Origin of the sequence: Yinghuangia aomiensis (genome assembly GCF_039542225.1) — a bacterium.
Classification (GTDB): domain Bacteria; phylum Actinomycetota; class Actinomycetes; order Streptomycetales; family Streptomycetaceae; genus Yinghuangia; species Yinghuangia aomiensis.
In genome coordinates this window covers 1-57,170 of record NZ_BAABHS010000046.1, presented here as the reverse complement: position 1 = coordinate 57,170, position 57,170 = coordinate 1, and the positions used below count along the sequence as shown (strand labels likewise).

Annotated in this window: 48 protein-coding genes and 5 tRNA genes (1 of these 53 running past the window's edge); 22 read left to right on the top strand and 31 right to left on the bottom strand. The window is 73.2% G+C overall.

The window, feature by feature from the left end:
- Positions 1-778 carry the 3' portion of a DNA-binding protein NsdB gene (locus ABEA93_RS37395; RefSeq protein ID WP_345680419.1) on the top strand. It extends 677 nt beyond the left edge of the window, so 778 of the gene's 1,455 nt are visible here — the last part of the coding sequence; its start codon lies beyond the left edge, outside the window; the stop codon is at positions 776-778.
- 127 nt (positions 779-905) lie between these two features.
- Here ABEA93_RS37395 and ABEA93_RS37390 read toward each other — a convergent pair whose 3' ends face one another.
- A complete protein-coding gene (locus tag ABEA93_RS37390; RefSeq protein ID WP_345680418.1) occupies positions 906-2,537 on the bottom strand; it encodes a PP2C family protein-serine/threonine phosphatase in 1,632 nt (543 codons plus the stop codon).
- 364 nt (positions 2,538-2,901) lie between these two features.
- Between ABEA93_RS37390 and ABEA93_RS37385 the strand changes: the two genes are divergently transcribed.
- On the top strand, positions 2,902-3,984 hold the full coding sequence (locus ABEA93_RS37385; protein ID WP_345680417.1) for a rod shape-determining protein: 1,083 nt from the start codon (positions 2,902-2,904) through the stop codon (positions 3,982-3,984).
- Positions 3,985-4,053: 69 nt separating this feature from the next.
- Here the strand turns inward: ABEA93_RS37385 and ABEA93_RS37380 are convergent, their stop codons facing one another.
- On the bottom strand, positions 4,054-4,260 hold the full coding sequence (locus tag ABEA93_RS37380; RefSeq protein ID WP_345680416.1) for a hypothetical protein: 207 nt from the start codon (positions 4,258-4,260) through the stop codon (positions 4,054-4,056).
- Positions 4,261-4,339: 79 nt separating this feature from the next.
- Between ABEA93_RS37380 and ABEA93_RS37375 the strand changes: the two genes are divergently transcribed.
- Entirely contained in the window at positions 4,340-4,702 is a 363-nt protein-coding gene (locus ABEA93_RS37375) for a DUF6401 family natural product biosynthesis protein (RefSeq protein ID WP_345680415.1), read from the top strand.
- A 346-nt stretch (positions 4,703-5,048) separates the two neighbouring features.
- Here the strand turns inward: ABEA93_RS37375 and ABEA93_RS37370 are convergent, their stop codons facing one another.
- Entirely contained in the window at positions 5,049-5,507 is a 459-nt protein-coding gene (locus tag ABEA93_RS37370) for a hypothetical protein (RefSeq protein ID WP_345680414.1), read from the bottom strand.
- Between the two features lie 351 nt (positions 5,508-5,858).
- Between ABEA93_RS37370 and ABEA93_RS37365 the strand changes: the two genes are divergently transcribed.
- Positions 5,859-6,449 (top strand): hypothetical protein, encoded by a 591-nt coding sequence (locus ABEA93_RS37365; protein WP_345680413.1) that lies wholly within the window; start codon positions 5,859-5,861, stop codon positions 6,447-6,449.
- A gap of 47 nt (positions 6,450-6,496) precedes the next feature.
- Here ABEA93_RS37365 and ABEA93_RS37360 read toward each other — a convergent pair whose 3' ends face one another.
- The 4 genes from ABEA93_RS37360 to ABEA93_RS37345 form a co-directional block, all read right to left on the bottom strand.
- Positions 6,497-6,952, bottom strand: a complete 456-nt coding sequence (locus tag ABEA93_RS37360) for a MarR family winged helix-turn-helix transcriptional regulator (protein ID WP_345680412.1) — start codon at positions 6,950-6,952, stop codon at positions 6,497-6,499.
- Positions 6,953-7,176: 224 nt separating this feature from the next.
- Positions 7,177-8,370, bottom strand: coding sequence for an acetyl-CoA acetyltransferase (locus tag ABEA93_RS37355; protein ID WP_345680411.1), 1,194 nt, complete (start codon positions 8,368-8,370; stop codon positions 7,177-7,179).
- 2 nt (positions 8,371-8,372) lie between these two features.
- Positions 8,373-9,848, bottom strand: a complete 1,476-nt coding sequence (locus ABEA93_RS37350; protein ID WP_345680410.1) for an OB-fold domain-containing protein — start codon at positions 9,846-9,848, stop codon at positions 8,373-8,375.
- Positions 9,849-10,008: 160 nt separating this feature from the next.
- Positions 10,009-11,253: a CaiB/BaiF CoA transferase family protein gene (locus tag ABEA93_RS37345; protein ID WP_345680409.1), complete on the bottom strand. Its 1,245-nt coding sequence runs from the start codon at positions 11,251-11,253 to the stop codon at positions 10,009-10,011.
- Between the two features lie 251 nt (positions 11,254-11,504).
- Here ABEA93_RS37345 and ABEA93_RS37340 point away from each other — a divergent pair, with 251 nt between their 5' ends.
- On the top strand, positions 11,505-12,920 hold the full coding sequence (locus ABEA93_RS37340; protein WP_345680408.1) for an amidase: 1,416 nt from the start codon (positions 11,505-11,507) through the stop codon (positions 12,918-12,920).
- A 145-nt stretch (positions 12,921-13,065) separates the two neighbouring features.
- Positions 13,066-15,006, top strand: coding sequence for a glycerophosphodiester phosphodiesterase (locus ABEA93_RS37335; protein ID WP_345680407.1), 1,941 nt, complete (start codon positions 13,066-13,068; stop codon positions 15,004-15,006).
- 155 nt (positions 15,007-15,161) lie between these two features.
- Here ABEA93_RS37335 and ABEA93_RS37330 read toward each other — a convergent pair whose 3' ends face one another.
- The 5 genes from ABEA93_RS37330 to ABEA93_RS37310 all read right to left on the bottom strand — a co-directional run bounded on the left by ABEA93_RS37330 (position 15,162) and on the right by ABEA93_RS37310 (position 20,243).
- Positions 15,162-15,542 carry a RidA family protein gene (locus ABEA93_RS37330; protein ID WP_345680406.1) on the bottom strand — a complete coding sequence of 127 codons (381 nt, stop codon included), beginning with the start codon at positions 15,540-15,542 and terminating at the stop codon, positions 15,162-15,164.
- Between the two features lie 38 nt (positions 15,543-15,580).
- Entirely contained in the window at positions 15,581-16,582 is a 1,002-nt protein-coding gene (locus ABEA93_RS37325) for a sugar kinase (RefSeq protein WP_345680405.1), read from the bottom strand.
- A gap of 85 nt (positions 16,583-16,667) precedes the next feature.
- Complete coding sequence (locus ABEA93_RS37320) at positions 16,668-17,873, bottom strand: alanine racemase (protein WP_345680404.1); 1,206 nt, start codon at positions 17,871-17,873, stop codon at positions 16,668-16,670.
- On the bottom strand, positions 17,870-18,688 hold the full coding sequence (locus ABEA93_RS37315; RefSeq protein WP_345680403.1) for an IclR family transcriptional regulator: 819 nt from the start codon (positions 18,686-18,688) through the stop codon (positions 17,870-17,872). The genes ABEA93_RS37320 and ABEA93_RS37315 overlap by 4 nt, the downstream gene beginning before the upstream one ends.
- Positions 18,689-18,695: 7 nt before the next feature.
- Positions 18,696-20,243 carry an N-acyl-D-amino-acid deacylase family protein gene (locus ABEA93_RS37310; RefSeq protein WP_345680402.1) on the bottom strand — a complete coding sequence of 516 codons (1,548 nt, stop codon included), beginning with the start codon at positions 20,241-20,243 and terminating at the stop codon, positions 18,696-18,698.
- Positions 20,244-20,507: 264 nt separating this feature from the next.
- Between ABEA93_RS37310 and ABEA93_RS37305 the strand changes: the two genes are divergently transcribed.
- Genes ABEA93_RS37305 through ABEA93_RS37290 form a run of 4 tightly spaced genes read left to right on the top strand, consistent with a single transcriptional unit; the run spans position 20,508 to position 25,440 of the window.
- Positions 20,508-21,809, top strand: coding sequence for an extracellular solute-binding protein (locus ABEA93_RS37305; RefSeq protein WP_345680401.1), 1,302 nt, complete (start codon positions 20,508-20,510; stop codon positions 21,807-21,809).
- A 10-nt stretch (positions 21,810-21,819) separates the two neighbouring features.
- Positions 21,820-22,788, top strand: coding sequence for a carbohydrate ABC transporter permease (locus tag ABEA93_RS37300; protein WP_345680400.1), 969 nt, complete (start codon positions 21,820-21,822; stop codon positions 22,786-22,788).
- A gap of 32 nt (positions 22,789-22,820) precedes the next feature.
- Positions 22,821-23,750, top strand: a complete 930-nt coding sequence (locus ABEA93_RS37295) for a carbohydrate ABC transporter permease (RefSeq protein WP_425585242.1) — start codon at positions 22,821-22,823, stop codon at positions 23,748-23,750.
- A gap of 4 nt (positions 23,751-23,754) precedes the next feature.
- Positions 23,755-25,440, top strand: coding sequence for a beta-N-acetylhexosaminidase (locus tag ABEA93_RS37290; RefSeq protein WP_345680399.1), 1,686 nt, complete (start codon positions 23,755-23,757; stop codon positions 25,438-25,440).
- Between the two features lie 397 nt (positions 25,441-25,837).
- On the opposite strand, the gene ABEA93_RS37285 is transcribed toward ABEA93_RS37290, so the two are convergent.
- The 6 genes from ABEA93_RS37285 to ABEA93_RS37260 form a co-directional block, all read right to left on the bottom strand.
- Positions 25,838-26,998, bottom strand: a complete 1,161-nt coding sequence (locus ABEA93_RS37285; RefSeq protein ID WP_345680398.1) for a hypothetical protein — start codon at positions 26,996-26,998, stop codon at positions 25,838-25,840.
- An 83-nt stretch (positions 26,999-27,081) separates the two neighbouring features.
- Positions 27,082-27,825, bottom strand: coding sequence for a hypothetical protein (locus ABEA93_RS37280; RefSeq protein WP_345680397.1), 744 nt, complete (start codon positions 27,823-27,825; stop codon positions 27,082-27,084).
- Positions 27,826-27,918: 93 nt separating this feature from the next.
- Entirely contained in the window at positions 27,919-29,541 is a 1,623-nt protein-coding gene (gene pstS, locus ABEA93_RS37275) for a phosphate ABC transporter substrate-binding protein PstS (protein ID WP_345680396.1), read from the bottom strand.
- 101 nt (positions 29,542-29,642) lie between these two features.
- Entirely contained in the window at positions 29,643-30,866 is a 1,224-nt protein-coding gene (gene pstA, locus ABEA93_RS37270) for a phosphate ABC transporter permease PstA (protein ID WP_345680395.1), read from the bottom strand.
- 106 nt (positions 30,867-30,972) lie between these two features.
- Positions 30,973-31,974, bottom strand: coding sequence for a phosphate ABC transporter permease subunit PstC (pstC, locus tag ABEA93_RS37265; RefSeq protein WP_345680394.1), 1,002 nt, complete (start codon positions 31,972-31,974; stop codon positions 30,973-30,975).
- A gap of 244 nt (positions 31,975-32,218) precedes the next feature.
- Positions 32,219-33,160 carry a substrate-binding domain-containing protein gene (locus ABEA93_RS37260; protein WP_345680393.1) on the bottom strand — a complete coding sequence of 314 codons (942 nt, stop codon included), beginning with the start codon at positions 33,158-33,160 and terminating at the stop codon, positions 32,219-32,221.
- Positions 33,161-33,558: 398 nt separating this feature from the next.
- Here ABEA93_RS37260 and ABEA93_RS37255 point away from each other — a divergent pair, with 398 nt between their 5' ends.
- The 5 genes from ABEA93_RS37255 (at position 33,559) to ABEA93_RS37235 (ending at position 38,494) form a co-directional block, all read left to right on the top strand.
- Positions 33,559-35,805: a hypothetical protein gene (locus ABEA93_RS37255; protein WP_345680392.1), complete on the top strand. Its 2,247-nt coding sequence runs from the start codon at positions 33,559-33,561 to the stop codon at positions 35,803-35,805.
- On the top strand, positions 35,802-36,722 hold the full coding sequence (locus tag ABEA93_RS37250; RefSeq protein WP_345680391.1) for a sortase: 921 nt from the start codon (positions 35,802-35,804) through the stop codon (positions 36,720-36,722). The genes ABEA93_RS37255 and ABEA93_RS37250 overlap by 4 nt, the downstream gene beginning before the upstream one ends.
- 108 nt (positions 36,723-36,830) lie before the next feature.
- Positions 36,831-37,640, top strand: coding sequence for a phosphate ABC transporter ATP-binding protein (locus tag ABEA93_RS37245; RefSeq protein ID WP_425585243.1), 810 nt, complete (start codon positions 36,831-36,833; stop codon positions 37,638-37,640).
- Entirely contained in the window at positions 37,618-38,037 is a 420-nt protein-coding gene (locus ABEA93_RS37240; RefSeq protein ID WP_345680390.1) for a YegP family protein, read from the top strand. The genes ABEA93_RS37245 and ABEA93_RS37240 overlap by 23 nt, the downstream gene beginning before the upstream one ends.
- A 58-nt stretch (positions 38,038-38,095) precedes the next feature.
- Complete coding sequence (locus ABEA93_RS37235; protein ID WP_345680389.1) at positions 38,096-38,494, top strand: hypothetical protein; 399 nt, start codon at positions 38,096-38,098, stop codon at positions 38,492-38,494.
- Positions 38,495-38,866: 372 nt separating this feature from the next.
- On the opposite strand, the gene atzF is transcribed toward ABEA93_RS37235, so the two are convergent.
- From atzF to ABEA93_RS37180, 11 genes are all read right to left on the bottom strand, one after another.
- Entirely contained in the window at positions 38,867-40,507 is a 1,641-nt protein-coding gene (gene atzF / locus ABEA93_RS37230) for an allophanate hydrolase (RefSeq protein WP_345680388.1), read from the bottom strand.
- Positions 40,504-42,576 (bottom strand): 5-oxoprolinase/urea amidolyase family protein, encoded by a 2,073-nt coding sequence (locus tag ABEA93_RS37225; RefSeq protein ID WP_345680387.1) that lies wholly within the window; start codon positions 42,574-42,576, stop codon positions 40,504-40,506. Before ABEA93_RS37225 ends, atzF begins: the two co-directional genes overlap by 4 nt.
- Entirely contained in the window at positions 42,573-43,208 is a 636-nt protein-coding gene (locus ABEA93_RS37220; protein WP_345680386.1) for an urea amidolyase associated protein UAAP2, read from the bottom strand. The genes ABEA93_RS37225 and ABEA93_RS37220 overlap by 4 nt, the downstream gene beginning before the upstream one ends.
- Positions 43,205-43,951, bottom strand: a complete 747-nt coding sequence (locus ABEA93_RS37215; protein WP_345680385.1) for an urea amidolyase associated protein UAAP1 — start codon at positions 43,949-43,951, stop codon at positions 43,205-43,207. The genes ABEA93_RS37220 and ABEA93_RS37215 overlap by 4 nt, the downstream gene beginning before the upstream one ends.
- Positions 43,948-45,510, bottom strand: coding sequence for an amino acid permease (locus tag ABEA93_RS37210; protein WP_345680384.1), 1,563 nt, complete (start codon positions 45,508-45,510; stop codon positions 43,948-43,950). The genes ABEA93_RS37215 and ABEA93_RS37210 overlap by 4 nt, the downstream gene beginning before the upstream one ends.
- 411 nt (positions 45,511-45,921) lie before the next feature.
- A complete protein-coding gene (locus ABEA93_RS37205) occupies positions 45,922-47,085 on the bottom strand; it encodes a PP2C family protein-serine/threonine phosphatase (protein ID WP_345680383.1) in 1,164 nt (387 codons plus the stop codon).
- A 133-nt stretch (positions 47,086-47,218) separates the two neighbouring features.
- A tRNA-Val gene (locus ABEA93_RS37200) sits at positions 47,219-47,290 on the bottom strand.
- A 99-nt stretch (positions 47,291-47,389) separates the two neighbouring features.
- A tRNA-Val gene (locus ABEA93_RS37195) sits at positions 47,390-47,464 on the bottom strand.
- Positions 47,465-47,501: 37 nt separating this feature from the next.
- Positions 47,502-47,572, bottom strand: a tRNA-Cys gene (locus tag ABEA93_RS37190).
- 37 nt (positions 47,573-47,609) lie between these two features.
- Positions 47,610-47,682 (bottom strand) — tRNA-Gly (locus ABEA93_RS37185).
- A gap of 354 nt (positions 47,683-48,036) precedes the next feature.
- Positions 48,037-49,821, bottom strand: a complete 1,785-nt coding sequence (locus ABEA93_RS37180; protein WP_345680382.1) for a DUF4328 domain-containing protein — start codon at positions 49,819-49,821, stop codon at positions 48,037-48,039.
- A 10-nt stretch (positions 49,822-49,831) separates the two neighbouring features.
- On the opposite strand from ABEA93_RS37180, the gene ABEA93_RS37175 reads away from it, so the two are divergent.
- From ABEA93_RS37175 to ABEA93_RS37160, 4 genes are all read left to right on the top strand, one after another.
- On the top strand, positions 49,832-49,990 hold the full coding sequence (locus ABEA93_RS37175) for a hypothetical protein (protein ID WP_345680381.1): 159 nt from the start codon (positions 49,832-49,834) through the stop codon (positions 49,988-49,990).
- A 508-nt stretch (positions 49,991-50,498) separates the two neighbouring features.
- Positions 50,499-51,581 (top strand): chorismate-binding protein, encoded by a 1,083-nt coding sequence (locus ABEA93_RS37170; protein ID WP_345680380.1) that lies wholly within the window; start codon positions 50,499-50,501, stop codon positions 51,579-51,581.
- Entirely contained in the window at positions 51,578-52,414 is an 837-nt protein-coding gene (locus ABEA93_RS37165) for an aminotransferase class IV (protein ID WP_345680379.1), read from the top strand. Before ABEA93_RS37170 ends, ABEA93_RS37165 begins: the two co-directional genes overlap by 4 nt.
- Before the next feature lie 159 nt (positions 52,415-52,573).
- Positions 52,574-53,431 (top strand): GNAT family N-acetyltransferase, encoded by an 858-nt coding sequence (locus ABEA93_RS37160; protein ID WP_345680378.1) that lies wholly within the window; start codon positions 52,574-52,576, stop codon positions 53,429-53,431.
- Between the two features lie 54 nt (positions 53,432-53,485).
- On the opposite strand, the gene ABEA93_RS37155 is transcribed toward ABEA93_RS37160, so the two are convergent.
- Positions 53,486-53,998, bottom strand: a complete 513-nt coding sequence (locus tag ABEA93_RS37155; RefSeq protein WP_345680377.1) for a DsbA family protein — start codon at positions 53,996-53,998, stop codon at positions 53,486-53,488.
- Between the two features lie 309 nt (positions 53,999-54,307).
- On the opposite strand from ABEA93_RS37155, the gene ABEA93_RS37150 reads away from it, so the two are divergent.
- Positions 54,308-54,868: a hypothetical protein gene (locus tag ABEA93_RS37150; protein ID WP_345680376.1), complete on the top strand. Its 561-nt coding sequence runs from the start codon at positions 54,308-54,310 to the stop codon at positions 54,866-54,868.
- A 446-nt stretch (positions 54,869-55,314) separates the two neighbouring features.
- On the opposite strand, the gene ABEA93_RS37145 is transcribed toward ABEA93_RS37150, so the two are convergent.
- A complete protein-coding gene (locus ABEA93_RS37145) occupies positions 55,315-55,728 on the bottom strand; it encodes an SsgA family sporulation/cell division regulator (RefSeq protein WP_345680424.1) in 414 nt (137 codons plus the stop codon).
- A gap of 511 nt (positions 55,729-56,239) precedes the next feature.
- Between ABEA93_RS37145 and ABEA93_RS37140 the strand changes: the two genes are divergently transcribed.
- The gene (locus tag ABEA93_RS37140; RefSeq protein WP_345680423.1) at positions 56,240-56,701 is read left to right on the top strand and encodes a TIGR02611 family protein; all 462 of its coding nucleotides are present in this window, start codon (positions 56,240-56,242) and stop codon (positions 56,699-56,701) included.
- Positions 56,702-56,765: 64 nt separating this feature from the next.
- Positions 56,766-56,837, top strand: a tRNA-Val gene (locus ABEA93_RS37135).
- Positions 56,838-57,170: the final 333 nt, after the last annotated feature.

The following is a 57,170-nucleotide window of genomic DNA, read 5'->3' as shown; positions in this document are numbered from 1 at the left end:
CACCCGGCGGCTGTGGGCGGTCGCCGCGAACCTCGCGGTGCTCGCGGGCTGGATGTCCCACGACGTCGGCCTGAATCCCACCGCGCAGAACTACTTCGTCATCGGCGCGCACGCCGCCCGCGAAGCCGGCGACCTGCCGCGCGCCGCCGAGGCCCTTTCCCGGGCCGCCCGCCAGATGGTGCACCTCGGCAAGCCCCGCGATGCGCTGGCCCTCATCGAACTCGCCCAGCACACCGCGGGCGACCGGGCCACGGCCACCACCCGCGCGATGTTCCGCACCGTCGAAGCCTGGGCCCAGGCCGCGCTCGGCCAAGGCGCCGCCTGCCGCCGCACCCTCGGCCTCGCCGAGAGCGAGTTCACCACGGGCAAACCGCAGGACGACCCGGACTGGGTCGGCTTCTTCGACACCGCCGACCTGCACGGCATGCAGGCCCTCGTCTACCGGACGCTCGCCGAAACCGACCCGTCCGCGGTCCGCCCGGCGCAGGAACACGCCCAGAAGGCCATGGAGTTGCGTGCCCAAGGCCACGCCCGGTCGCAGACGTTCGACCTGATCTCCCTGGCCTCGGCCTACCTCATCGACGGGCAGCCCGACGCGGGCGCGCGCTACGCCCGGATGGCCGTCGACGCCACCCGCGACGTCAGCTCGCACCGCACGTGGGACCGGCTCACCGACATGCGCAAGCTCACCGGCCGCTACGCCGACGTCCCGGAGATCCGCGACCTGCACGAGGAGATCGCCGAACGCGGCGGACTGTCCGGGCCGACGACGGCCTGACCCCGAGCGGCATCCGGCGGCGCGCCCGGGCCCCACGCGGGCCCGGGCATCCACCCGTTCCGCGAAGGCAGTCGGCCCACGCGGCCCGGTTCACCCGGCCCGGTTCACGCGGCGGCGTGCGGCCGGCTCACTCGACCCGCAGCGCCATCACGCACGCGTCGTCCTCGTAGTCGGTGGTGCCCAGGCGGCTGACCACCAGGTCCACACACGACGGCGCGTCCGCCTCGGCGATCAGCGGGGCGAGCCCCAGGAGCTCGTCCAGCGACTCGTCGATGTCGTGGCCGCGGCGCTCCACGAGGCCGTCCGTGAAGCACAACAGGACGTCCCCGGCCCGCAGTTCCAGCCGCGCTTCCTCGTACACCGGCTCGTCGTGCGCACCCAGCACCAGGCCTTGGGGCGCGGGCAGTACGCGGCCGCGGCCGCCGCGGAACAGCAGCGGTGCGGGATGTCCCGCGCGCGCCCATGTCAGCACCCGGCGCTCCGGGTCGTACCGCCCGCACATCGCGGTCGCGATCGCTTCCGCGGGCAGCGCGTGCAGCAGCAGCCGGTTGAGCCAGTACAGCATTTCGCCGGGCGACGCCCCGGTGACGGCGAAGCCTTGCAGCGCGCTGCGCAGGGTGGTCATCCCCGCGGTCGCGGCCAGGCCGTGTCCGGCCATGTCGCCCAGGCTGACCAGGACCGTCCGGTCGGGCAGCGCCATTCCGTCGTACCAGTCGCCGCCCACGCGTGCGGTCGCCTCCGCGGGGAAGTACCGCGTCGCGACGTGCAGTCCGGGCAGCGCGATGGCGCGGGTCCACCGCGGCATCACCGCCTGCTGCAGCTGGGACGCGATGCGGTGCTCGTCGCGCGCCAGTTGCCGCTGCGCCACCAACTGCTCACGCGTCTCCGTCAACGCGGCCTGGGTCCACCGCAGTTCGGTGACGTCGCGGAGGATCGCCCAGGCGCTGCGCGGGGTGCCGTCCGCGTTCAGCACCGGCTCCCCGACCAGATGCACCGAACGCGTCGTACCGTCCCGGCGCAGCAGCCGGAACTCGCCCTCGACGGGCACGAGTTCCTCCAGCAGCCCGGTCACCAGCGCCTGCACCGCGGGCAGATCGCCGGGCAGCACGTGGCGGGGCAGGTCGTCGAGGCGCAGCGGGCCGCAGATCGGGTCGCGGTCGAAGATCACGTACATCTCGTCGGACCAGCGGATCTCGTCGGTGTCGAGATGCCATTCGGCGCTGGCGAGGAGACCGGCGTTGCCGCGCTGCTGCGGGATGCCGGGGTCGGCGGCGGTCTCGTCGTCGGACGGCTCGGCGCCGCCGGGCTGCGGGCGGTCGACCGGCGGGTGGACGTCGTGCCCGCGGCCGCGCACCGGTTCGTCCGGCGGCAGCAGCAGGTCGCGCGGCGCGGTCGGCCGGGCGGGGAGGAGCGTCTCGCCGACGACGGTGTCGATCAGGCGCGGGCGCAGGTAGCGCTGGGACCGGAACACGTCCGGCACCGGGGCGGGCGACCCGCCGGATCCGGCCGGGCGGCGGGGCGCCGCCGACCCGGAGTGCTCGCGGGTGGGGGAGTCGTCGCGTATCGGCGCGCAGAGTCGGGCGAGGTGGTCGAGGGACTGTTCGAGGCTGTCGGCGAGGAGTTCGCACACGTGCGCGTTCCGGCTCGCCCGGTGTGCCACGTAGCCGTCCCGCAAACCGTCGACCTGTGCGCGAAGCTGGGCCACCCTCGACATCATCGCCGTCAGATCCGCCGCGTCGAACTCCGGCCGCTCGTGCATGTACCCGCCTTGGCCCGTCCCGTGCCGCCGCACCGACTCTCGCATACGCAACCGCGCGCCGGGGGTGTTTTCACCACATTGGTGGAGGCTCGTGCGGTCCGCGCGCCGCCCATCCGGAGTAACCGCGGCGATGACCGGAATCGACTGGTGCGCTGGGCCGTTCGGGGCCGGCAGCGGTCGGAACCGGCTGCAGGGCGGGTGTCGGGCCTCCGCCGCCCCCGGCGCGCGTCACCCGCACGGCGCAGTCGGCGCGCGGACCGGTTGGTCCCGACACAGGATGGAATCTCGTTCCGCAGTACGTCCCGCGGCGCATAGCCGCACAGCCCGCGGCGGAGTGCTGAGTCGTACCGAACGGGAGGATCCCGTGGGAGTCGATCCCGCCGCAATGCGGCGTTGCCATGTGGCCGTGGACCTGGGGGCGTCACGGACACGTATCCACCTCAAGAATCACGGCCTTGCCGTCGACGAGCCGAGCCTGGCGGCCGTCGACACGCGGACCGGAAGCCTCGTCGCGGTCGGTTCGGTCGCGGCGCGGATGGTCGGCCGCACGCCCGACCACATCCGAGTCGCCCGGCCCATCGCCAGCGGCACCGTCGTGGACGCCGAACTGGCGCAGTCGATGCTGCGCCACCTGATGAGCCGTCGGCTTGCGCCGATCTGGCGGCTCCCGAGCACCATGCGGGCGATCGTGGGCGTCCCGCACGACAGCGGCCCGCTGACCCGGCGCGCCGCGACCCTGGCGATGCAGGGCCTGGGCATCAAACGGGTCGAACTCGTCGACGTACCGGTGGCCGCCGCGGTCGGCTGCGGCCTGACCGTCGACGTGCCGGAGGCCGCGATGGTCGTGGTCGTGGGGGCGGCCACGTCGCAGATCGCGGTGCTGTCGCTGGGGGCGGTGGTGGCGTCCACGATCGTGCACGTCGGCGGCGACGCAATCGAGCACGCGATCACCGAGCACCTGCTGAGCCGGCACGGCGTGATCCTGCCGAACGGCGCCGTGCGCGACATCTATCTGCGGCTGAGCGGTGCCGAGGCGCAGCCGATGGCCGTCACCGGCAAGGACGTCGGCAGCGGGCTGGCCCGCAACGTCGCGATCGACGCCGGGGGAGTGCGCGACCTGATCGGCACGCCGCTGGCGGCGCTGATCGACGGCATCACCGGCGTGCTGCGCCGGTCGCCGCCGGACCTGGTGGTCGACCTGGCGGACCGCGGCATCATCCTGACGGGCGGCGGCGCGCTGATCCCGGGCCTGGACGATCTGGTGCGGTCCGCGACGGGGATGCCGGTGCACGTGGCGGACGATCCGCATCTGCGGGTGGTGATGGGTCTGGCGAAGCTGGCCGAGGGCCGCGGCGCGGCCCGCACGCCGAAGGACCCGGAGCCGTCGCGCGTCGACATCGGCGAGCAGCCGGTCGGGGAACCGGACGAGTTCGCGCCGGTGGCGTAGCGCGGGGAAGCCGGGCCCGGTGGGGGTTCCGGGCTCGGCTCGGGGGTGAGGGGTGAGGGGGAGCAGGGCTCAGGTCTGCCTCTCCGGCCCGGCGCCGTCCTCCCAGGCGGCGTCCTTGGCGTCTTCTTCGCGCGTGTGCTCGGCCGTGCTTTCCAGGGCGTGCCCGGCGGCGGCGCGGTCCGGGTAGGGGCCGAGGCGGTCGAGGGCGCGGCAGCCGGCGCCCTGCTCGGCGGTGTGGTGCTTCAGGCAGAAGTACCAGGCGTCGGGGTCGGTCATGTCCCCGATGCTCGCATCGCGGACGTGCGGGATCGCGGAATCGGCGAGGTGTGTCGATACTGCGCGTTACAGTCGACTGGTGGGCATATCACCCGACGCCGTACCGCCCGGCTCGCCGCTGGCCGGGATAGCGTCCGCGTACTCGCCGCGCCTGGCCGAGTTCGCCTTCGACCCCGGGCTGGTCGCGGCCGTCGACCAGCACGCCGCCGCGGTGTGCGACGCGCTGATCCCCGGGCAGCGCGGTCCGCAGCCGTACGGGCCCGTCCTGGCCCTCCCCGGGCCGCGCGCGGTCGACCGCGAGGACCTTGCCGACTACGTCCTCGGTTTCACCGACGTCCTTGCCGAGGCCGATTGGCGCGAACCCGTCGGCTACGACTTCGCCGCACTGCGGCTGACCGCGATCTGCTGGCTGATCAGGGAGCACGACCTGCTCGGCCGGTGAGTGCGGCGCCTTCCGCGGAACCACGGCAAATACCGGCAAATCTGCATCATCCCGCCCGCGGTCCCCGTCGATTTCCGCGGGAATTTCCGCGGATTGGTGCAGGACCCGAACCGCAGGCGCCCGGCAGCCTTACGCTGTAAGCCTGCCTGGGGAAAAAGCCCGGACGAACCGGAACCGGTCGGTTTCCCGAACCATAGAACCTGTTCTATTGTTTGCCTGCGAGGCTGCCCGCTACAGGGGTGCGGGCAGACCGCCCGGGCACCGGCATGTCGAGCGGTGCCCCGGTACGACCGGCGGAAGTCCGCCCGTGCCGGTGCCCGGAAGCGTCGTCCCCCGCGGGAAACCGTCAGGGCAGGTGGACCGGTTCGGCCGCGTGCTCGCTGCCCGCGTCACGGTCCCGCTGCCACGCGTACAACGTGTTCTTCTCGGTGTAGCCCCAGTATTTTCCGCAGCGCACCGTCTCTTTGTGCACCACACCCTGCGGGAACCACGATGCGGTGAGCCCCGGCCGGTGGTGCCCCGAAGTCGGCACGCACGTCGGGGGCAGCTTGCCGTCCGGCAGCCGCGCGGTCAGGATCCGGTTGCCGTCGGTGGTGCGGAATTTGAAATGCACGTCGGTCGCCCCGTCGGGCAGCCACACCGGCATGGCCACGCGATCCGCCTTGGCCTCTTTGCCTGTGGGGTAAGTGCCCTCCTGCTCGTGGCGCTCGTCGAGCCACCCGTGCACCATCGGCACGCCGGCCACCACGCCGATCCCCGCCAATGCGGCCACGGACGCCCCGACGACCAGGACCGACTTGAGCATGGTGCACGTCTCCCTCGCGACGCTGTGTGCCGGGAGGCCGCGGACGCAGCCCCCCTTTCTCTCCATGATTGCGGCGAGGTGCCCGGTTGCACGTCAGCTTCAGGGCGGTTCGCACGTGCGTCCTGAGAACTACGCCCGATCAGACGGAAGTCCGACCTGCGGACCGTGCCTCCGACCGGCCGGAGGAGACGGCGGGGGTGCCGGACGGGACGCCGCTCGGCACCGGGCGCAAACCGCTGCGCATCAATTTGGTTTAGACCATTCCGTGTGCCGGGCGGCGTGGATAAGGTGCGGGGCTACCGCACGACGCACCCGCGATTCGCCAGTCCCAGCAACGCCCCGGAGACACGCATGGTGAAACCGTCCAGTGCACGTCCGTACGACCCCGCGCCCGCCCTGGCACCGTCCGATACCGGTGCCGGGCACCGCGCCCCGCGGCGTGCCGCGCCGGGGCGGCGGCGCGGGCTCCGGGTCGGGGCGTGGGTGCTGGTGCTGGCGGCGGCCGCGGCGTATCCGGTGTACCGGTTCGTGCTGCAGGACGACGCGGACCGGAAGCCCGACGCCCAGGTCGGCACCTGCTTGGCCGCGTTCGACGGGTTCATGGGCGCGGCGCCGCGGCCCGCGACGGTGGACTGCGGGGCGCCGGCCGCGCGCTGGAGGATCACCGCGGTGTTCGGGACGGACCATGGCGCGGTGCCGTGCCGTTCGCTGGCGCCGGACAAGGGCTACGAGGCCGGGCTCGAATGGCGGGACGCGCAGGGCGGGTTCGTGTGCCTGACGGTGACGCCGTACACGACGTACGACGACTACGGGGACGCGGGCACGGTGCCGTACGAGTTCAACGAGGCGGACTTCGCGAGGCTCAAGAGCCGGCTGCTCGCGGCGACCGGACAGCCGGCCGGACAGGCTGCGGGACAAGGGAGCGGGCAGTCCGCGGGATAGCGCGCGGGGCGGACCCGGGCAGCGGACCCGGCCCGGGCGGCCGGGACTTACAGCAGGTCGCTGTCCTCGCCCACGTTGTCGACCATGCGGCGCAGGACGTCCACGGCGGCCACGAATTCGGCTTCCGTGATGCCGTCGCGGATGCGGGCGTATGCCTTCTCCATGCGGGCGCGGGCCTTGGCGAATCCGGCGTCGCCGGCCGCGGTGAGCCGGACGGCGCCGTCCCGGTCGTCGGCCCAGCCGCGGACCACGAGTCCGGCGAAGACCGGGCCGAATTCCATGCCGGGGCAGGCGAACGGGGCGAGGCGGGCGGCGAGGGTGTCCCAGGTCCAGCGGCCCGGGAAGGCGGCGATCTGGTGCAGCGACCACCATTGCGGGAGCGTGAGTTGCTCCTTGGCGAGGGTGCGGCGCAGGTAGGCGACGATGGCGCGGTCCGCGGTGCCCGTCCAGAAGCCGATGGGCTGGGTGGCAAGCACCTCGGCGGGATACTGCTTGACGCTCACGATCGCACGCCCCTTTCGTCGACGCCGGCCGCCGTCTCGGCGGCTCCCCCGGCTTCGGCACCCGGTCCAGCCGAGCCTAGGAGTTCAACCCGGCTTCAAGTCAACCACCGCCGCCGGACCCCGCCAAAGACCCCCTGACATGCGGAAATCCCGCCCTTGCGGACGGGATTTCCGATGCTGCGTTCTGCGTGCTGCGTTCTGCGTGTGCTTGCCGTGGCGGAGGGTCAGCCCAGCTCGTTGCCGAGGATCGAGATGAACGACACCATCTCGCCCGGGTAGCCGCCCAGGTTGTGGGTCAGCGCGAGCTTGCGGCCGGTCTCCGGGATGCGCCGCTCGGCCGGGGCCTCGCCGCGCATCTGGAGCCACGCCTCGAACATCATGCGCAGGCCGGACGCGCCGACCGGGTGGCCGAACGACTTCAGGCCGCCGTCCGGGTTGACCGGGAGCCGGCCGTCGAGGTTGAAGGCCCCCGCGAGGACCTCCTTCCAGGCGGTACCGCGGTCGGCGAACTGCAGGTCCTCCATGAGGACGAGTTCGGTCGGCGTGAAGCAGTCGTGCACCTCCGCCATCGCGATCTCGTTGCGCGGGTCGGTGACCCCGGCCTGGGCGTACGCGTCGCGCGCGCACTCGGCGATCTCCCAGAACGTCGTGTAGTCGTAGTCCGGGTCGATGACGCCCGACCCGTTGCCCGCGACCATCGACAGCGCCTTGATGAACAGCGGCTTGTCGGTGTACTTGTACGCGTCCTCGGCCCGCACCACGATCGCGCCCGCGGCGCCGTCCGCGACGCCCGCGCAGTCGAAGACGCCGAGCTGGCCGGCGAGCTTCGGCATCGCGGAGATCTTCTCCGGGGCGATCTCCTTGCGGAACTGCGCGCGCGGGTTGCGGGCGCCGTTGTAGTGGTTCTTCGACGCGATGTGCGACAGGACCGAGCGCATCTCCTCTTCGGAGACGCCGTACTTGTGCCCGTACGCGGGCGCGACCATCGAGAACATCGCGGCCGCGGTCAGCGTGCGGGCGGTGCCGTCGCCGGGCACCGGGAAGGCGTTGAGGCCCTGGTAGCCGCCGTCCTTGACCTTCTCGACGCCGATCGCCATCGCCACGTCGTAGGCGCCGGACGCGACCGCGTACGCGGCCTGCCGCAGCGCTTCCGACCCGGTGGCGCACATGTTCTCGACGCGCGTGACCGGCTTGTTCTGCAGCTGCAGCGGCTTGGACAGCACCATGCCGCTCATGCCGGTCTGCGCGGTGCCGAGCCAGAACGCGTCGATGTCGTCCTTGGCGATGCCGGCCGACTTGAAGGTGTCCTGCGCGGCGTCGATCAGCAGGTCGTCGGTGCCCTTGTCCCAGGCCTCGACGAAGGGCGTGCAGCCCATGCCGACGATGGCGACGCGGTCCTTGATGCCGTGGGATCCCATGGTCAGGCCTCCTGCGCCGACTCGGAGGAAGCGGTCCGCACCGGGCGGGCCTTCCAGAAGTAGTTGTGGATGCCGTCCGCGGTGCCGATGCGCCGGAACGTCAGCTCGACCCGGTCGCCGATCTTGACCTGGTCGGCGTCCATGTCGGTCAGCTCGATCGGCAGGCGGCCTCCGCCGTCGAAGTCGACGACCGCGAACACGACCGGCGGGGACGGCGAGTAGGCCATCCGGTCGATCGTGAACGTCTTCACGGTGCCGACGGAGTCCGCCATCGGGATCGCGTCCATGTCGTCGACCGTGCCGCCGCGCATCGACACGCGGGCGGGAGGCAGGTGCACCGCGCCGGAGCTGCGGTCCTGCGAGCCGACGAAGCCGAACTTCCAGTCGAGGGACCGGACCGCGGCGGACGACGAGGTGCGGGCGGGCTCCGGGCGGCGCGGCGGCTCGACCTGGAGGGTGCCGCGCCACGCGAGGAACTTGCCGTAGGCGATCGGCGCGCCGCCCGCGACCTGCGCGGCGACCGGCCGCGACGGGGCGTGCGCGGCGAGCGCTTCGGTGGTGCGGAACAGGAACACCTCGGCGCCGTCGGACAGCACGACCACGGCGACGACCTTGCCGGCCGCCGCGTCCGTGCCGGCGAGGGAGTCGAGCACGGACGCCAGCAGCACGCCCGGGTGCGCGGCGCCGGTGGTGCCCACGGTCGCGGCGAGGTCGTCCGCGAGCACCCCTTCGCGCACGCCGAGCTTGCGGCCGAGGCCGGCCACCGCGCGGGCGTGCAGGCCCGCGACCGCGGCGTGGTCGACCTGGTCCGCGGTCAGGCCGGTGGCCTTGAGCGCGTCGGTCCACGCCCGGCGGCCCGCGGCGAGGTACTGGTTCTCGCCGAACTTGTCCTCCCACAGCTTCGACCGGGTGTCGCCGGGGGTGCGCCACCGGTCGACGAACTCGGCCGTCGCGCTTGCGCCGCCGAGGTATTCGGCGAGGACCGGGCCGTCCGCGTCGGAGCCGACCAGCAGCGCGGAGGCGCCGTCGCCGCCGGCTGCTTCGTCGGCGCTGCCGGGCAGGCCGCCGCGGATGTCCGCGCCGATCACCAGGGCACTGCCGGACCCGTCCAGGGCCAGGCGCAGCAGGCCGGCCGCGGAGCGGACCGAGCCGGTCGCGTCGATCGCGGGCACGCCGCCGTCGAGGCGCAGCGCGGCGTGGATGGCGGTCGCGTTGGTGCGGTCCGCGTAGGCGGGCGCGACCGTGGCGAACAGCAGCGAACGCGGCGCGGCCCCGGGGGTGTCGCGCAGCGCGTTGCGGGCCGCCTCGACGCCGAGGGTCGTGGTGTCCTCGTCGAACGACGCGACGGTGCGGGTGCCGCGGCCGCCGCCGGTGCCCGCGACCGGGGCGATGCCCTTGCGGTCGAGCCGGCGGTACGGCAGGTACGCGCCGTAGCCCAGGATGCCGCGCACGGCGCCTCCGTGGTTCGGTGTGGTCATCGTGGTCGGTACCGTCACTTCCGCTCGTCGACGCTCGCGGTACGGGCCTCGCAGCGGGGCCCGCCGAGTCGTCGCATTCCAGCAGTTCCGATCAGAGCTGTGCGTGTGCTCAGGCCGTGCGTTTGTTCGGCAGTACTGTGCCGGTCGGTGCCGGCCCTTGTCAGCCGGTGGCGCCGACCGCCGCGAGCCGGGTGATCTCCTCTTCGGACAACCCCAGTTCGTCCCGCAGGATTTCCTCGGTGTGCTCGCCGAGCCACGGGACGCGGGTTTCCGGGCCCTCGGCCATCTTGGACAGCTTGACCGGGTTGCCGGGCGACAGGACCGGCTCGGGGTTGCCGTCGGTGCGGGACATCTCGACGACCATGTTGCGGTTCTTGATGTGGTCGTCGTCGATCACGTCGCCGGGGTTGTAGACCGGGCCGGACGCGACGCCGACCGCGCTGAGGGCGGCGCACGCCTCCAGACGGGTCTTGTCCGCGGCCCAGTTCTCGATGCCGGGGCGGATGACGTCCTCGATGTGGTTGAACCAGTCCTGTGGACCGGCCAGGCGCGGGTCGTCGACCCACTCGGGGTGGCCGACCAGTTCGGCGAGGCCCTTGAACATGTGCGGGCGGCCGCACTGGATGATCAGGTAGCCGTCGAACGCCTTGAACGAGTGGTTGATGAGCGGCGCGAGACCGGGGTCCTTCATGCCCATCGACCAGTAGCTGAGGCCGGCGTCGTTGAGCGCGACCATCGCGTCGTACATGGAGATGTCGACGTACTGGCCTTCGCCGGTGGCGTCGCGGTGCCGCAGGGCGGCGAGCACGCCGATGATCGCGAACAGCGCGGAGCCGGTGTCGCCGAGCGCGCCCAGCGGGGACACGGTGGGGGCGACGCCGGGGGTGCGCTTGAACTCGTAGAGGCCGGCCATGCCCTCGGCGACGGGGGCGTAGGCGGGCCAGCCCGCGTAGGGGGTCTCGGTGGTGTTGCCGAAGCCGGACACCGAGAGGTAGACCGCCCGCGGGTTGATCTTGTTGATGTCCTCGTAGCCGAGTCCGAGGCGGGCGGCTACGCCGGCCTTGAAGTTCTCGCACACGATGTCGGCCTTCTTGGCCAGCTCGCGCACGAGGGCGAGGCCCTCGGGGTTCTTGAGGTCTACGGTGATGCTGCGCTTGCCGAGGTTGTTGCGCAGGAACGTGATTCCGACCTTGCGGCCGTCCGGGTCGGACATCGCGGGAAGCGAGCCGCGGCCGGAATCACCGGTTCCGGGGGATTCGACCTTGATCACCTCGGCGCCGAAGCGCGCGAGCATTTGGGTCGCGAAGGGCAGGGCCTGCATCTGCTCGATGGCGAGGACCCGGATCCCGTCCAGGGGCTTGCCGTACCGTGTCCGGTCGGCGCCAACGACCTCTCCGACGCGCATTGTGTCTCCGTCCATGGTGGTGCCGCGTTCCGCCGGGATGAGCCCCCTGACCAGCGCCTTCCGGGGTGGAGTGGGCCGCGTCAGGGGTGTCCACCCTGCTTTGCCACCATAGCTGACGGAGAGTCAGATAAGCAGGGGGAGCGGGCGTGACGGACGGCACGCACGGGGCCCGCGCGACTGTGTGCCCCCTGCACATTTCCTCCGTCTTCGCCTAGCGTCCTTCCCACGGGGGCCCGGCGGGAGGAGCGGAATTGCGCGCGGACGAGTACACGCAGCTGGACGGCACGGGCATCGCGGCGCTGGTCGCCAAAGGGGAAGTGACCCGGTCCGAAGTCCTCGACGCGGCACTCGCCGTGCTGGCCGACCGGCAGGCCCTCAACACCGTCGTCACCCCGGCCGAGGACCAGGCCCGTGCCGCGGACGCGCGCGGGCCGTTCGCCGGAGTGCCGACCCTGATCAAAGACCTCGGCTGCGATGTCGCCGGCCTCCCCACCAAGAACGGCTCCCGGCTGTTCGCCGACGCCGCACCCGCCGACCACGACAGCACCGTCGTCGCCCGGCTGCGCGCCGCCGGCACCGCGATCCTCGGCAAATCCGGCACCCCGGAATTCGGCTTCGGCACCAGCACCGAACCCGGCCTCACCGGTGCCGTGCACAACCCCTGGAACCCGGCGCACAGCACCGGCGGCTCCAGCGGCGGCTCGGCCGCCGCGGTCGCCGCCGGCATCGTGCCGTTCGCGCACGCCACCGACGGCGGCGGATCGATCCGCATCCCCGCCGCCTGCTGCGGCCTCTTCGGCCTCAAGCCCAGCCGCGGCCGGGTCAGCCTCGGCCCGGACACCGCCGACGCGTGGGCCGGACTGTCCGGCGCCCACATGGTCACCCGCAGCCTGCGCGACAGCGCCGCACTCCTCGACATCCTCGGCGCGCCCGCACCCGGCGAACCGTACGCCGCCCCCGCACCGCGCCGCCCCTATCGCGACGAGGTCGGCGCCGACCCGGGCCGGCTGCGCATCGGCCTGCTCGTCGACGCCCCCGACCCGGCCGTCGAGGTCGACCCGGCGTGCCGGCGCGCCGCCGCGGACGCCGCCGCCCGCCTCGCCTCGTTCGGCCACCGCATCGACCAGCTCTCCTGGCCCGCGAACCTGGTCCGGCCCGGCGAAATCGTCGCCGCCGTCAGCGGCCCGCACACCGCCCGCACCGTCGACAAGCGCCTCGCCGAACTCGGCCGCGACCTGCGCGACGGCGACCTCGACGGGGCCACCGCGATCGTCGTCGCCCACGCCCGCAAGATCACGCTGCCGCAGTACCTCGACGGCATCGAGCGCATGCACGCCACCGGACGGCTCATCGCCCGCTTCATGGACGGCATCGACGTGCTGCTCACCCCGGCGATGGCCGTCACCCCGCCGCCGCTCGGGCGCCTGGACCCGAACGGGGACGCCGCGGCCACCCTCCAGGGCATGCGCGGGATGGCCGCGTTCACCAGCCTCTTCAACGTCACCGGGCAGCCCGCCGCGGCCGTCCCGTTCGGCGGGCGCACCCCCGAGGGGCTGCCGATGTCGGTGCAGCTGGCCGCAGCGTACGGCGACGAAGCGGTGCTGTTCCGGCTCGCGGGCCAGCTCCTGGACGGCGACGTGCTGCCGGCCGCGCCCGCCGCCCGCTGACGGGTCCGGCACAGTCCCCGGCACCGCAGTTGGCAAGGAGACAGCCATCTGCCAGTAATCGACGAGCAAAGACGTCGATGTGCGTTGCCGGGGGCTTGGCCGCCGCGTCGCCGGGCGTTGACCTCGGCTTCCTAGCGTCGCGGCCATGCCGATCACGCACACCCCGGCCCGTTCCCGCCGGGCCACGATGCTGGGCGCGGCGGTGCTGGCCGCCGCCGTCCTGCCGCTCACCATCGCGGCTGCCGCCCCCGAAAACGTCCCCGAAAACGCCTCCGCAACCGCCGCCGCTCCGGCCGCGACCGCGCCACAGCCCGGCGACGTCGTGGTGGACGAGGACTTCTCGTCCGGACGCCTGCCCGACGGCTGGACCACCGTGGAAGGCCAATGGGCCGTCAGCGGCGGCCGCCTGTACGGGACTTCCACGTCCTCGGGGCAGCAGAGCCGGATCACCTTCGGCCGCCACCTCGCCGACTTCCGCTTCGAGGCCACCGCCCGTTTCGAAACCGCCGCCGACGCGGCCCGCTGGACCGCACTCGGCCTCGACGTCCCCGCCGACGGCGCGGTCCCGTGGTCGATCGCCACCATGCGCACCGGCACCACCGCCGCCAACGGCATCGAGTTCGCCCAGCGCACCGCCGCCAACGCCTGGAACGTCACCGACACCGGCTCCGCACCCGCCGCGGCCGGCACCGGACGCGACGTCAAGGTCGCCGTCGAGGTGCACGGCGGCACCGCGCGCTGGTTCTTCGACGGCCGCGAAGTCCTGCGCACCACCCGCGTCCAGCGCTCCGCCGACGGCGGCCAAGCCCTGCTGGTCAACGGGGCCAAGGTGGCCTTCGACGACGTCCGGATCACCGCGCTGGCGCCCGGCGGGTATCTGCGCCCGGCCGGTTCGCCGCTCACCGTGATCGCGCACCGCGGTGCTTCGTCCGCGGCCCCCGAGAACACCCTCGCGTCCGACGAGGTGGCCCGCCGGGCCGGCGCCGAGTGGATCGAGAACGACGTCCAGCCCAGCAAGGACGGCATCCCGCACGTCCTGCACGACGACACCGTGAACCGCACCACCAACGGCACCGGCGCGATCCGCGGCCTCACCGCCGCGCAACTCGCCGCCCTGGACGCCGGATCCTGGTTCGCCCCGCAGTACGCCGGCGCCCGCATCCCGACCCTCGCCGCGCAGCTCGACGACCTCCGCACCCGCGGCGGGAAACTCCTGCTGGAGATCAAGGGCGCCCACACACGCGACGAAGTCGCCCGCATCGTCCAGGACATCCGCGACCACGGCATGACCGACCGGGTCTTCGTGCAGAGCTTCGAAGTCGACGCGCTGCGCCACGTCCGCGACCTCGCCCCCGAACTGCCACGCGGCCTGCTGCGCAGCACGCTGGACGCCGACCCGGTGGCGATCTCCGCGGAACTCGGCCTGGCCGCGTACAACCCGTCCGACGCGGCACTGTCCGCGCGGCCGGGCGTCATCGCCGACCTGCACAAGGCCGGGGTCGCGCTCATGGTGTGGACGGTCGACGCGGCCAACCGCTGGCAGTCCCTCGAAGCGGCCGGCGTGGACGGGGTCATCACCAACCGGCCCGCGGAACTCGTCGGCTGGAACTCGGCCTTCCTCCAGCGCCCGGCACCCCAGCCGCCCGCCGCGCCCACCGTGCGCATCACCGGCATCGCCGACGGGGCCACGCTCGACCGCGCCCAGACCCCGCTCGCCGGGGCCGCCGCCACCGGCGCCGACACGACCGTGCTCAGCCTCGACGGCACCCCGCTCGCCGACGGAACCGCCCTCGATCTGCGGACGCTGCCCGCGGGCCCGCACATGCTGCGCGCCGAGGCGACCGGCGCGGGCGGCAAGGCAACCGCCTCCACGGCCTTCACCGTCGCGGTCACCCCGACCGGCCTCGCGCACGTCATCCTCACCTCCAAGGCCGACGACAACGCGGTCGCGACCCTGACCACGATGCTCGCGCACGGCCACTGGAAGCAGATCGCGCAGTGGGCGGACAACCAGGCCGGGCGCGGCATCCCGGCCGCGGCGGCCAAGACCGTCGTCGCGGACGCGAACACGCTCGCGGGGCGGTAAACCGGACGAGCAGGACCAGCTGGATGAGCCGGACGAGCCGGACGAGCCGGATGAGCCGGACGAGCCGGACGACGAAGGCGGCCGCCTCCCGACGCACGTCGCGTCGGGAGGCGGCCGCCCGGCGTCCGGCTCGTCCCGGGTCCCGGGCCGGTGCCCTACGGCCGCTGCGCCACTACGTCGATCTCCACCAGGATGCCCATCAGGTCCGACCCGACCGTCGTGCGCACCGGGTACGGCTCCTCGAAGTACTCGCGGTAGACCTCGTCGTAGCCGGCGAAGTCGCGCTGCAGGTGCTGCAAGTGCGTCGTCACCTTCACCACATGGCCGAAGTCCAGCCCGGCCTCGGCCAGGACGGCCTTGAGGTTGTCCAGCGTCCGCCGCGTCTGCGTGCGGATGTCGTCGCCGACCGGCTTGCCGGTCTCCGGGTCGTTCGGGCCCTGCCCCGACGTGAACACGAACGCGCCGGCGTCGATGCCCTGCGAATAGGTGCCGCCCGGGGCGGGCGCGCCGGTGCTGCGGAGTTCGATGCGGGTCATGTGCCTTTTCCTTGCCTTCCGTTGTGCGGAGTCGGTGATCAGCGGACGACGGCGTCGTCCGCGTCCAGTAGTTGCAGCAGCGCCAGTTCGTCGCGGCGCGGGAGGCCCTCCCAGTCGCCGCTGACGGTCACGGCGAACGCACCCGCCGCGGCGGCGGTCGCCAGCCGGGCCGGCACGTCGGACCCCGCCAGCAGCTCGGCGAGGTAGCCCGCCGCGAACGCGTCGCCCGCTCCTACGGGGTCGACCGCCTCGACGTGGTGCCGCGGCGCCTCGTACACGGCGCCGTCGACCACCGCGACCGCGCCGCGCGCGCCGCGCTTGAGCAGCACCTGCCGCGGGCCGCCCGGCAGATCGGCCAGCTGTACGGCGAGCTCCACCGGCGACGGGCCGTCGGCGCCGGAGCCCGCCCGCGGGTCGCCCAGCACCAGGCGGGCTTCGGACTCGGTCGCGAACAGCACGTCGCAGCGTTCCACCAAGCGCCGCAGGACGGGCGCAGCGTCGGCGGGCGGCCACAGCGCCTGCCGGTAGTTCAGGTCCACCGACACCAGGGTGCCGGTGTCCGCCTCGGCGAGCGCGGCGTCCACCGCGTCGCGCGCCGAGGCGGACAGCGCGGGGGTGATCCCGGTGACGTGCAGGACCCGGGCGCCGCGCAGCAGCGCGGCGTCGACGTCCTTCCGGCACAGCCGCGAACCGGCGCTGCCGGCCCGGTAGTACGTCACCTCGGTCGAGGTGTTGGTGCGCCGGGCCTTCACCATGAGCCCGGTCGGTGCGCCGGGATCGACGACCGCCCCGGACACGTCGACCCCCTCGCCGGCCAGGGTGCCGTGCACGAGACGCCCGAACTCGTCGTCGCCGATGCGCCCGAGCCAGGCGACCCGCAGCCCCAGCCGGGTCAGCCCGACCGCGACGTTCGACTCCGCGCCGCCGACCGCGACGTCCAGGCTGCGGGCGTGTCTGAGGGGGCCGATCCGCGGCGCGCTCAGCAAGGCCATCGTCTCGCCGAGCGTCACCACGTCGAACGGACCGCCGTGGCTGTTCATCCGAATCCCCGTCTCTTGCGAAAGAATTGCGTGGCCGGCGCCGCAGCGGCAGAGCGGACGCCGAGGGGCAGCCGGTGGAACGGCATCAGAAGTAGGTGCGCAGCACGTCGGTCACCCGGTACGCGTCGTCGACGACCGGAATGACCCGCCACTTGTCGAACGCCGTGCACGGATGCGAGATGCCGAGGCGGACCAGGTCGCCCGGCCGGACGTCGGTGCCGCGGGTCTCCGCGTACGCGTGCTGGTCGTCCAGCTTGACGACCGCCATGGCACCCGCCGGGCGGACGGTGCCGTCCGCGCCGCGGATGCCGCGGGGCCGGGGCAAGTCCAGGTCGAAGGGGACGTCGCGGCGCCCGGCTCCGAGGATCGCGAGTCCCGGCTCCGGAGCGGACAGGACCTGCGCCCACACGTCGAGGGCGCCGTCGAGGGCGCCCTCGTCCGGGTGCCGGACGAAGGGCGTGACGCGCCGGTAGTAGCCGTCGTCGTGCGAGACGTACGCGCCACTGCGGAGGATCACCGTGCGGTCCGGCAGCCCGCCGAGCACGGCCGCGACCGCGTCGAACCACGCGCTGCCGCCCGCCGAGACGATCGGCTCGCCCGGCGCGATCTCCGCGACGGCGTCGCCGACCGCGACCAGGTCGCGCAGCCATGCGGTGACGGCGTCGGCGTCGGGGAGTCCGCCTTCGTATCCGGCGACGCCCGCCACGCCGAGTCCCGCGTCCGCCGCGGTGCGGGCGAGCGCCGCGGCCTCCGCGGCCGAGCGGCAGCCGGTGCGGCCGCCCGGCCGGCCCAGCTCCACGAGCACGTCCAGCCGGCCGCCGGGCACCTCCGCGACCGCGCGCGCGGCGGCGGCCACGCCCTCGGGGGAGTCGACGTAGAAGGGCAGTTCGGCGCCGTCGCGGACCTGCGCGGCGACCCAGCGCAGTGCGCGCGGATCCAGCACCTCGTTGGCGAGGAGCAGCCGAGGTACCCCGAAGTTCCGCGCGGCCAGTGCCTGGTTGGGCGTGGCGACGGTGATGCCCCAAGCCCCGGCGGCGAGTTGCGCGGCGAACAGCTTGGGGGCCATCGACGTCTTGCCGTGCGGTGCGAAGAGCATGCCGTGGCGGCGGGTGTACGCGGCCATGGTGGCGATGTTCGCGTCCAGCGCGGACTGCCGGGCGACCATCACCGGATACGTGAACGGACCGTCGAAGAGCGAGAGTCCGCCGGAGGCCAGGTCGGCTTCCGGAACGGCGTCGCCGGTCAGCCACAGTCCCTTGTCGAAGCCGTCGAACGTGCCGAGGCCGCTCATCGCGTCGCTCCCAGCGTCCGGGACACGCGCTGTGCGGCCGCGGCCACGGCCGGGCCGAGGTCGCGCACCCGCGCGGCGGTGACGCGCGAGGTCAGGCCGGAGAGCGACAGTGCTCCGGTCACCGTGTTGTCGTGGTCGAAGATCGGGGCTGCCACGCAGCGCACCTCCGGTTCGTTCTCGCGGTCGTCGACGGAGTAGCCGCGCGTCCGTATGCGCGCCAACTCGGCCCGCAGCGCGTCGGGTTCGGTGAGGGTGCGGGCGGTGATCGCGGGCAGGCCGGCGGCGATCACCGTGCCGACGGCTTCCTCGGGCAGCCACGCGAGCATGGCCTTGCCGACCGCGGTGCAGTACATCGGGGCCCGGGAGCCGATCCGGGACGCCATCCGCACCTGGGTCTCGTTCTCGACCTTGTCGATGTAGACGACGTGCGGCGCGTCGGGGACGCACAGGTGCACCGTGCCGCCCCACTCGCGCATCAGCCGGTGCGCCTCGTCGGAGGCGACGGTGCGCAGGTCGAGCCCGGCCAGGTAGGCCTGCCCGAGCGCCAGCGCCCCCGAGCCGAGCCGGAAGTGCCCGGACTCCCGGTCGCGGGTCAGCAGCGTGGCATCGAGCAGCGGGGCCGCCAGGCGCAGCACGGTGCTCTTGGACAGTCCGAGCGCCTCGGCGATCTGGGTCAGGGTGAGCCCGGGCGCGTGCCCGGCGTGGTCGCGGACGTGCTCGAGGACGAGCAGCGCCCGGCGCAGCGACGCGGACTGGTTGCGGTCGCCGATCGCGGTCACGGCCGCGCCGGTGCGCGGACGGGCGGGATTCGTCATCGGCGGGTCACCTCGGGCTCAGCGGTCGGCCCGGGGTGCGCCCGGTGAGGGCGCCGTCGGCCAGGACGGGGACCCCGGCCACGAGGACGTCGGCGATGCCGTCGGCGACCTGCCGGGCGTCGCCGTAGTCGGCGCGGTCGGCGACGGCGTGCGGGTCGATGACGGCGAGGTCGGCGGCCATGCCGGTGCGGACGATGCCCCGGTCCGTGAGGCCGAAGCGGCGGGCCGGGTGGGCGGCGAGGTGGACGGCGGCCTGCTCCCAGGTCCAGTCGCCGAGTTCCACGACGTGCCGGGCCAGCATCCGGGCGAACGCGCCCCAGCCGCGGGGGTGGGGGCTGCCGCCGATGTAGATGCCGTCGGAGCCGCCGATGTGCGCGGGGTGGCGCAGCAGGGCCCGGACCGAGGCGTCCGAGTTGGTCGGCGGCTGGTCGAACACGGCGCCGGCCTGGAGGCGGGTGGCGAGCAGCAGCTCGGCGCAGAACGCGGCGGGGGAGGAGCCGGCCTTGCGGGCCGCGTCGGTCAGGCGCAGTCCTTCCGCCCAGGCGAAGTCGTCGGCGGGCACGTGCGCGAGGACGATCCGCGGCCACAGGTCCGGGTCGGTCTCGGCGGCGAGCCGGGCCCGGACGGCGGGGTCGCCGAGGGCGTCGAGGGTGCGGTCCGGGTCGGGGTCGTCGAGGTCGCGGGGCAGCGCGACCATCGCGAGGATGCTGCATCCGCGCAGATAGGGGTAGGCGTCGAAGGTCAGGTCGAGGCCGGAGGCGCGGGCGTCGTCGACCAGGGCGACGAGTTCGTCGGCGGGGCCGTGGTAGTGCGAGACGTGGGTGGCGACGCCGGAGGCGCGGGCGACGGCGAGCAGCTCGGTCATCGCGCCGGACGCGGCGGATTCGTAGCCGCGCATGTGCGAGACGTGGGGGAGCCCGCGGCGGGCGGCGACGGCGGTCAGCGCGGCGAGTTCGGCGGTGTCGGCGTAGCGGCCGGGGACGTATTCGAGGCCGGTGGAGATCCCGCACGCGCCCTCGTCGAGGGACTGCTCGACCAGCCGGGCCATCGCGGCCAGGTCGGCCGGGTCCGCGGCGCGGGCGGTCGCGCCCAGCACGCTGTGCCGCACGGTCCCGTGCGGCACCAGGTAGGCGGTGTTGAGCGCGGTGGTGCCGGTGTAGGTGGCCAGCAGGTCGGCGACCGACACCGGTCCCGGCCCGAGCCCGGGGTGGGTGCCGTTGACGGCGGCGAAGTAGCGGGTCGCGAAGGCCAGGGCGGCGGGTGTGGCGGGGGCGTACGACAGCCCGTCCTGGCCGAGGACGAACGTGGTCACGCCTTGCCGCAGCGCGGCCAACTGCACCGCGGGGTCGAGGACCGCGGCGTCGCCGTGCACGTGCGCGTCGACGAATCCGGGCGCCACATAGCGCCCGGTGGCGTCGACCACCGTCGCGGCGCCGGCGCCGGGCAGGGCGCCCACGGCGGCGATGCGGCCGTCCTCGACCGCGACGTCCGCACGGAACGCGGGCGCCCCGGTGCCGTCGAGCACCCAGCCGCCGCGCAGCAGCACGTCGTACACCCGCGTCCTCCCGTCGTATGCCGTCGAAATCTTCGCCGATTCCGCCCAGGCGGTCTAGACCATGTTCGGCCAGAGAGCGATGACCAGGGACGTTACGACCAACACCGTGCCGTGTGCCAGTTTCGCGGCACCGTGTTTTGCAGTGCACAACGATCGCCCGCGGTTATTGCCGCCGAAGTGAACGGCTCCCTAACGTCCCGCATCACGCCGCACCGGCCTGTCCGTCCGCTTCCGCGAGCACAGCGGAGATCCTGGAGGAAAGTCGTGAAGATCCGCAGATGGACCACTGTCGCCCTGTCGGGCGCGGTCCTCGCCGCCACCGCCGCATGTGCCCCCGGCACGGCCTCCAAGAAGAACTCCGCGGACGAGCAGACCGGCACCGTCAAGGTATGGCTGTACGACGAGGCGAACCGCGCCCCCAAGGAGAAGGTCGTCGCGGACGTCATCGCCGAGTTCAAGGCCGCGCATCCCAAGGTCGACGTGCAGGTCAGCTACATACCCACCGACGCGGGCCCGCGCGCGGAGAAGATGAAGGGCGCGTTCAACGACCCGAACAGCGCCCCGGACGTCGTCGAATTCGGCAACACCGACCTGTTCGGCTACGCAGCGGCCGGCGGTCTCGCCGACATCACCGCCGACCTCGCCTCCTGGACCGAGGGCGCCGACCTGCCGCAGGACCTCAAGGACACCACCGTCGTGAACGGCGCCCAGTTCGGCGTGCCCTGGTGGATCGGCCTCCGCTCGCTCTACTACCGCACCGACGTGTTCACCGAGCTGGGCATCAAGGCCCCGACGTCCTACGCCGAGCTGGTGGAAGCGGCCAAGAAGGTCCGGGCGGCCAAGCCGGACATGCTCGGCATCGCGGTCGGCGGAAAGTACACGTACGGCGGACTCCCGTTCGTGTGGGCCGCGGGCGGGGACCTGGCGGCGCAGAACAACGGCGCCTACAAGGCCGCCATCGACTCGCCGCAGTCGCAGGCCGGCGTCAAGGCCTACACCGACCTGTTCGCGAAGGACATCTGCCCGCCCGAGCAGTGCGCGGACCTGACGGGCGGCAAGACCGTCGAGGCGTTCGCCGCGGGCAAGGCCGGCATGGCGATCCTCCCCAACTCCTCGCGCAGCGCCGTCGAGGCGGGCGCCGCCAAGGGCAAGTACGCGGTCGTCCCGCTGCCCGGCCAGACCCCCGGGTCGATCGCCCCCGCCTTCGCCGGCGGCAACGACCTCGGCGTCATGAAGTCCTCCCAGCACCGCACGCTCGCCGTGGACTTCCTCAAGGTGCTGGCGGGCAAGAAGTACCAGCTGGCGATGTTCGACGCGATGGGCAACCTGCCGACCCTCGCCTCCGCGCGCGCCGACGTGGTCGCCAAGGACCCGTTCCTCAAGCCGTTCATGGACACCCTGAACGCGGGCACCAAGTTCGTGCCCAAGGACGCCGCGTGGGCCAAGATCGACGCCCAGGCGGTCGTGCCGACGCTGTTCCAGAAGGTCGTCACCGGCAAGGCCGACGTGTCCGGCGCGTCGAAGGAAGCCGCCGACGCCATGAACGCCGCCTTCGGCGGGAAGTGACGGACTCCACGTGCCCGCCACCACCACGAGCCCCGCGCGGGCGGACCGGGACGACAACCCCGGCCGCCCGCGCGCGGGCGCGCCCGCCGCCCCCGCGCGCCGCAGACGCCGGATCCCCGTCCCGCTGGTCCTGCTGCTGCCGGCCGCGGTCGTCCTGATCCCGCTGTTCGGCTACCCCCTCTACCAGCTGGGCCTCCTGTCGTTCCTGGACTTCGGCCAGGAGCAGGCCTCCGGCGGCGTCCCGGCCCGGTTCGTCGGCCTCGACAACTACCGCACGCTGTTCGGCGACCGGCAGTTCTGGGACGTGCTCACCCAGACGGTGGTCTTCGCGGGCGCCTGCGTCGTCGGCACCCTCGCCGTCGGCGCCGCGCTCGCCGTGCTGCTCACCCGGGTCGGCAAGTGGCCGCGCCTGATCCTCATGTTCGCCGCCCTCGGCGCGTGGGCCGCGCCGGCGATGACCGGCGCCACGGTGTGGATGTTCCTCTTCGACACCAACCTCGGCCTGGTCAACGACGTGCTCGGCATGGACGGCCACAACTGGATGTACGACAAATGGCCCGCCTTCGCTCTGGTCGGCGCCGTGGTGGTGTGGCACTCCTTCCCGTTCGTCATGATCACCCTCTACGCCGGGATCCAGGCCATCCCCGGCTCCGTCCTCGAAGCCGCCCGCCTCGACGGTGCGAGCACCTGGACGACCTTCCGCCGCGTCATGCTGCCGATGCTGCGGCCGATCCTCACGATCGTCGTCATCCAATCGGTCATCTGGGACTTCAAGGTCTTCACCCAGGTCTACGTGATGACCAACGGCGGCGGCATCGCGGGACAGAACCTCACGCTCAACGTGTACGCGTACCAGAAGGCGTTCGCCGCCGACGACTACAGCCTCGGCTCGGCCATCGGCGTCGTCATGACGCTCATCCTGCTCGCCGTCACCGCCGTCTACATCCGCGCGCTGCGCCGTTCCGGGGAGGCCTTGTGACCAGCCCAGTGACCAGCCCAGTGACCAGCCCAGTGACCAGCCCAGCGACCAAAACCGCGGCCCGTCCCGCCGCCGGCACCCGCAAGCCCCGCACCGGGCGCGGCCGCCGGCTGACCGGGGACCGGCGCATCGGCCGGCACCTCGCGAACACCGCCGCGATCATCGCCGCGATCGTGGCGGCGTTCCCGCTCTACTGGATGGTGCTGTCCGCACTCAAGCCCGACGACGAGATCAACTCGGCCCACCCGCGGCCGTGGACGTGGGCGCCCACGCTGGACAACTTCCGCAACGCGCTCGGCGTCAGCGGATTCGGCCGCTACTTCCTCAACAGCCTGCTGGTGGCGACCGTCGTGGTCGTGCTGTCCGCGGCCATCGCCTTCCTCGCCGCGGTCGCGCTCACCCGGTTCGACTTCAAGTTCCGCACCACGATCCTGGTGATGTTCCTCGTCGCCCAGATGGTCCCGGTCGAAGCGCTCACCATCCCGCTGTTCTTCCTGGTCCGCGACATGGGCGACGCGGTACCGCAGGTGGGCCTCAGCACGCTCGGCTCGCTCATGCTGGTCCACCTCGCGTTCTCGCTGCCGTTCGCGATCTGGATGCTGCGCGGCTTCGTCGCCGCGGTGCCGGACTCGCTCGAGGAAGCCGCCCGGCTGGACGGCGCGAACCGGTTCACCATCCTGTGGCGCATCCTGTTCCCGCTGATCGCGCCCGGCCTCGCGGCGACGAGCGTGTTCTCGTTCATCACCGCGTGGAACGACTTCGTCTTCGCCAAGACCTTCATCATCGGCAACGACGACAACCGCACCCTCCCGTCGGCGCTCCTCGTCTTCTTCAAACCCGACGAGAACGACTGGGGCGGCATCATGGCCGCCTCCACCCTCATGACCGTGCCGGTGCTGATCTTCTTCGTGCTCGTGCAGCGCCACATGGTTTCCGGCCTCGGCGGCGCGGTGAAGGACTGAACGCGTGAACACCCCCCATGAACTGCCGGAAGTGCCCGACCCCGCTGCCGGGCGCCGCACGCCCGTGCCGCTCCCGGAACGGCTCGCCTGGCACGACGGCGCCTTCCGCCTCGACGCCGCCACGGGCCTGCACGTCCACCCCGAGGCACCCGAACTCGCCCCCGAAGCCGCCTGGTTCCGCGCAGTCGTCGGAGCCGCACTCGGCTGCCCGCTGCCGGACGCCGCCACGCCGCGGCCCGGCACGGTCAGCCTCGGGATCGACGCCGGCCTCGACGCCGAGGCCTACCGGCTGTCGGTGCGCCCCGACACCGTCGTCCTGGTCGGCGGCGACCGCGCCGGCGTCTTCCGCGGACTCCAGACGCTGCGCCAACTCCTGCCGCCCGCCGCGCTGCGCCGCGCCCGGATCGCGGAAGGACCGTGGGAGATCCCCGCGGTGTCGATCGCCGACCGGCCCAAGTACCCGTGGCGCGGCGTCCTGCTCGACGTGGTCCGGCACTTCCTGCCGAAGGCGGACGTGCTGCGGTTCGTCGACACGATGGCCGTCCACCACCTCAACGTCCTCCACCTGCACCTGACCGACGACCAGGGCTGGCGCTTCCCCGTGCCCGGATGGCCGCGGCTGGTGGACGTGGCGGCGTGGCGCGCGGAAAGCATGGTCGGCACCCGGCACGCGCCGAAGTTCGACGGGCGGCCGCACGGCGGCTACTACACCGCCGACGACCTGCGCGAGATCGTGGCGTACGCCGCCGACCGGCACATCACCGTCGTCCCCGAAGTCGACCTGCCCGGCCACGCGCAGGCCGTGCTCGCCGCCTACCCCGAACTCGCCGCCGGGCCCGCACCCGACGGGGTCCGCACCGGATGGGGTATTTCGGACGCCGTGCTGGCCGCCTCCGACACCGCGCTGGCGTTCTGCCGCGACGTGCTCGGCGAAGTGTGCCGGATCTTCCCCTCCCGGTACGTCTGCGTCGGCGGCGACGAAGTCCCGCGCGGGCCTTGGCGCGGCGACCCGGTGTCCCTCGCTCGCGCGGCCGAACTCGGGCTGCCGGACAGCGGTGCGCTGCAACACTGGTTCACCGCGCAACTCGCCGGCATCCTCGCCGGGCACGGGCGCACGCTGTTCGGCTGGGACGAGATCCTCGAGGACGGTGCCCCGGACGGCGCGCTCGTCGGCGGTTGGCGCGGCGACCACGGCACGCTGGCCGCCGCCCGCGCCGGACACGACGTGGTGGCAAGCCCGGACACGTCCGTCTACCTCGACTACCGCCAAGGCGAGCACCCCGGCGAGCCCATCCCGATCGGCACCCTGGTGACCGTCGCCGACATCCACGGCTTCGAACCGGTCCCCGACGCGCTCACCCCCGCCGAAGCCCGGCACGTGCTCGGCGGCCAAGCGGCGCTGTGGGCCGAACAGCTCGACTCGCCGCGCGCGGTCGACTTTGCGGCCTACCCGCGGCTGTGCGCGTTCGCCGAAGCCCTGTGGACCCGCGGCCCGCGCGACACCGCGGAGTTCCTGGCCCGCCTCGCCCGCGACCACGTGCCGCGGCTCGACGCGCTCGGCATCGAGTACCGGCCGCTCGCCGGCCCGCACCCGTGGCAGACCCGGCCGGACACCCCCGGGCATCCGCGCGAGCGCGCCGATCGGGACGCGGAGCTGCTGGTGATGACGCGACGGCTGCGGGAAAAGTGAAGAAACGGCGTCCGTCGATACGCCGTACGGGTGGTCTTGGCGCGCGTCGCCGCAAACATCCGGTCGGTGGCGGCGCTACCCCTCGATAGTCGGGCTAAGTCCGGCTATCCGACAGACAGTAAGTCGGTAAGTCGGATGAACCGCCCGGAATGCGGAGCAGGTGACCGGCCCGAGAGCGCCACGGACCGGCCGCACGCGACGCCCGGCGGCGCCGCGATCCGGCACCGCCGACCCGGGCGTACGGCGGGAATCGGGACCCGCCGTACGGTCGACGGCGGGGTGGCGGTCTTCGGGAGGCCGCTCACCCCGCCGCGCGGTATATCCGCGACCGGCAGAGCCGCACCGCTGTGCCGCACCGCTGTGCCGCACCGCTGTGCCGCACCGCTGTGCCGGACCGCTACGCCGGACCGCCCGGCGTTTCGTCCGCGAGGCCGCCTTCCAACAGCGGCGAGCGGCGCCGTGCCCGGTAGTACATCGCGGCACTGCCGCCCATCAGCAGCACCCCGAACGAACCGATGAGGCGCGGATCCAGCAGCGCGCCGGTGTGCGCGAGGCTGCCGCCGCCGCCCGAGGAACCGCCCGACGACCCGCCGGAGGTCCCGGACGATCCGTCGCTGCCGGCCGACGTCCCCGACGTGTCGGTCGCGGTCGGCGTCGCCGAGGGCGGCTCCGACGTCGGCGGTTCGGACGTGGGGGGCTGCGACGTGGGCGGCTGGGAGGTCGGCGGCTGCGACGTCGGCGTGCCGCCGGTCACGGTCAGCGCGGCCTCCGCGGTGCGCCCGGTGTCCGGGCCCTCGAACACCATCTTCCAGGCGCCGGCCGGGAGATCGTCCGGGAGCTTCGCGGGTGCGGTGCTCGATCCGTCCTGTCCCACCGCCTGCGGAGGCAGGGACACCGGCGCCGGAGTGGTGCCGCTCGCGGGCTTCAGCGTGCGCTTGACGAACTCGTTCGACCCGAAACCGGTCAGCGCGACCTGTACGAGAGCCCCGGGCGCGGCCGAGGCCGGCGACAGGGACGCCGTCGGTTGCGGCGTCTCGGTCGGCGGCTGCGACGTCGGGGGCGGGGAGGTGGGCGGCTGCGACGTGGGCGGCTCGGACGTCGGCGGCGTAGTCGGCCCGGTCGGTCCGGCCACCACCCAGTTCGTGCCCGTCACCTTGAGGTCGACCGACGCCAGCTTCGGACTCCCGGACGGCCCGTTGCAGTTGATCAGCACGGTGTACGTCGCCCCGTCCGGCGGCGGGTTGTCCATGTCGAACAGCGGCAAGGCGCCGTACACCGCACCCGGGTCCGGAATCAGATCGGCGGGCAGCGCCTGATCGGTGAACAGCATCCCCGGCGCGTTCGGCCCCGTGACCCCGAGCGCGTAGGACGTCGAACCGGCCGGGCACGGACCGCTCGCCTTGACCTTCACGAACGTCGAGATGCTGCCGTTGTCCGGGTCGAGCACGAGAGTGGCCGCCGGTTCGTCGGCGCGTGCCAACCCCGGCAGCACCGCCGCCGCGAGCAGCACCGCCCCGGCCGCGGCCATACCGCGTTGCAGGTACACCTGATGCGCCATGCGTCTTCGCCTTCCGCAGGATGAACCGATGGGGGAGAGCGGGCCCGGCGCGGACGCGCGCCGGGCCCGCGGGGAGTGGTGCGTCACCACCAGACGCGCGTGGTGTCCACGGTCACGGCGATCTCGCCGGTCGCCTTCGAGGCGCTGCCGGTCAGCACGAGCGTGTAGGTGCCGTCCGCGGCCGACGCCGGGACCTGCAGCAGCGCCGCGCCGCGCCCGGCCTGGTCGGTGCCCTGCGGCTGAAGCGTGACCGGCGTCGCGGTGCCGTCCGCCGCGCGCAGTACGCCGCCGACCTGCTCGCCGCCCGCGAAGCCGGTGTAGGCGACCAGCGCGATGCGCAGCTGGCCGATCTTCGCCGGCAGCGCGTACACCGTCGGCTTCAGCGTCGACCACACGCCCTCGTTGACCTTGACGTCGGCGGACGCGAGGTTGGTGACCGCGAGCTGCTCGTCCAGGCACTGCGCGGTGAGCTTGTACGTCTGGCCGTTCACCGGGGCACTGTCCGCGTCGAACAGCGGCTGCGCGCCGTACGCCGAGGTATCCGGAATCCGGTCGGCGGGCAGCGGCGTGCCGAGGTAGTCGCTGCCGAACACGTTGCCGATGCCCGGACCGGTGACGGTGAACCGGAACGCCGTCGAGCCGGACGGGCACGGCACGTTCGCCTTGGCGGTCGCGGCACCGCCGTTCGCCGGACCGTACGACGGGTTCACGGTCACCGCGGGCGTCGGGGTGCTCGCCGCGGCACCCGCGGTCGGCACGGCGAACGCGGCGACGGCCGCCAGCGGCAGCAGAGCGGCGACGAAGGCACGGGAACGGGAGAACTTCATGGGACGGACTTCCTCTCGGATACGGCCCCGGGACGCGGTCCCGGGTTTCGGGGCAGGCGGTCGTCGGTCGGGTCGTGTCGGGGGTGCGGGGCCTCAGCCGCCGCCGTGCCGGGCGGTACGCCGCCGGTCGAGGTAGCTGTACAAGGCCGGGCCGCCGCCCACGGCCAGGGCGAGGCAGCCGATGGCCAGGACGTAGAACCAGATCGCGGGCACCGCCGGGGGACCGTCGAGATCGACCGCGCCCGCGCTCTTCACACCGCCCGGCCCGATCCCGCCGCTGCCGTTGCCGCCGGATCCGCCGCCGGAGTCCACGACTTCGCCGGTCGCCGGGTCGTAAGCGGTGCCGTCCTGCGCGGGGGTGCCGCCGGACGCGTCGGGGGAGCCGCCGGTGGCACCGTCCGTGGTTCCCCCGGTGCCGGCGGTTCCGCCCGCACCACCGGTGCCGCCGGCTCCGCCGCCGCCGGTGGTGCCCCCCGAGCCGCCCGACGTGCCGCCGCCGGCGGAGCCGTTGGTCTTGTCGTCGATCGGCTTCACGAAGCCCGGCCGGAACGTCGGGTTCGGGCAGGCGTCGTATTCGGCCTGCGTGACGTTGTCGAGATCACGCGGCAGCGCGCCCGGGTCGGGCGCACCGGGGATCTTCTTGATCGCGGCGTACCCGAACGACACCAGCTGCGGGGGCAGCGGCGAGTATCCGAGCGTGGCGACCTGCTTCTGGCCGTCGCACAGGAAGTACTTGATGAACTTGCCGAGCGTCTCGCCCTTGCCGGTGCTGAACCGGCCGAAGGTGTTCGTCGGCACGATCATGTAGCTGTAGCTGGACACCGGATAGGCGCGCGGGTCCTGCATCGTGTAGACGCCGGTCAGGTCCTGCGTCGAGTCGGCTGCGAGCTTCACCTTGGTCAGGGCGATGGCCACGTTGTCGGACGTGGGCTGCACATACTTGCCGGAGACGTTCTTCACGGACGCCACCGGGAAGTTGCGCTGCTTCGCGTAGGCGTATTCCACGTACGTGATGGCACCTTCGCCGTAGCCCGCCGCCACCCAGTTCGCGACCCCGTCCGAGCCCTGCTGCGCCTTCGCGCCCGGAGGCGCCGGGAAGTCCGATGTCATGCCGGACTTCCAGATGTCGCCGGTCTGCTTCGCCATGTACAGCGAGAACTGCGCGCTCGTGCCCGACCCGTCGGACCGCACCACCGGGGTGATCGGTGTGGCGGGCAAGTTCGGGATCTGCGGGTTGTCGGCCTTGATGTCCGGGTGGTTCCACACCTTGATCTGGCCGGTGAAGATCTTCGCGAGCGTCGGCGCCGACAACTGCAGATTGCGCACCAGCTGCCCACGGATCGTCAGGTGGTACATGAACGACGTGCCGCCCGCGACGATCGGCAGGTACGAGAACTGGGTGTTGCGTGCCCGCGCCTGCTCCAACTCGTCGATCAGGACCCCGTTCGGATCCCGGTACGGCGGCTGGAACGGGATCTCCGACACCCCGAAGTCCAGCGTCTGCTGCAGGAATTGCAGCCGCCCCTGGGTCGAGCCGACCCCGCCGTAGTTCACCTTGATGCCGCGGCTCGCCACATCGCGGGCCCACTGCTCGATCGCGACCTGGCTCCACGTCGACCCCGCGCCGTAGATCGGCTCCATCGCGGCGTTCGCGGGCGGCGCCGACGACACCGTCATGACGATGCCCAGGCCGAGCGCCCCGACGAGGCGCAGCATGCGGTGCACGGTCCGGCCAACGGGCTTTGCGCTGCGCACGGTTCGGACTCCGGATTCTCTCGAAGCGATGCGGGATGCCTGGCGGAGCGGGGCCGGCGGCGTCATGCGGCGGCCGATTCGCGGGCGATACGGCGCTTCTGCCGGCGGCTGAGTTCGCCCGGCGCGCGGCCCGCGAGCAGCCGCGTGACCACGAACAGCGCCAGCACGAGGCCGACCAGCGCCAGCGCACCGCCGAACGCGAGCGAGTTCAGCCGGTCGCTCGGCGATTTGATGTTCCGCCAGATGAAGTAGACGAGCGATTCCTGCTCGCCCTCGAACGGGTTCCAGTTCATGCGCGAGCTGCCGCCCGCGACCAGCAGCACCGGCGACGTCTCGCCGACCGCCCGCGCGATGCCCAGGATCACCGCGGTGGCCAGACCGCTGCGCGCCGTCGGCAGCACGACATGCCACAAGGTGCGCAGTTCGCTCGCGCCCAGCGCCAGTGACGCCTCGCGCAGGCCGCCCGGCACCAGCCTCAGCACCACTTCGGTGGTCCGGGTCACGATCGGCAGCATCATGATGCCGAGCGCGAGCGACGCGGCGAATCCGCTGCGGCCCTGCCCCATGCCGATCAGCACCACCGCGTACACGAACAGGCCCGCCACGATCGACGGAAGGGCGCTCATCGCCTCGACGACGATCCGCACGACACCGGCCAGCCGGCCGCGCACCTCGTTGAGATAGACCGCGGTGGCGATGCCCAGCGGCACCGTCATCGCGGTGGCCAGCGCGACCTGTTCCAGCGTGCCGACGACCGCATGGGCCGCGCCGACCGCGACGTCCGGCCCGCTCAAGGCGCCGAAGTACTCCTGCGTCTCGGTGAAGAAGTCGGCGTCGATCGAGCCGTGGCCGCGCTTGACGATGTAGCCGACGACCGTTCCCACGGTGCCGAGCAGCATGGCGATGCCGGTGGCGACGACCGCGCCGGCGAGGCGGTCGCGTGCCTGGACGGCATCGGAGCGCAGGTGCGTCGCAAGCGTGTAGAGGACCAGGAACGCGACGTAGGCGGTGATGAGATAGCCCTGCCATCCGGCGACGGGCAGGATGCGGCCGTACAGCAGCCACGCCGCCGACGCCCCGGCGAGCAGCGAGGCCAGCGCGACCCCGGTCTCCTCGCGCGGTACGCGGCGCAGCGCGATCCGCGGACGCGCCGCCTCGTCCGCGTCGTCCGGGACCCCTGCCCCGGAGACGGCGGGCGGCGCGGCGGGCCGGCCGGCCGGGATCGGCGGCGGGGCGGCCCCCGGCAGCGCGCCGGAGGCGTGGCCGGCCGTGGTTCCTGTCGTCATCTCCGGGCTCTCCCAGTCCGGTCGGTGGTCCGGTCGTGCGGTGCCGGGCGCGCCCGGTCGGCGGCTCGCGGTCAGAGGTCAGAGGTCACAGGTCACAGGTCAGGGGTCAGAGGTCGGTGGCCGCGCCGCTGCGCGACTTGGCGATGACCCAGCCGGCCACGAGGTTGACGGTGAGGGTCATGGTGAACAGCGCGAGGCCGGCGGCCATCAGCGCGGACAGCGCGAACTCGTTCGCTTCGCCGAACTTGAGGATGATGAGCGTGGAGATCGTCGACCCGTGGCCGTCGAGCATGCGGATGGTGAACCCGGTGTCGAACGACAGCACGATCGCCACCGCGATGGTCTCGCCCAGCGCCCGCCCCAAGCCGAGCATGACGCCGCCGATGATCCCGCCCCGGCCGAACGGCAGCACGACCGCGCGGATCACCCCCCAGCGGGTGGCGCCCAGCGCGAGCGCGCCTTCCTTCTCGCCGGGCGGGGTCTGCGCGAAGACCTCGCGCATGACCGCGCAGCAGATCGGGATCACCATGCAGGACACCACGACCCCGGCGATGAACAGCGAGGACGCGAACTGGCCGTCCGCGTACCGGGTCGCGCCCTCCAGCTTGCGCACCTCGAACACCGGGACGAAGCCGAGGTTCTCGGCGAGCCAGCGGCTCACCGGGATGAGCTGGGGCTGGAGGAGGAAGAAGCCGAACAGGCCGTACACGATGCTCGGCACGGCCGCCATCAGGTCGACCAGGGACGTCAGGGTGCGGCGCAGCCGCGGCGGCGCGTACTCGGTGATGAACAACGCCCCGGTGAGCGCGATCGGCACCGCCACCACCAGGGCGACCACCGCCACCAGCACGGTCCCGACCAGCAGGCCCTTGACCCCGAACGTGCCGTGCGTCGGCGACCACGCGTCCTCGGTCAGGAACGACCAGCCGGCCTGGTGGATCGCGTCGTAGCCGCGGCGCGCCAGGTACAGGCCGATGGCGCCCAGCAGCGCGAGCACGGCGACCGCCGCCAGGCGCGTGGTCCAGCGGTACGCCGTGTCGACCCGGGTGCGGCGCACGGCGATGCGGCGGGGGGCGTCGAGCGGGACGTCCGGTGGGACGGCGGTCATGCGGGGGACCCTTCGGAAGCTGCAGCCCGGTTCGCGGGCGGGACGGGAGGACGGGGGAGGCCGGCGGTGTCGAGCCAACCAGCGGCCCGGTGCGCCTGGGACGACCGCGGCGGAAACAGCAGGTGACGGCGAACGAGCTTGCGGACGACCCGAGTTGGCTAGCCCCCCGGGACTGTGTGGGCGGGGCGGGCAGGGCGGAGCCCCGGCCCGCGGGTGCGCGGTCCGGGGCTCCGGTGGTGCTGCGTCAGGCGGTGAAGCCGTAGGTCGCCTTGACGGTGTTCTGCGTGGCGGCCCAGTTCAGGAAGTCGATCAGGTCCTGCGGGGCGCTCGCGGTCTTGTAGACGTTGTAGACGTCGCGGTTGCCGATGAAGCCGGCGGAACCCGCCGCCGCGCCGCCGATCGTGTCGAGCACGAAGCCGCCGCGGTCGTCCGTGACGAGCGTGACCGAGCTGTTCGCCTGCGCGGTCCACGCCGCCTTCGAGTACGGGAAGATCGCGCTGTTCTTGTCCGCCGCGGCGACCTGGTCGCCCTTGTTCTCCTGGATCACCTTCGGCGCCGTGGTGCAGTTGCCGTTGCTGAGCACGGTCGGGTCGAAGCCGAGGACCGTGTTGAAGAAGAAGTCGCGGGTGCCGGAACCGGCCTGCGGGACGTAGCGGACGATGGCCGCGTTCGCGCCGCTGACCGTGCTCCAGTTGGTGATGTTGCACTTGTAGATGTCGCGGAGCTGGGTGAGGGAAAGGTCGGCCGGCGCGGAGCCGCCGGACGCCGCGGACCACGTCACCGAGTCGCCGCCCAGCCGTACCGCGGTCAGCGCCAGTTCCGGGGAACCCGGGTTGGTCTTCAGGGCGCGGGACGAACGCGCGTAGTCGATGCAGCCGTTGGTGTCGTTGAGCAGCGCGCTGATGCCGGCGCTGGAGCCGTTCGGCGCCGGGTTCGCGGTCGTCCAGGTGACGCCCGGGCAGGTGCCCGCGGCCGGGATCGACCCCGAGGTGGCGCCGGCGTTGACGCTCGTCCAGGTGTTCGCCGGGTGAGTGAGCTTGTACTGGTTGGTGAGCGTCTTCATGACGTCCTGGGTGGTGTCCGAGCCGGCACCCGCGTAGTTGTCGGCGTGGGCGGCACCGGCGGAGACGGCGAGCAGCATCGCGGTGGCGGTGGCGGCCACGGCGGTCGCGAGCTTGCGGAACATGGCATCCCTCTCTGGAGCATCGGAGCACTCTGGAACATCGATGGCTTTGTCGCCGTAGCGACGGCAACCACCTTCGCCGGGCGTACGACGGCCTGGCGTGACCGCCGCGGAAACGGCACATGGCCCAGATGTCCGGGCCGCAAACGACGCGATACGGGCCGGACCGGCACTCGCGGACGCTCCCCGCAGCGCCGCCGAACTCCCCTGGACCAAGCGGACTTTCGCCCTTGGTCAACAGCAGGTGACGTGCTCGTGTGCGGGACGGAACCAGCCGATGAGCACACCCGCCAACCCCTGGACGCGCGTGCGGGCAACGAGTGAGGTGGGTGTGCACGCACGCCAGCAGCCCGATGCCGCGCAGTCCGCACCGGACCGCCGCACGAACGACCGGAGTCCCCGTGCAGCACCCGTCCCGCACCCGCCGCACGTTGGCGCCGGGCGTCCTGGCGGCGTTGATCGCCCTGGTCCTCGGGACGGCGGCATCCCTCGCCGCCCTCGCCAAAGGCGCAGCCGCGGATGCCCCGCAGGGACCGACCGTGACGGTCTCGCAGGCGACCGACCTCGTCGACCAGCGCATCAAGGTCACCTGGTCGGGGTTCGTCGACAACACCTACGCCCTCGACATCTTCCAGTGCCGCGGCACGCAGCCGAGCGGCCCCGCCGACTGCGACGGCGTCAACTACGCGGGAACCCCGCACGCCATCGTCGACAGCGCGGCGCTGTACGGCGTCACCGGATCCTCGGGATCGGCCTGGCTCGAGGTACGGCCGCGGTCCGAACGCCCGTCCCTCGGCTGCGACGACAGCACACCCTGCAACGTCACCGTCGTCGTCAAGCCGGCCATCGGCGCCACGAAGGAGAACTTCTCCGCGATGCCCCAGTCGGCCGCGGGCGCCGCCCGTGTGACCGACCTCGACTTCCAACTCGCGGCAAGCGCCGGGCAGATCGCGTCGACACCGATCCGCTTCGCGCCGGAAGGCGACACCTGTCCGAGCCGGACGCTGGCGCTGCGCGTGGCCGGGAACTCCGAGCACACCACCGCCGGACTGTCCTGGCTCGGCGCCCTGTGCCGCAGTACGCGGAACCCGATGACCATGGCGGTCTCGGCGAGCAGCGGCCCCGAGGGCCGGGCCGCTTTCCTGGCCGGCGCCGTCGACGCGGCGATCACCACGCAACCCCTCGGCGGCCCGCTCGACACGGCGGTCGGCAACCCCGACTCCGGGCCGGACCGCGGCCCCGGCGACGTCGTCTACGCGCCGCTGGAGAACTCCGCGATCGTGCTCGCCTTCAACATCGACGACGCCGACGGCCACGAGATCACCGGGCTCAGGCTCAGCCCGCGGCTGGTCGCGAAGATCCTCACCGACGCGTACCACGGCGACCGCGACAACGGCATCCCCGTGCCCCGCTTCGGCCTGCTCGGCGACCCCGAACTGCGGGCGCTCAACCCGGGGATCGCCTGGCCCGCCGGCGACGGACGCGCCCCGCTCATCCGCGGAGTCTCCGACGACACCATCTGGGAACTGACCCGCTGGCTCGCCGCCGACCCCGCGGCGAAGAAGTGGCTCGAAGGCGAGCCGGACGAGAACGGCGTGCTGTGCCCGCCCAACTGGCGCTTGGGCACCCTCGCCTATCCCTTCGCCCTGGTGATCAACCGCACCGCATCCGACGCCCCGTACTACCGCCCCATCAGCTCCTACTGGGAGCTGATCCGACGGGTCGCCAAGGCCAACCACCCGGCACGCATGGGCGAGGGACAGTTCGAGCGCGAGGTCGATCCGGACACGCTCGGCCGCCGCAACGTCATCGGCTTCATGGACTCCGAAGCGGCCGCCCGCCTCCAGCTCCCCACCGCGCAACTCCGCAACGCCTCGGGAGCGTTCGTCGCCCCCACGCCCGCGTCCATCACCGCGGGGCTCAAAGCCGCCAAGCCCGGGCCCGACGGCGTCACCCTGTCCAACGACTTCGCCGGCACCGACCCCGCCGCCTACCCGCTCACCAAGACCGACGTCGCGATCATCCCCACGAAGGGGCTCACCACCGCGGTCGCATCGAGCTTCGACACGTACCTCGCCTACGCCGCGGGCCCCGGCCAGAAGCCCGGCCCGCTCCTCGGCCAACTCCCCGGTGGCTACACACCGTTGACCGATGCACAGAAGCAACAAGTGGAAGCCGCCCGCACGGCGGTGCGCAAGGCCGCCGAAGCGCCGCCGACCAAGCCGCCGACCGGCGCCACCACCGGCGGCTCCGAGCACGTCGCCTCGGGCGGCGGATCCTCCTCCGACGGAGGCGCGGACGGCGGCGGAACCCCGCCGGGCACACCGGGCGGCAACCCGGCCACGAGCGCCGCGCCGTCCCCGGCCGCGCCACCCAGGACCGCGCCGGTCGCCTCCGCCAACGACAAGAAGTCCTCGGCCACGCTGCCCGCCGCCGTCGGCGAACGCCTCAAGGAAGCCCTGCACGGCGACCCGTCCGCGATCCTGCTCGTCGTCCTCATGGCGACCGCGATCGGCTCCGCCGGCGCCTCGCCGGTCCTCCTCGCGCTCGGCTGGCACCGCCGCACCGGTCGCTGGCCACCGCCCCTCCCCGCCCTGAACCGCGCCCTCTGCGTCCTCCTCCGCAGGCCCACCGGAGCAGCCCGATGACCACCGTGGACCCGCGTCCCGCATCCCTCCGCCCGCCACTCGACAAGGAGCCTCCGGGAAGCGCCGACCGCCCCGCCGGACCCGGCCGACCGTCCTGGGACGCCTTCACCATCGCCGGCGTCGCCTTCGGCCTCGTCGTGGTCCTGGTCGGCGGATTCGTCGGCTACCTCGCGACCGTCTCCGACCTCCAGCAGGCCCGCGCCCAGCGGGTCCTCTACCGCGAGATCAGCGAGACCCTGCACGACGACACCGGCCCCCTGGGCGGGAACATCAAGGAAGGCACCCCGGTCGCACTCCTCGAAATCCCCGACATCGACGTCAGACAAGTCGTCGTGGAAGGCACCACGGCCGCGCAACTCCGGGACGGACCAGGACACTTGCGCAACACCGCGCTGCCCGGGCAATACGGCAACTCCGTCCTCATGGGCAAAGCGTGGACGTACGGCGGCCCCTTCGGCCGCCTCGACCGCCTCAAGCGCGGCCAGAGCATCCGCGTCACCACCCAGCAAGGCGAGTTCACCTACGTCGTCCGCGACCACAAGAACGTCGGCAACGGCCACGACGACGTCATCGCCCCGGGCGGCGCCCACCAACTCACCCTCGTCACCGCCGACTCCCGGCTGCGACCCGGCGGGCGCACCGTCGTCGTCGCCGACCTGCAAGGCGCCTTCCAACTCGCCGAATCCGGGCGGACCACCAAGGTGCGTGCGGACGAACGCGGCACCGGCGGCGAAGCCGGGGCCGGCATGGCGCTGTTCCTGTGGGCGCAGGCCCTGCTCGTCGTCGTCGCCGCGACCACGTGGGCGCTGCGGCGCTACGACCGGCGGGTGACCCTGCTGCTCGGCGCCCCGGTGATTTTGGCCGTCGTGTGGGCGCTGTACGACACCGCCGCACGCATGCTGCCGGCGACCCTCTGACCTCCGACGGGAACCACGACCAGCCCGTCGGCCCCTGCCACGCACCCGAACGACTCCCCGTCCCCGGAGCGGAAGGCCCGTCCCGTGTCCACCGACACCACCGCCACCCTGCCCCTCGCCCCACCGCCCGGCCCACGCCCGGGCCGCGCCGGCTCCACCCTCGAAGCGCAGGCGGTCAGCGCCTGGTTCGGCACCCACAAGGTGCTCGAACGCGTCGGCCTCGCCATGGCGGCCAACACCGTGACCGCCCTCATCGGCCCCTCGGGCTGCGGCAAATCGACGTTCCTCCGCATCCTCAACCGCATGCACGAACTCGTCCCCGCCGCCCAGCTCGCCGGCCGCGTCCTGCTCGACGGGGACGACATCTACGACCCGGCGCGCCGACCCATCGACACCCGGCGACGGGTCGGCATGGTCTTCCAGAAGCCCAACCCGTTCCCGACGATGTCCATCTACGACAACGTCGTCTCCGGCCTCAAACTCACCGGACGGCGCGGCCTCGACAAGGACGCCGTCGTGCACTCGGCGCTCACCCGCGCCGGGCTCTGGCACGAAGTCCGCAACCGGCTGCGGCAGCCGGGCGGCGCGCTGTCCGGCGGCCAGCAGCAACGGCTGTGCATCGCCCGCTCACTGGCCGTCGACCCCGACGTGCTCCTCATGGACGAGCCGTGCTCCGCACTCGACCCGACGTCGACCCGGCGCATCGAGGACACCATCGCCGAACTGCGCGACGAGGTCACCATCGTCATCGTCACCCACAACATGCAGCAGGCCCAACGCGTCTCGGACCACTGCGCGTTCTTCCTCGCCGCCGAGGGCACCCCCGGCCACATCGTCGAATCCGGCCCCACCGACGAGGTCTTCACCGACCCGCGCGACCCCAGGACGGCCGACTATGTCGCCGGCCGGTTCGGGTGACCCGCAGGCCCCGGACACCGGAAGCGGCACCGATCGCACCGCGCGCTACGACGTCCACCTGGACGCCGAACGCCGCGTGCGGTGGCGCGTCGTCGCACCCAACGGGCGCGTCATCGCCCGCTCGGCCCGGGGCCATGCGACCGCGGCGGCCTGCCGCAGCGAACTCGACAACCTGCGTGCCCGCATCGGGCACTTACGCCCCCTGATGGGGCGCGCGGAGGGCGGTCGGGGCTGGTGCTGGAGCCTGGCGATCGACGGGGGAGGCGGAACCTTGGGGAACGGGGGACAGATCGTGGCGGTGTCGGCCCGGACGTACGAACGCTTGGAGAGCTGCCAGATCTCCTACGAGCGGTTCGTGCGGGCATTGCTGAACGGGCGGGTGGGGGAGGACTGGTGAGAGTGCCTCCGGCGTGCGGCGATTTCGGCTGCGCACGTCATATGACTACTCTACGCACATGGTTGACGACACTCTGATGAGCGATGCCGAGGCGGCGGCCCGCGCCCTGCTGGACCGCCGCATCGAACTGATCCGCGAACTCACCGCGGCGACCACCGAACTCGAACCCCTGCAGCGCGCCGCCGCACAAGGCGAACAACGCGTCCGCGACGCGTGGGCGGAGGCGCTGGCGGGCGGCTGGACGGCGGAGGAACTGCGGAGCCTGGGCGTACCGGAGCCGGACCGCAAGCCCACGGCGAAGAAGACGGCACCCAAGCCGCGCGGGAACGTGGCCGCGCCGGCCCCGGGTCCCGTTGCGACTCCTGCTCCGACTCCGGGTCCAGTCCCGGCCGCCGAGCCGACGGAGCCGTCCGCGGCCGGTGAGGGCGCGACCGGTGAGGCGAGTCCGGCGGGCTGACGACGCGCTCGTTCGCCGCGCCGGGGGTGCCGTCGGTCTCGTCTCCGGGCGCGGCAGCGTGGAAGACCCGCGCTTCGTCCCCACCCGCGCCGCCGGGACCCGGGGCGTCCGCGTCGGGCCCGGGGAATCGTCCTCGTCGGACGGCAGCTGCGTCCCTGACCGGACCGTCGGCGTCGGCACCGGCCCGCCGCCCGACTCGGCATTCCCCGCCTCGAACGGCGACGCGTCGTCCCGCAGCGCCACCGGCAGCAGCCCGATCAGGAACACCGGTGCCGCACCCAACACGAGGCTCCCGTAAGGCTTTTCCCGCCCCGATGCCCCTGACGTGCCCGGCATGCTACGGACCCGGGTGCCGGTGCGGAACCATCCCCCTCACCCCGGCGAGCCGTCCGCCGCAGCCAGGACGCGCCGCCAACTCCCGTACCGCGACACGTCTTCGGCATCGCGCACCGCACCTTCCACGGTGACGAACCCGGCGACCGACGTCCCGTCCGCAAGCGTCACCCGCCCCAGCCCCAACGGCGCCGGGATCCGCGACAGCAGCCAGCCCACGCCCTGCTCGGGCACGTCCCATACCTCGACCGCGATGCCCGCGGCCAGCCCGTCGCCGCCCGCGACCAGCCCCGGACGGGGAATCCCGGGGCCGGGCAGCCGGAACAGGCGGTACCCGGCGGCCGTCCGTGTACGGCGGTGCAGACGCGCCCCGAAGGACAGCAGCTGCCCGTTGAGCGGGAGTCCGCTCAGGTGCGCGCCCGCGACGGCGAGGAGGACCCGGCCGGGCGCCGGCGCCGGGTCCGCGCACGGTTCGCCGCACCAGCGCGCCGCCGCGTCGAGGAGCGGCTCGTCCGCGAACGCGGGCGCGACGAACTGGACGCCGAACGGCAGCCCGTCCGCCCGCGTGCCGGCGGGCACCGCGACCGCCGCCAGGTCCAGCAGGTTCACGAAGTTCGTGTACGTCCCGAGCCGCGCGTTGACCCCCACCGGATCCGCCGCCACCTCGGCGAGCGTCGGATGCCCCGGCGTGACCGGCAGCATCAGCGTGTCGACCTCCCACCACACCGGCTCGGTCGCGCGCCGCAGTTCCGCGAGCCGGTCCAGGCCCGCGAACACGTCGGCACCGTCGACGTCCCGCCCGGCCAGGGCGATCCGGCGCACCGTCGGGTCGAGGTGCGGCCCGTCCGGGGTCAGGAGCGCCCCGAAGGCGGCGAAACGCTCGGCGGGCCACGGTCCCGCGTACAGGAGCCGGGCCGCGGCCAGGAACGGTGTGATGTCGACCTCGACCACGGCGTCGAACACGGTCCGGGCCCGCGCCACCGCGGCCTGCCATGCCGCGTCGTGCCCGGGGTCCAGGTCGAGGGGTCCGGCCGGAACGGCGACGATGCGCAGGGATGCCGCGATGCCCGGCGGCGGCACCGCGGGCGCGGCCCGCGACCACGGGTCGCCCGGGTCGAACCCGGCCATCGCCCGCAGCGCGGTGCGTCCCTCGGCGACCGTGCGGGTGAAGGCCGTGACGCAGTCGAGGGAGCGGCAGGCCGGCAGGAGGCCGCGCGTGGACACCAGGCCGCGGGTCGGTTTGATCCCGACGATGCCGTTGAAGGCCGCCGGGACCCGTCCCGAGCCCGCCGTGTCGGTGCCCAGCGCCAGCGGCACGTCGCCGCGTGCCACGGCCACCGCGCTGCCCGAACTGCTGCCGCCGGAGACGCGGTCCGCGGCGAACACGCTGTGGCACGCGCCGTACGGGCTGCGCGTGCCGACCAGCCCCGTCGCGAACTGGTCCATGTTCGTCTTCCCGACCGGCACCGCCCCGGCCGCCGCCAGCCGCGCCACCGCCTCGGCGTCCGCCTCCGCCACCCGGTCGGCCAGCGCCGGGCATGCCGCCGTGGTCGGCAGCCCGGCCACGTCGAGGTTGTCCTTCACCGCGAAGCGGACCCCGGCGAGCGGGCCGTCGGCCGGAGCGGACCGCTCGCGGGCCCGCACCCGCTCCTCGGAGTACCGGTTGATCCAGACCGTCACCGGGCCGCCCACCTCTCGCGTTCCGCGGCGAACGCGGACTGCCGCCGTCTCGTGAACTCGTCCGCTTCGCGGCGTAGTTCCTCGGTGACCAGGGCGTTCGCGGCGGTCAGGTCCGCCCACGTCAACGAGGCCGCATGCGTTTCCAGGTCGGCCCGCCCCGCGGCGATGTCCGCCCGCAGCCGCAGCAGTTCGTCACCCGGCACCGGCCGGAACCGCAGCCGGTCGAAGAGCCGCAACTGCCACGGGAACTCGTCGCGGGGGCCGGTCAGCCGCCACACCGGGACGGTACGCCCGACCAGCTGGTACCCGCCGGGGCCCTCCATGCCGTACACGCACAGGTAGACCCCGCCGATACCGACCGCGTTCTCCGGCGTCCAGGTGCGCGCCGGGTCGTACTTCGTGGTCACCAGCCGGTGCCGCGGGTCGAGCGGCACCGCCACCGGCGCGCCCAGATACACGTCCCCGAGCCCCAGGACGAGATACGTCGCGGCGGACACGACGTCGAAGACCGCGTCGCGCGACGGCAGGTCGTTGACCCGCCGGATGAACTCCACGTTGTCGGGGCACCACGGCGCATCCGGACGCACGCCGCGCTGGTAGCGGGCCATCGCCTCGTGCGCCGCGGGATCGTCGAGCGAGATCGGCAGCACGACCTCGCGAACGGGGAGCTCGACACCGCGCGGGTCCGGGGACGACGCCCATGCGGCGCCGATCGCCTCGGCCAGGACCGCCGCGTCGAGCCGCGCGGTGTCGAACGCCAGCAGCAGCGAGCGCACACCCTCCACCATTTCGACCACGCCCGCCGGGCCGCCGACCCCGAAACCGCGCTCGGCCAACGCGCGTGCCAGCAGGTGGACCTGCAGGCGCACGGTCAGATCCAGGCAGGGCGGGCCGACTTCGACCAGGACATGGTGGTCGCCGGAATACCGCACCGTGAGCGCCGGTCGCACGCCGGACGCCGGAACCTCCACCAGCGCGTCCGGGCGCTCCGGCCCCGCACCCGATGCCGGCGCGTCCGATGCGTGCCGCCCGGCCGCCTCCGCCCGTGCGGCCGCGGCGCCGGGATCGGCGAGTTCCGCCGCGCGCGCCCGGTTCGCGCGCGCCGCCTCGGCCGGAGTCACCGGCACCAGGCGAACCCGGTCGTCCGGCCGCAGTTGCGCGAGCTTCCACCGGTCCGCGCGGATCACCGCCGCCGGCACCGCGAACCCGCCGAGGCTCGGCCCGTCCGGGCCCACGACGACGGGGGTGTTGCCGGACAGCATGATCCCGCCGACCGGATAGGCGCTGTCGTGGATGTTGCTGGGATGCAGCCCCGCCTCACCGCCGTCCGCACGCGCCCACGCAGGCGCCGGACCCACCAGTCGCACACCCGTGCGGTCGGCACGGTGGTCGACCCGCCATTCGGCGGCGAACAGTTCGGCGGGCCCACCGTCCGCCAGATGCACCGGCGCCCCGTGCGGACCCGGCACGACCCGTAGCTCCCACCGGTCGCCCAGTTCGGGCAGCACCGGCGTCACGTCGACCGGCGCCGCCAGGTTCTCCGCCGACCCGGCCGGCAGGGCGTCCCCGGCGGCGAGCGCCCGGCCCGCCAAACCGCCGAACTTGCCCAGCAGGAACGTCGTCCGGCTCCCCAGCACCGCGGGCACCGCGATGCCGCCGCCGACCGCCAGGTACTGCCGCATGCCCGGCCCGTCCGCCGCCCCCAGGTCCAGGACCTGCCCGGGCGCCACCACGGTCACCCGCCCCGGCACCACCGGCCGCCCGTCGAGCCGCGCATCCGCGACCGCCCCCGTCACGCACACCAGGACCCGGCGCTCGCACCGCAGCACCGGCCCGCGCACGACCGCCTCGATTCCGGCGGCCGACCGGGGATTCCCCACCGCCGCGTTCGCCAGCGCGAACGACCGGTCGTCGAACGCCCCCGACGGCGGGACGCCGACGCCCCACAGCCCGGTGCGTCCGTCGAGGTCGACGACCAACGACTGCAAACCGGGGGAGAGGACGGTGAACGCGGTCGCCGCTCCCGCACACAGGCCCTCGGCCGGCCTCGCCTGCGTCGCCGCGGTCACGACGACCACCCCGCGAGCCGCACCGGCGTCGGGTCATAGCCGTTGCACGGGTTGTTCAGCTGCGGGCAGTTGCTCACCAGCACCAGCACGTCGCGCTCGGCCCGCAGCTCCACGTACTTGCCCGGCGCCGAGACGCCGTCCTCGAACGACAGCCCGCCGTCCGGAGTGAGCGGCACGTTCATGAAGAAGTTGACGTTGTGCGTCAGATCCCGCTTCTCCAGGCCCCGCCCCCACGCCGTCGCCTGCCGCACGAACGTCGTGCGGCACGCGTGCTGGTGCCGGGTGTGCTCCCCGTACCGCACCACGTTGCTCTCCTGGGCGCACGCGCCGCCGAGCGTGTCGTGCCGCCCACACGTGTCCGCGACGACGACGGCCAGCGGATCGAGGTCGACCGACAGCAGCACCGAGCCCGTCGTCAGGTAGGCCGCGCCCTGCTCACGCACCGTGTCGACCGCGCTGTAGCGGTTCGCGTAGTCGTGCGCGTCGAAGAACAACGTGTCCACGGCCTGGTTGCCGCACAGGTCGACAATCCGCAGCCGGCCGCCGGCCGGGACCTCGCCGATCCACCCGTCGCCCGCACCGACCGTCACGTCGAACAACCGCCCGGCGTTCCCCATGCTCCCCGCGCTCATACGAACGTCCTCTCCGCCGCCGCCAACGCCCGCCCCGACTCCGCCCGGAACACCCGCGACGCGTCGTCCGGCCCCGGCGCCGCCACGGCCGACACCGACGCCTCCACCCGCGCCGGCGCCCACACCGGATTCGGGTCCAGCGGATGCGGCGCACTCGACAGCACCACCAGCACGTCCTGCTCGGTGCGCAGCTCGACCCAGTCCCCGGCCGCCGCATGACCCGGCGCGAAGACCAGCGAGCCCCGCTCGTCGCCCGCCGGCACGACCTTGCTGAAGAAATTCACCGTCGCGTGCAGATCGCGCTTCCCCAGGCCGTGCTTCGCCAGCTCGTCCGTCAGCCCCGACCGGGCACTGCGCCGCCACGCGTTGCGGTCCGCCGCGTAGTCCGACGGACCGAACCGCGCCGCGACCTGCCGGTCCGTGCTGTGCCCGGTCACCGCGTCGTGCCAGTCGAGCGAGGAACCGGTCACCGAGGCCAGCGCCCGCCCCATGTCCGACATCAGCACCATCGGGGCACGCACACACGCCGACATCTGCGCCTTCAAGGTGTCGGGGACATCGAGGCGTTCCAGCGGATCGGCGGCCGCGTACATCAGCACCGACACGTTCGCGCCGCCGTCCAGGCACGTCAGGCGCAGCGCCCGATGCCGGCGCAGCCGCACCGCCCACGCCGCACCCGCCGCGACCTCGTGCGTGAAGCCGGCACTCGTGGCGGACGCCGCCGCACCGGGTGCCGCCGTCACGACGCCACCGCCGCGACCCGGGCCTCCGCACCGGCCTCCGCACCGGCCGCAGTGTCCGGGCGCTCGCGGCGCACCCACGCATACGCCCCGGCACCCGCGACGAGCGCACCCGCCAGGAACAGGACGGCGAACCACGCCAAGTACCAGTGGCCGCCCGCCGGGTCGTACACCTCCGCCCGCGGCCAGGCGATATTGACCGTCATCAGCAGGCCGTACACCACCGCACCGATGTTCACCGCCACACCGAACCGGCCGAGCGAGAACCCCTCCCGCGCGGGCAGCAAGCCCCGCAGGCGCGCCCTCAGCATCGGCAGCGTGACCAGCAAGTACGCCAGGTACACCAGCACGATCGCGACCGACGTCAACGCCGTGAACAGCTCCGCGCGCCCCACGTTGACCACCAGCAGCGCCACCGCGCACAACCCGACCACCAGCGCGGGCAGCACCGGCGTCCCGGTCCGCGGCGACACCTTCGCCAGCCGCGCCGAACCCGGCAGCACGCCGTCCCGCGACATCGAGAACACCAGCCGCGTCGCCGCCGTCTGGATCGCCAGCGTGCAGACGAACATCGCCACCGCGACGTCGACCAGCAGCGCCTTGCCCAGCCCGGTGCCGAGCTGCGACGTCACCACGTACGGCAGTCCGCCCGCGGCCAGTTCACCGTCCGACACGCTCGGCGCCGCCATCAACGCACCCAGGAGAAGCAGCAACCCCGCCACGCCGGACACCGCCAGCGCCCGCACGATCGCCCGCGGCGCGGTACGCCGCGGGTTCTTCGTCTCCTCGGCCAACTCGCCCGCACTGTCGAAGCCGTACATCACATACGCCGCCATCAGCGCCGACACGAGGAACGCCCCGGCATACCCGCCGCCTCCGGCCCCGCCCGTCTGCGTCACCACCGACGGCCCGCGCTCGGCATGCCCGAACAGCAGCACCACCAGCAGCGCCACACCGACCAGTTCGCACGCCACACCCACGCTGTTGACCAGCGACATGGCCTTGACGCCCACCGCGGTGATCGTGGTCGTCACCACGATCAGCGCCGTGCCGAGCAGGACCGCGTTCGCCGCACCGTCCCCCGACGCCAGCGCCGTGTCCGTGCCCACGACCTGGAACCCCGACCACACCTGCGGCAGCACCACCTGCAACGCGATCGCCGCCGCGGCCACCGACACGACCTGCCCGATCAGCATCAGCCAGCCCGCGAACCACCCGGTCACACCGGTCGAAAGCCGCCGCGACCACTGGTACACGCACCCGGCGATCGGATAGCGCGCCGCCAATTCCGCGAAACACAACGCCACCAGCAGCTGCCCGGCGAACACCAGCGGCCACGTCCAGAAGAACGCCGGCCCGCCGAACCCGAACCCGAACGCGAACAACTGGAAAACCGTGGTCAGGATCGACACGAACGAGAACCCGGCCGCGAACGATGCGAACGAGCCCAGTTTCCGGTGCAATTGCTGTTCATAGCCGAACGACGCGAGATCCGCGGCATCGGCGCGGCCCGCCGGATCCGGTCCGGGCGGGGGCCCCGACGGGGCACTGAGCATGGTCATGGCGCGGTCCTTTCACGACGGAAAGCGGCAGCACGAACCCCGCGCACCGGCCCCGGGCGACACCGCCACGGGACCCGGGCGCCCTGGGCACCGGAGGAACGAAGAAGCGAACACGGCACGGGCAGCTCCCGGGACCGGGATCCGGACACACCGGATCGACCTGGCCTCCCGGGCTTTTCTCCCGCCGTGGAACGGGGCGCCGGCCCCGCCTGCGGCTCTCGGACCAGCCCCGCCGCGTGCCGTCACGGCACCCGGCGGCGGAACCCTAGCCGCGCCCCGCCGTCCCGGCGGGTCGCCACCCAGTACAGGGCGGCGCTGTTTCCGCGACCGTCGCGGCATGTTGCCGCCACGTGAAAGACATCTGACAACACACCGCCGTGGCCGGTGCGGCGCCGGTCCGCGGCCGACCGGTCAGATCAAATGCGGCACCCGCCGCCGACCCCCCGCCGACCGCTCCTTCCGCGGACGCTGCAGCACCAGGGCCGCCGCGTCGTCCTGCAACGGGCCACCCGTGTGGCCGCGCAGATCGCTGTACAGGTGCAGCACGATGTGCTGCGGCCACGCCCGGCTCCAGCCCGCGAGCCGCGCCGCCGCGGGGTAGAACCGGCCCTCCGCGTCGCGTGCTTCGCTGATGCCGTCGGTCGTCGCCACCAGCGTGTCGCCGGGACCGAACGCGACCGTGTGCTCCACGTACCGCACCCCGCCCGGATACAGCGTGGACAAGCCCAGCGGCGGGGCGACGTCCGGGAGCTCCAGCTCGGTCGCGGTGCCCTCGCGCAGCAGGATCGGCGCGGTGTGCCCGCACGTGACCAGCCGCAGCGTGTCCGCCTCGTCGAACGCCATCAGCAGCGCCGTCGCGAACCGCTCGCCCGCGGGCCCGGTACGCTCCGCCGCCAACCGGTGGATGCGCCCCTCCAACCGGCTCGCGACCTCCGTCAAATCCTTCTCGTAATACGCCGCTTCCCGGAACGCCGCCATCAGCGCCGCCGCCGTGTGCACCGCGGGAAGGCCCTTGCCGCGCACGTCTCCTATGAGCATCCGGATGCCGTGCGGCCCGTCCACCACCGCGTAGAAGTCGCCGCCGACCAGCGTCTCGGCCTCCGCCGCCATGTACAGGCTCGCCAGATCGAGCCCCGGCAGCCGCGGCGGCACCGGCTCCAGCACCGCACTCTGCAACGTCATCGCCACCGAACGGGCATGCCGCAACTGCGCCTCACGCCGCAGCCGGGTCGACGTCACCCCGAGCGCCACCAGGCCGAGCGAGGCGACCACCGTCACGTGGATGAACTTCGAGGTCACCGTGGTGGATTCACACCACGTCACCAACAGCGCCGCGGTCGACGTCGACACCACCGCGAGCCCGGCCACCTGCCGCCGACTGCACACACCCGCCGCGGCCGGGGCGATCAGGCCGAGCGACACCGCGCCGGGAATCGCCGGATCCACCAGGGCGTCGATCACCGCGATCGCCAGCACCGCGGCGTACGCCGCGACCATGGCCCGGCGGTCGCCCGGCCGCGGCTCGGGGGCGATCGCCCCCCGGTCGCCGGCACGCCGTCGGCTCAGGAAGGTCATAGGGGCAGGCCTGTCGGTCGAGGAAGCTCCCGGCGGTGCCCGGTCGCCGGGCACGTCATGCTATCCAAAAGCCAACACGAAGAAGGGCCGGCGGAGTTCCCTCCGGCGGCCCTTGCCCGTCGTGCAACTGCGGTGCGCGATACTGGGATTGAACCAGTGACCCCCACAGTGTCAGTGTGGTGCTCTCCCGCTGAGCTAATCGCGCGGGACGGATCGTGCGATCCACGGTGATCCTACTACGGTGCTGCAACCCTCATGATCAGGGCCGCCCCGGATGGCTCCGAAAGCGGCCCGACCGATCGGGTGGTGCGCGATACTGGGATTGAACCAGTGACCCCCACAGTGTCAGTGTGGTGCTCTCCCGCTGAGCTAATCGCGCGGGGAAGATCGTTCCGGCGGACCGGAACTCACTCCAGAGGTGGAGACGGGATTTGAACCCGTGTAGACGGCTTTGCAGGCCGTTGCCTCGCCTCTCGGCCACTCCACCAAGCTTGAGACCGTTGCCGGTCCCTGTGCTTCTTCCGAGCGGACGACGAGATTCGAACTCGCGACCCTCACCTTGGCAAGGTGATGCTCTACCAACTGAGCCACGTCCGCGTGCCGACCGTTTCGCGTTTCCGTGTCCCGGCGACGTGATGAACTTTAGCGGAAACCCACGCCAGGACAAATTCCGTTTCCCCGACCCGGGTCCCCTGGGCGAAATGTCCACCCTGCCGGGGTGAAGGGCGTGCGGGGGGCGAATGCGCAGGTCACGGGGCGGGAGGAGCGCGGCCGGGCAGGGCCGCTGCCGAAACGCGGGGGAGGGGCGATCGTCGGTGACGTCACGCCCGCTCCGCACCGGCTGCCCCGCTGCGGCCCCTGGCCTTCCGAGAAACACCAAGCCCGGCTGCCGTCATCGGCAGCCGGGCCGTCGGGTCCCAGGGGACCTGGGGGTGGTTCAGCGGCGTGCGGTCAGGAGCGTCGGCCTTCCGACGGGGCCTCGGTTCCGGCGCCAGCGGGCCGAGCCGGGGTGGTGCCGTTGGCCGACTCGGTGGCGGGGGCCGTCGCGGCGCCGTTCGCGGACGCGGTGTCCACGGCGGGCAGGACCGTCGTCGGGGCGGCGGCGGGGGCCTCGTCGGCCGTGTCCTCGGCCGGCGTCGCGTCGGCGGCCGGAACCACCGTGGTCGCCGCGTCGGCGGGTGCGTCCGCAGCCGGTGCGGCGTCGACCGGGGCAGCGGGCAGAACTGTGGTCTCGGCGGCGGCCGGGGCAGCCGCGGCTTCCTCCGCGTCCGTGCCGATCCCGGCATCCGCGGATTCGGCCGACCCGGCGTCGACCGGGGTGGCGTCGACCGGTGCGGCCGGGAGGACCGTGGTCTCCGCCGCGGCCGGGGCAGCGGCAGCTTCCTCGGCGTCCGTGCCGATGTCCGCCTTCGCGGGTGCGGCGAACGGGGCGGGCTCCTCGGCCGGGGTGGCGGGCAGCACCGTGGTCGCGGCCGCCGGGGCAACCGCCTCCTCGGCGTCCGTCCCGGCGTCCGCCCCCTTGGCGTCCGTGCTCGGGACTGCCGCCGCAGGTGCGGCGTCCTCGTCCGTCTCGGCGTCGAGTCCCGCCGCCGGCAGCACGGTCGTCGCCGCGGCCGCTTCCGGCGCGGAATCGCCGGCGTCCGCCGCGGTGTCGTCCTTGGTCAGCGACAGCGCTGCCGCGCCGGCACCGGCCTCGGCGGCCGCCTCCGCGGCTCCGGCCGTCACCGTCGGAGCCGCCGTCGGCATCGGCGGTGCGGTCTGCGCGGTCGCGCCGGCGACCGGGACCGCGTCCGCGGCCGTCTCCACCGCGGGCGCCCCCGCCGGAGCCGGCACCTGCGCGGTGCCCGCCCAGGCCGCCGCCGGGTCGGTCGTGAGCCCCATCGCGGCGAACGCGGCCGCCTCGCGGGCGTGCTGGAACGCCGTGATCTTGCGCACCACGAGGATCGTGGCCACCGCGGCGAGCACCATCAGGATCTGCGTGCCGCCCGACACGTAGTCGGCCGTCCGCAGGTCGGAGGCGTCGTCGACCGTGATGTCGTCCTGGTTCGGGTACAGGAACAGCGCCCCGATCGTCGCGCCGGACCCGAGCAGGCACAGCACCCACCACACCCAGAGCAGCGGCTTCCGCCCCGGCGTCGCGCCGCCGCGTTCCGCCGCCTGCGGGTCGCTCGCCTTCCACACGTCGTGTGCGATCAGCTTCGGGAACCACCACCACACCACGGGGCAGAACCAGCCGCCGATCGCCCACCCGCGCGCCAGCCGCTGCCGCGAAGGGCCGAACAGGTCGACGTTGCAGCGTGCCCGGTAGAACCAGATGACGAACACCACGCCGGCCGCGAGGGCCACCGTGCCGGTCAGCCCGCCCGCGGCCGTGACGAAGTCGTCCGCGTTGTCGGCCTCGCTCACCGACACCGAACTCGGGTCGTCGATCAGGTCGTTCAGCAGCGACGCGCGCATGACGTAGGCGATCAGCGTCACCACGGCGCCGATCGCGGTCACCGCGAACAGGGCGTACACGGCCGTCGCGAGACCGCGCAGCGGCTTGAACGGCTGCGGCGGGCGCCAGCCCGGGAACGCCGGAGCACCCGGGTAGGCCCCGGCCACCGGGTACGCGCTTCCGTAGCCCGGTGCCGCGTAGCCGCCCGGCACGGCCGGGGGCGCGAACGGGGCCTGTCCGTACGGCTGCTGCGCGCCGTACATCGGCATCTGCCCCGGCATCGGCATCTGCCCGGTCATCGGCGCACCCATGGGCGCCCCCACCGGGGCCGGCATCTGCCCGGGGTACGGGTACGGCGCCTGCCCCGGCATCGCCGGCGGCATCATCGGCTGCACGGGCGGCTGCCCCGGCGCCGCGTACCCGGGTGGCATGGGCGGCGCGGACGGGGCGCCCGGTGCGGCGCCGTAAGGATTCGGCAGGGCCTGTCCGGGCGACGGCTGCCCGTACGGCGCGGGCGCCGCGGGAGGCTGGGAAGTCGCGGCGCCGGCCGGCGGAACAGGCGCCGGCGGCGCGGCCGGTGCGGCGCCGCAGTGCGAGCAGCGGTCGGCCTGGGTGGACCAGGTGCCGCAAGCGGGACAGAGCACGAATGGAACCCTTCGGTGACGTCGATGGCGAACAGCCAGTCGGTTGGCACTGCATGGGAATCAGGCCACAGGCCTGACGGTGGAAGAGCTTCCGGCCGTCCGTCCGCGGAGTCCGCCCCGGCCGTCCGTCCCGCCCACCACCGCGGGCGCACAAGCATCTCCCCGCCCCCCGACACCGCATCATGCCGTGTGTCGGTCTTCGCCGGAACGGGTGACCGGATCACGATGTCCGGACGGCATGTGCAGCAGCGGTCCCGCACCGTGAGGAGTCGGGATCATCCATACAATAGGTGTCCGCCCCGCATCCCGCCCCGACGATTTCCGTGGGTCCCGTGAAAACCAACGACCTTCCCGCGCTCGCCCACTTGGGCGGCCGCCTGGCGACCGGGCTGCGCGACGTCACCGACGACCCGGCCGCTCTCGACTCGCACGGATTCTGGGCGGTCGTCGCGGATTTCGAAGGCGGCCTCGTGTGCGCCCGGTTCGACGACGTCCGCGAAGCCCCGCTGCCCCCCGCCCCGTGGCACGGCCCCGCGCCCGACGCGTGGACCAGTTCGCTGGACGCCGACGCCTACCGCGACGGCGTCCGCCGCATCCGCGGCTACATCGAGCAGGGCGAGGTCTACCAGGCCAACCTGTGCCGCATGCTCACCGCGCCGCTGCCCGACCCGGCACGTGCCGACATCGCCGGCCTCGCCGCCCGCCTCGCCCGCGGCAACCCGGCCCCGTACGGCGGCGTCATACGCCTGCCCGGACACGGCATCCAAGTCGCCTGCGCCTCACCCGAATTGTTCCTGCGCCGACGCGGCGACCGGATCGAGTCCGGGCCGATCAAGGGCACCGGCCGGACCGAAGCCGACCTGCTGCCCAAGGACTACGCGGAAAACATCATGATCGTCGACCTGGTGCGCAACGACCTGAGCCGCACCAGCGCGACCGGCACCGTCACCGTCCCCGACCTGTGCATCGTCGAGAAGCACCCCGGACTGGTGCACCTCGTCTCCCTCGTCGAAGGCCGTCTCGCCGACGGCGCCGGATGGCCCGAGCTGTTCGCCGCGACATTCCCGCCCGGATCGGTCAGCGGCGCTCCGAAATCGAGTGCGCTGCGCATCATCGCCGAACTCGAGCCCGTCCCGCGCGGCCCCTACTGCGGCGCCGTCGGCTGGGTCGACGCGGACCGCCGCGAAGGCGAGCTGGCCGTCGGCATCCGCACCTTCTCCATCGACGCCGAGGGCCGCCTATGCTTCGGCACCGGCGCCGGAATCACCTACGGCTCCGACCCGCAAGGCGAATGGGACGAAACCGAACTCAAAGCCCGGCACCTGCTGTCCGTCGCCGCGGGCGACGACGGCCCCGGCCGGGCCCCGGAAGCCCCGCGCACCGCACGACCCGAAGGAGACCGAGGACCCGCATGAAGATCTGGCTCGGCGACAGCACCGGCGGCGGCCTCGTCCACCCGGAAGATGCCACCGTCTCCGTCGTCGACCACGGGTTCACCGTGGGCGACGGCGTCTTCGAGACCATGAAGACCGTCGACGGCCAAGCCTTCGCGCTCACCCGCCACCTCGACCGCCTCACCCGGTCCGCCCGCGGCCTCGGCCTGCCCGACCCGGACCACGACCTCGTCCGCGACGCATGCGAGCAGGTCCTCGCCGCCAACCCGACGGACGGCGGCGCCCGCGTGCGCGTCACCTACACCGGCGGCATGGCCCCCCTCGGCTCCGACCGCGGCGGCGCCCCCGCGACCCTCGTGGTCGCCGTCGGCCCGTCCCGGCCCCCGGCCGACCGCGCCGCCATCGCCACCGTCCCGTGGACGCGCAACGAGAACGCGCCCACGGCGGGCCTCAAGACCACCAGCTACGCCGACAACGTCGTCATGCTCGCGCACGCCACCCGCCGCGGCGCCTCCGAAGCGGTCTTCGCGAACACCGCCGGCAACCTCTGCGAGGGCACCGGCTCGAACGTCTTCGTCGGTATCGGCGGCAAGCTCCTCACCCCGCCCCTCGCGGCCGGCTGCCTCGGCGGCATCACCCGCGCCCTCGTCCTGGAATGGACCGACGCGGAAGAAGCCGACCTGCCGTTCGCCGTCCTCGCCGACGCCGACGAGGTGTTCATCACCTCCTCGCTCCGCGACATCCAACCCGTCGACCGCGTCGACGACCGCGAACTCCCCGGCACCCCAGGACCGTTGACCCGCTCCGCGATGGCCGCCTTCGCCGCCCGCGCGGCCGACGACATCGACCCCTGACGCCCGCCGGACCCCCGGCCGCCGCGCTGCCCCGGTTGACACCCGCCGCCCCGGGGCAGCACCACCTCGACGGCGCCGCCGCCACGCGCGGCCGCGCCGTCGAGCCCGACGTGGCAACGTCGCCGGGCACGCCGCCCCGCCGGATCGGAGGATGCCCAGGTGACCACGACGCTCCGGCCCGCACCCCCGGCCCACCACACCGACCCGGGCCCCGGCGACTGGTACGCGGTCTGCGCCAACGGCCGCCCCATCGGCCGCCTCCACCTCGCCACCTACGGCACCTGGGGACCCGGCACGGGCTGGATCGACCACGTCGAGATCCTCGCCTCGCGCCGCCGCCGCGGCCACGCCTGCGTCGCGCTGCTCGCCGCCGAGGAGATACTCCGCGGCCGCGGCTGCGGACGCGTCGCCGTCGAAGTCCCCGAAGGCAACCTCGCCGGCCTACGTCTCGCCGCCACCCTCGGCTACGTCTTCGACAGCCGCTACCTCCTGGCCCGCGTCCGCGGCGGCCTCGGCGCCGCCCGCGCCCTCCCCAAACCGCCGCCCGGCCTCACCCTCGCCCCGATGAGCGCCGACGAACACGCCGCCTACACCGCCCGCGCCCGCGCCCGCTACACCGCCGACCTCACCGCCACCGGCTGGCAGCCCCGGCACGCCGACGGCCGCACCACAGCCCGCCTGGGCAGCGAGGAGCCACCGGCAAGGGGACCGGCGGACACCGGCATGCCCGCCTACGCCCTGACCGACTCCGGCGGCGGCCTCCTCGGCACCCTGTGGGCCGCCCCCTCGCCCGGCATCCCCGGCCGCGCCGAGATCCGCGCCCTCGACGTCGCCCCGGAAGCCCAAGGCCGCGGCCACGGCCGCCTCCTCCTGCGCACCGCCGAGCACCTCGCCTACCGCGCCGGCCTCGGCGAACTCGGCCTCGAACTCCTCGGCCCCGCACCCGGCCCCCGCCACCTCGCCGCCGCGCTGGGCTACCGGACGCAGAGCCGCCAGCTCGGCAAGGCGATCCTGTGAGCCTTGTGTCCCCTGCGTGACGTGTCGGCCGCGGGTGCTCCGTTTGCTCCGGGCTCAGGCGTCCGGTGAGGCCGCCAGCAGCTCCTCGATCTTCTCCCGCAGCCCCGTCTGGTCCTTGCTGCCGTCGAGCAGGCGACCCGCGACCTCGTATGTCGGCGTCCCCTTCACGCCGATCGCCGCACCCTCCGCCTCGTCGGCATCCACCTGGAAAATGTGCCGCCCGTCGATGAGCGCCGACTCCAGCTCGTCGGCATCCAGGCCCACCGACCGCGCGATCTCCACCAGCAGCCGCTCGGCAGCGGCCCCCTTCGCCTTCGCCAGGTCTTCCACTCGCACCAGCACGGCCTCGACGTACGGCCACAGCGCGCCCTGCGCCCGGGCCTCCTCCGCGGCCTGCGCGGCGATGTGCGCGTGCTTGTGCTTCTCGAGCGGGAAATGCCGCAGCTCGACGACGAGTTCGTCTCCGAAGCGGTCCCGCAGCAGGGCCAGATCAGCCAGCGCGGTCCGGCAATCCGGACACTGCAACTCACACCACACGTCGATTCGGGGCATTACACGACCAGTCATGCCCTCAGTCTTCCAGGCCCGATACGGGTCTCCGCCGCCCTCAAGGGCCCTCCCTCCTCCCACCTCTGGTCGGACGAAGCCCGTGTGCGAGTGCCCTCCCCCACCCCCGCCACCGCCGGATCACTCCGACACCCACCACCCTGCCCCCCGACCTCCCCCCGCAGCCACACGATTCCCAACCACTGTGGATAACCCCATCGCCATCCCCACCACCGCGCCCCCGCTCGGTGCCCCCGCCTTGCTCACCCCCCACCGCAGCTCTCCCCGCAAGGCACTATGGGAGTTGTTCCAATGCGGAGGGAGCGCGACATGTCCGGCGCGGGCGTGGTGACGGGGGCGGTGTGCGCGGCTTTGACCGGGCTCTGCTTCGTGTGGGCGGTGCGGTCGGCGCAGCGGGGCGGTTACCTCAAGGCGGCGCGGTGGGTCGGGATCGGCCTGCTCCCGATCGGCATGTACCTGACCGGGCTGGCGACGCTCGGCCGCCGGGTCGGCAGCGCGCTGACCGACTGGGCGACGAACCTCGCGTTCGGCATCCAGGCCTGGGCCGGGGTCGCGATTCTGGCGGTCGGGGTGTCGATCCTGCTGGTTGTGCGCATGGTCGGCGCGCGGCGCGGGGGTGCGGGGGAGTCCCGTCCGGAGGCGAGGGCCGGCGGCGACACCGACTGGGCCGGGCTGGCGGGCCTGACCGGCGGAGCCGGGCGTTCGCTGCCCACGGGGCAAGCGCAGGCGCAGCAGTCCGGCGGGCAGGCGGCGGCCGGCCGGCAGCCCAAGCCCGCCAAGCAGAAGCAGCCGCGCCGGGGGCGTGACGACACCGGCCTGGGCAACGAGTTCGCGGAGATCGAAGAGATCCTCAAGCGCCGCGGAATCTGACCGGCGGGCAACCGGATAATGCGCGTGGGTTAGTGCATATCGGGCATCTGCCCTGCGGCCGTATTGTCCGCTGATACGTGCTCGTCCGCATCCCGAGACCACCCCGTCCGCCTTCTGCGGCGAACTCGCCCGCCCCCGGCATGCGTTCCGCAAAGCCCGGGATGCGTTCCCGCGAATAGGTATGCGCAAATACCGGGAAAGCCGACGCGGGCCCCGATCAGTCAACCGCAATCAGGTCCGGAACAAGTCGAACCCAAGGGGAACCCAAAAGACGGCAGTTCCAAGAAATGCGGACGCCGGCACGTCCACGACGTGCCGGCGTCCGTCCGTCCGGCCCCGGAGACCTCCGGAGCGCCTCCAGAGACGACGGAGCCGACCGGGCCCTCTTCCCCGAGTGGGGGGCCGGTCGGCTCCGCTGCGCGGCCGACGAGGGGCGCGAGCCCCGGTCAGCTCTCCGCGAGGATCTGCGACAGCTCGCGGTCCAGGTCGAAGTACCGGTGTTCGGCACCCGGCGCGACCGCGGCGTTGGTGCGCTTCAGGAAGGATTCGAGGGCCCGCGCGGGGGCCTCGAGAAGCGCTTCGCCCTCGGGGGAGCTAAGCGCGATGCACACGATGCCCTGGCCGTGGCTCCGGGAAGGCCAGACGCGGACATCGCCGGTGCCTGCGGGCTGGCGCAGCCCTTCGGCGAGCAGATCGCGGGCGAACACCCAGTCGACCGTCTCATCCGCACCGGTGTGGAAAGTGGCATGCACTGCGTAGGGGTCCGAGGAGTCGTAGCGCAGTCCCGCGGGGACGGGAAGCGAAGACTCCGCGGAGACGACGAGGCGCAGGTGCAGCTCGCAGCTCACCGTGGTGTTCATAAGCGCCATGGCCTTTCGCTCAGTGTGCGCTCGGGGATTCGCACTCGGCGTTCGCAACATCCCACCTACGCGCGGTTCGTAAACGTCGTTGCCCGATATACGCGGCTCTGGGTCATCCTTAAGGGCGACGGTCCCCGGAAACCCGGGATTCCCGTCCCGCGCAGCCGTACGGCGTAGTTCCGGCGAACGCCGGACTCCGCCGAACAGGTGTTCTGATACGGGTTGCGCATGCAGTACCGATGCCCCGTCCCCGGTGCCCCATGACACCCGTGACGCAACCCGCAACCTCCTGTGGCACAACCGATGCAAAACGGAGGCGGCACCGGGCGGCGAGCCCTTGTACCGTGGACGCCCCGTACCAACACGCGCCCAAGCGGAGCCCAACGGCAGCTCAGAAGGTTGCCAAGAGCAGCCCAAGGGGCGTCATGCGGGGCGCGTCGTCGGGGGAGGCGGCGCGGGACTACGCACCGACCGGCACGGCAGCGACACGACAGTGAGGGGACACGTGGCCATGGACACGGGGGCCGCAGGCGCCGAGAGCGCCGACGCGACCAAGGGCGTCGGCGAGGCGCCCGACGCCGAGACGAAGAACGCCGACGGCGCCGTGCCGCGCCCGCGGGCGCACGGCTCGCGCGCACCGCACTTCGTCAAACGCTCGCGCCCGCTCCACCTGACGTGGCAGATCGGCGTCGCGATCGTCGGGTTCGCGGTCATCGTCGCGGGCCTGATCATGATGGTCATCCCCGGCCCCGGCATCCCCGCCGTGCTGGTCGGCCTGGCCATCCTCGGCACCGAATTCGTCTGGGCGCAGCGCACGTTGCTCTGGACGAAAGACCAGGCCACCAAGGCCGCCCAACGGGCCCTCGACCCGCGCACCCGCCGCCGCAACCTGATCATCCTGATCGTCGGCGTCGTCCTGATCGCCGCCGCGGCCGGCCTCTACGTATGGAAGTACGGGCTCGCGCTGCCCTAGGCCGTGAGGCCCCGCCCAGTGGTGCGGGGCCACCCCGGCGATGCGGTAAGGTTCTTCTGCACCCGGGCGATTAGCTCAGCGGGAGAGCGCTTCGTTCACACCGAAGAGGTCACTGGTTCGAAACCAGTATCGCCCACTCGGGCTTGGGCGACCTGTGTCTGCGGAGAGCGCAGACCGGGTCGCCCTCGTCGTTTTTTGGCGGCTTCGCCGCGGCGGGGGGCTTCGCCCACCCGCACCCCCCTCTTGGGGCTGCGCCCCTTGCCCCCGCGTTCTGCGGTGCGTGCGGATCCGAGGGGGTGTGGGGGTGCGCCCGCTTTCCGCGGTGCGTGCGGATCTCAGGGGGGTCCTACGTTGGTCGTGGGTCAGACGGGCTGTCGTAGGGTCCAGAGGCCCGGAGACGCCGGGTATGGCTTTCAGGGGGTTGCACTCGATGGTTCGCTCCACCTGGCCGCCCGGCGTCTCACGACGA

Excerpts from the sequence above, each read along its gene's own strand:
- ABEA93_RS37365 (WP_345680413.1), top strand. The coding sequence starts at position 5,859 with ATGGTGAAACCGTCCAGTGCACGTCCGTACGACCCCGCGCCCGCCCTG.
- ABEA93_RS37250 (WP_345680391.1), top strand. The coding sequence starts at position 35,802 with ATGACCACCGTGGACCCGCGTCCCGCATCCCTCCGCCCGCCACTCGAC.
- ABEA93_RS37320 (WP_345680404.1), bottom strand. The coding sequence starts at position 17,873 with ATGAGCGGCCTCGGCACGTTCGACGGCTTCGACAAGGGACTGTGGCTG.
- ABEA93_RS37285 (WP_345680398.1), bottom strand. The coding sequence starts at position 26,998 with ATGGCGCATCAGGTGTACCTGCAACGCGGTATGGCCGCGGCCGGGGCG.
- ABEA93_RS37155 (WP_345680377.1), bottom strand. The coding sequence starts at position 53,998 with ATGACTGGTCGTGTAATGCCCCGAATCGACGTGTGGTGTGAGTTGCAG.
- ABEA93_RS37150 (WP_345680376.1), top strand. The coding sequence starts at position 54,308 with ATGTCCGGCGCGGGCGTGGTGACGGGGGCGGTGTGCGCGGCTTTGACC.
- ABEA93_RS37210 (WP_345680384.1), bottom strand. The coding sequence starts at position 45,510 with ATGACCATGCTCAGTGCCCCGTCGGGGCCCCCGCCCGGACCGGATCCG.
- ABEA93_RS37175 (WP_345680381.1), top strand. The coding sequence starts at position 49,832 with ATGGGCGCCCCCACCGGGGCCGGCATCTGCCCGGGGTACGGGTACGGC.
- ABEA93_RS37335 (WP_345680407.1), top strand. The coding sequence starts at position 13,066 with ATGCCGATCACGCACACCCCGGCCCGTTCCCGCCGGGCCACGATGCTG.
- ABEA93_RS37235 (WP_345680389.1), top strand. The coding sequence starts at position 38,096 with ATGGTTGACGACACTCTGATGAGCGATGCCGAGGCGGCGGCCCGCGCC.
- ABEA93_RS37355 (WP_345680411.1), bottom strand. The coding sequence starts at position 8,370 with ATGGGATCCCACGGCATCAAGGACCGCGTCGCCATCGTCGGCATGGGC.
- ABEA93_RS37380 (WP_345680416.1), bottom strand. The coding sequence starts at position 4,260 with ATGACCGACCCCGACGCCTGGTACTTCTGCCTGAAGCACCACACCGCC.
- ABEA93_RS37240 (WP_345680390.1), top strand. The coding sequence starts at position 37,618 with ATGTCGCCGGCCGGTTCGGGTGACCCGCAGGCCCCGGACACCGGAAGC.
- ABEA93_RS37315 (WP_345680403.1), bottom strand. The coding sequence starts at position 18,688 with ATGACGAATCCCGCCCGTCCGCGCACCGGCGCGGCCGTGACCGCGATC.
- pstC (WP_345680394.1), bottom strand. The coding sequence starts at position 31,974 with ATGACCGCCGTCCCACCGGACGTCCCGCTCGACGCCCCCCGCCGCATC.
- ABEA93_RS37220 (WP_345680386.1), bottom strand. The coding sequence starts at position 43,208 with ATGAGCGCGGGGAGCATGGGGAACGCCGGGCGGTTGTTCGACGTGACG.
- pstA (WP_345680395.1), bottom strand. The coding sequence starts at position 30,866 with ATGACGACAGGAACCACGGCCGGCCACGCCTCCGGCGCGCTGCCGGGG.
- ABEA93_RS37145 (WP_345680424.1), bottom strand. The coding sequence starts at position 55,728 with ATGAACACCACGGTGAGCTGCGAGCTGCACCTGCGCCTCGTCGTCTCC.
- ABEA93_RS37280 (WP_345680397.1), bottom strand. The coding sequence starts at position 27,825 with ATGAAGTTCTCCCGTTCCCGTGCCTTCGTCGCCGCTCTGCTGCCGCTG.
- ABEA93_RS37180 (WP_345680382.1), bottom strand. The coding sequence starts at position 49,821 with ATGACCGGGCAGATGCCGATGCCGGGGCAGATGCCGATGTACGGCGCG.
- ABEA93_RS37140 (WP_345680423.1), top strand. The coding sequence starts at position 56,240 with ATGGACACGGGGGCCGCAGGCGCCGAGAGCGCCGACGCGACCAAGGGC.
- ABEA93_RS37205 (WP_345680383.1), bottom strand. The coding sequence starts at position 47,085 with ATGACCTTCCTGAGCCGACGGCGTGCCGGCGACCGGGGGGCGATCGCC.
- ABEA93_RS37370 (WP_345680414.1), bottom strand. The coding sequence starts at position 5,507 with ATGCTCAAGTCGGTCCTGGTCGTCGGGGCGTCCGTGGCCGCATTGGCG.
- ABEA93_RS37165 (WP_345680379.1), top strand. The coding sequence starts at position 51,578 with ATGAAGATCTGGCTCGGCGACAGCACCGGCGGCGGCCTCGTCCACCCG.
- ABEA93_RS37345 (WP_345680409.1), bottom strand. The coding sequence starts at position 11,253 with ATGCGCGTCGGAGAGGTCGTTGGCGCCGACCGGACACGGTACGGCAAG.
- ABEA93_RS37330 (WP_345680406.1), bottom strand. The coding sequence starts at position 15,542 with ATGACCCGCATCGAACTCCGCAGCACCGGCGCGCCCGCCCCGGGCGGC.
- ABEA93_RS37390 (WP_345680418.1), bottom strand. The coding sequence starts at position 2,537 with ATGCACGAGCGGCCGGAGTTCGACGCGGCGGATCTGACGGCGATGATG.
- ABEA93_RS37260 (WP_345680393.1), bottom strand. The coding sequence starts at position 33,160 with ATGTTCCGCAAGCTCGCGACCGCCGTGGCCGCCACCGCCACCGCGATG.
- ABEA93_RS37325 (WP_345680405.1), bottom strand. The coding sequence starts at position 16,582 with ATGAACAGCCACGGCGGTCCGTTCGACGTGGTGACGCTCGGCGAGACG.
- ABEA93_RS37350 (WP_345680410.1), bottom strand. The coding sequence starts at position 9,848 with ATGACCACACCGAACCACGGAGGCGCCGTGCGCGGCATCCTGGGCTAC.
- pstS (WP_345680396.1), bottom strand. The coding sequence starts at position 29,541 with ATGCTGCGCCTCGTCGGGGCGCTCGGCCTGGGCATCGTCATGACGGTG.